The following is a 57,671-nucleotide window of genomic DNA, read 5'->3' on the forward strand; positions in this document are numbered from 1 at the left end:
CGCTTTGAAATTAAAACGAACCGCCGTATACGGAACCGTACGTACGGTGGTGTGAAAGGGTGATTTATTTCACCCTACTCGATTGCTCAATCAGTATCCTTCCATAATAAAATAGGGATATGTATTCCTTCTTCTTCTTATATCGTTTATAATAAAAGTAAGAAAAAGTAAAGGAGGCAGCACTATGTTTTATGATGATGTAATGGAGGCTAAATCTTATATACAATTGCATATAAACAAGGCTCCTGAAGTAGGGATGATCTTAGGCAGTGGTTTAGGTCAGTTAAGTGAACAAATCGAACATCCTATCACTCTACCTTATGACAGCATTCCTCACTTTCCTATTTCACGTGTAGCGGGACATGAAGGTAATCTTATCATCGGAGAAATGCATGGCAAAAGCGTGATGGTGATGCAGGGAAGATTTCATTATTTTGAAGGCTATGATATGAAGGAAATTACCTTTCCGGTGTTTGTGATGAAAATGTTAGGGGTACATGATCTTATTATTACCAATGCTTGTGGCGGTATCAATCGCACGTTTCAGCAGGGAGATTTAATGCTGATTGATGATTTTATCAATGGCGTTTCTGTGAATCCGTTAATTGGTGTAAATGATGAACGCTTTGGTCCACGCTTTCCAGATATGTCTGAACCATATAGTTCAGATTTAAGAAATTTGGCAAAGACAATAGCTGATCGTTTAATGATACCTTATCATAGTGGTGTATATACGATGTGGCAAGGTCCTTATTATGAAACAGCGGCAGAAATACGCATGTTTGAGCGTGCCGGCAGCGATGCCATAGGCATGTCTACTGTTCCCGAAACCATAGCGGCTAATTACTTAGGTATGCGAGTCTTAGGCATTTCCTGCATAACCAATATGGCAACCGGTATCTGTAAAGAAAAACATTCCCATGAAGAAGTTTTAAAAGTTGCGGAAACGGCAAGCAGCCGTTTATGTGCATGGATTCAAAATATTTTGCAGGAAATGTGATATGAGGGGAATCTGGGAACATAATGGCATTGGTGGCATTTTATGGAGTGAAGATTATCCGGGAGCAAGTGGTAGAGGAAAGACGTTACAAGAAGCAAAGGGTAAACTGTTGCATGATATTCAGCGATATCAAAAATGGTGTGCGCTAGATAAGACCTGCCCAAAAGCTAATGAAGATATCGTCATAGTTCAGGAAAAGGACAGTACCTTACAAGTGCAGGATGCAGATAGTGATGTGCTATTTGATAGTGAACGAAACAGCCTACATATCGAAGAATATCTTATATTGAAACAGCGTTGCATACAATCAGCGCATGATTTTCTTACCTTATATCAAAGCATACCTAAGAAATTATACACTGATCTATTTCCCCGTAAGACTTTTTATGGGAAGATTCCTACAACAGCACAAGCAATGTATGAACATACCAATAATGTCACGTCTTATTATATGGGAGAAATAAAGGTATCACTGCAAAACCTGACAAACATATATGAGAATCGTTTACAGGCTTTTGCATTATTAGAGAAACAAGAGCATTTTTTAGATAATAAGATTTATATAGGAAATTATGATGAAGCATGGACACTGGCAAAGGTCATGCGTCGTTTTATCTGGCACGATACGATTCATGCAAAGGCGATGTATCGTATGGCGATGCGCAAATGGGATAGGAAGATAATCCGTAATCCTTATCAATTCTAAAAAAGGTACAGAGAGCTGATGATGAAATGATCATCAGTAACCTGTACTTTTTTCATAATGATAGTCAAGGTGAAGGCAAGAACGACATATGCTTAATAATATTCATTAAGCAGTTGCGTAAGATGGCGATGAAGCTCAAGCAGCTATTATTTATGATACCAACTATAGTATTCTTCATCCTTTTCACTTGCGATTTCTTCTATCATTTCTTCTTCATAAATATAGAAGGTCTGATTGCCATATAATGCCAGAAAGTCTTCCATTGAAAGCATAAAACGGGAATATTCATTTTGTATGCGAACACCATCTTTATGCTGGATAGCATACACCATCCCCTTTTTATCTGTCGTACAAACGATGGCATGTGCCTTTAAACAATCTTTTAATTGTTGTATTGAATTAATTTTTTCCATAGGAATACCTCACTGTCCATTATTGTATCGTAAAAATGTGAAAGAAGCCAAGTCTTTCATAAAAATAAATCAAAAACCTCATTGTTTTGGCAATGAGGTCTATTGTTTATGCAATCTTTTCAAACATTTCTTTAGGAACCGTACAAATCGGACACTTGTAGTCATCGCTTTCTTTTGTGATATCACCTTCATAGATGTAACCACAAATCGTGCAGCGATATTTTACATCCGTACTTGTTTCTTCTGCAGGTGCTTGTGTAGCTGGCTCCTTAACTAATTCAAACATTTCTTTAGGAACCGTACAAATCGGACACTTGTAGTCGTCACTTTCCTTTGTGATATCACCTTCATAGATGTAGCCACAGATCGTACAGCGATATTTCACATCAGAAGATGTAGGTGTTCCTGCTACAGTTGAATCAGCTTCAAATGCCTTTGCGTAAACAGCGGGATCTTCACCTAAATCTTTGCGTTCATGATAGGTCGTATGCAATAAAGCTTCGGCCAAAGTACTTAAAGGTGTGCCATAGAATTCTTCATAGACAGCTTTGATATGTGGATTATCATGGGAATTACGCAAGCTCATAGAAGCATCTTTATCATATAATGAAGCAATGCGTTTTTTACGGATATCCTGCATATCTTCACCGATATGCTTTGGCTGTCCGCCTCCGCCGATGCAACCACCAGGACATGTCATAACTTCCACAAAGTCATAATGTGTTTTGGTTTCTTCCATATGCGCAATAAATTTACGGGCATTATCTGTACCATGCACAACAGCAACGCGTACAGGAATATCGGCAATCGTTACACTGGCTTCACGTACACCGGCAAGCCCGCGTATCGCTTCAAGCTTCAATAAATCATCACCAGGCTGTTCATTTGTAAGAAAATAATAGGCACTTCTTACAGCAGCTTCCATAACACCACCGGTATTGCCAAAGATGACACCGGCACCACTACCTCTAGGCATGAGGCTATCATAGTCACTTTCCCCAACACTAGTTAGATCTAAATTTTCTGCACGCAGCCAATTCGCTAACTCTTTTGTGGTAACTACCTTATCACAGTCACGATACCCTTGGGTATGATGATAGTTTGCGGCATCATGAAATTCTTCTCTGGTAATTTCAAATTTCTTTGCGGTACATGGGGTAATGGCTACTATATAAATATCTTCAGGAGCGATTCCTTCTTTCTTCGCAAACCATGTTTTAATGGTCGGCGCAAACATACTGATTGGAGATTTGCTAGATGAAATATTTGGTAATAGCTGTGGATAATAGGTTTCAACGAATTTTATCCATGCCGGGCAGCAGCTGGTAAATTGCGGTAATGGTTTCTTGTTTTGAATGTGATCAATCAGTTCACTGGCTTCTTCCATAATGGTCAAATCTGCCGCAAACGTTGTATCGAATACATAATTCACACCAACACTGCGAAGAGCTGCAACCATTTGTTTCTCTACATAGCTTCCGGCTTCCATGCCAAATTCTTCACCTAAGCCAACGCGCACACTTGGCGACGTGATTGCCACCACTTTTTTCTTGCCGCTTTTAATGACATCCGCTACTTCCATCCAATCCTGACGCTCAACCAAAGCACCTGTTGGACAAACATTTACACATTGTCCACAATGAATACAAATGGCGGTATCCTCTGTTTTTAATAAATCATAATGATGACCGACAGATATTTCTTTCTTACAAACTTCTTTACATTGTCCGCAACGAATACATAAGCTCTCAATTCGTCGTATTGCCGGATTATCATTTTCAACTGGTACTCGTATATCTATACTTACATGTTTGCTCATAAACTTTCCTCCATATTTAAGAATGATTCTTAATATATTCATATCATACCTTTATTTCCAGTATCTGTCAATATACTTCTCAATGAATCTTATTTTTTCTAACATGGGCTTTTTTTTAATGCTTCAAAAACCATTGTCACACGATTTTTATGCAATTTTAAAATTTTACATAGTAAGAAAAGAATCCTAGAGAATGCGAAATGATTTAAGGTCTGCAGAAACTTTCCTTCCGTGTGTAAAATTTATTGAAACTAGATGAAAGAATGAAGAAAAAAGGGTATAATGATAAGGCAGTAATGATTTATGAGGAGAGTGATGATGTGACGGAAATAGAAAAAGCAATAGGGGTTTTTGATTCCGGACTTGGCGGCATCAGCGTATTAAGAGAATTACGCAGATGGATGCCAAAAGAACGATATCTCTACTTTGGCGATTCTGCCTTTGCGCCATATGGAGAAAAAGCGCGTACAGACATCACACAGCGCTGCATACAGATATGTGATGAATTGGTAAATAGAGGTGTAAAAGCGATTGTGATTGCTTGTAATACCGCAACGAGTGCTTGTGTAGAAGAACTGCGCAAGCGTTATCCGCACTTACCAATCGTTGGTATGGAACCAGCCTTAAAACCTGCTGTTGAAGGAAAGCAGGCTCAACAGGTCATCGTTATGGCAACACGCTTCACCTTGAAAGAGAAAAAATTTGAGTTACTGATGTCACGCTATCAGAAAGAGCATTGTATCTATAAATTACCAACTCCTAAGTTAGTAGAATTAGTTGAACAAGATAAGTTGGAAGATCATGCTCTTGTGGAAGCTACGCTAAGGGAATACTTTGCCCCTTATGATCTATCAGGTATAGATAGTATCGTATTAGGCTGTACACATTTTGTGTTCTTCCGTGAACAGATACGTCATATCGTAGGAAATCAAATAGCTCTTGTGGATGGCAATGCCGGCACCAGCCGCCATGTCTTAGAATTGCTAGAGAAGCATGGAACTTGTCAAACAGAGGATGGTCATCATGATATTACGATATTAAATTCATCCCCGGATCCTGCTTACATAGCATTGAGTAAAAAGCTGTTGAACATAGAAAGTTTTTAAGTTGAAATCAAAAGGCAAACAGTTATATAATGTCATACAGAATGGAGGAAATGAAAATGAGAGAAATTGCATGGAACAAATATGATGAGCAAAAGATGAAAGAAGTCATGGACTTCTCTGAAGGCTATAAGAAATTTATCTCGGAATGTAAAACAGAAAGAGAATGTGTTACAGAAAGTATAAAAATTGCGGAAGCACACGGGTATCGTAATCTGGAAGATGTCATTCGCAATCAGGAAACTTTAAAGCCAGGTGATAAGGTGTATGCGAATAATATGGGGAAGACCATTGCCTTATTTTTGATTGGTAAAGAACCTTTAGAAAAAGGAATGAAAATTCTTGGTGCACATATTGACAGCCCACGTCTGGATTTAAAACAGAATCCTTTATATGAAGATAAAGATCTGGCAATGCTGGAAACCCATTATTATGGTGGTATCAAAAAATATCAGTGGGTTACATTGCCACTTGCGATGCATGGTGTCATCGTTCGTAAAGATGGCAGCAGTGTGCAGGTGAACATTGGTGAAAATGAAAATGATCCGGTTGTCGGTATCAGTGATTTATTAGTTCATTTGTCAAGTGATCAGCTAGGTAAAAAAGGTAGTGTGGTTATTGAGGGTGAAGACTTAAATATCACGGTAGGCAGCATTCCTCTTAAGGATGAAGAAAAAGACGCAGTGAAGATGAATGTCTTAAAGCTGTTGAAAGAAACCTATCAGATCGAAGAAGATGACTTTGTATCTGCGGAAATCGAAGTTGTACCTGCCGGCAAGGCAAGAGATTATGGATTGGATCGCAGTATGGTAATGGGATATGGTCATGATGATCGCATCTGTGCATACACATCTTTAATGGCTTTATTAGAGATGCAAGAAATTGATCGTAGCGCTGTTTGTTTATTAGTGGATAAAGAAGAAGTTGGAAGTATCGGGGCAACCGGTATGGAATCAAAATTCTTTGAAAATATGGTGGCAGAAGTCATGAATTGTTTGGGAGATTACAGCGAATTAAAAGTACGTCGCGCATTAGCTAATTCTCGCATGCTGAGCAGTGATGTAAGTGCAGCCTTTGATCCTAACTATGCATCTGTTATGGAACCTAAAAATTCCGCATACATGGGAAAAGGTATTGTCTTTAATAAATACACCGGCTCACGTGGAAAAGGTGGCTGTAATGATGCAAATGCAGAATATATCGCAGCTTTAAGAAATATCATGGAAAAAGAAAACGTATCTTATCAGACAGCTGAGCTTGGTAAAGTTGATCAGGGCGGCGGAGGAACGATCGCCTATATTCTGGCACAATATGATATGGAAGTCATTGACTGTGGTGTCGCATTGCATAATATGCATGCACCATGGGAAATCGCCTCAAAAGCAGATATCTATGAAACAACAAGAGGATATGTAGCTTTCTTAAAACATGCATAAGGTATAAGATGGATGGTATGAAACATGTGCCATCTTTTCTTTATGCGATATAGTTGAAAAGCATATCCCAATACGCAATTACGATGATTACTGTGTAAAAGATTAGCAGAGAATGCAAAATCATAGCAGGTATATGGAAAGAAAGAGGTGAGATATTTATAATGCTAGTGAAAGATGAGGTATGAAAATATGAAATTTAAAAAAGTTATTAACTTTAGTATGGCTTTATTGATGCTTTTCAGCAGTATGCAGGTAGTTTATGGTAAAGAATCAAGTTCTTTAGATGAAGAAATCAAAGAAAAGGCTATAAAAGATAAGAAAGTTTTAAATCCTAAAACATATGAAAACATAGTGAAGCAATCGTCCGATATTGAAGAAATTAATGCAAAACTTGATAAATATGTTGTTAAAGAAGAAGTTATATATGAAAATTCAAAGAGTAGAACAAGTAATGGAAAAAAACGTATTACTAAAAAATATTTATATAGTTATGATAATAATCTTCAATCAAAAAGTAAGATTGGTTCGTTAAATACTTTAGCTAATATTGTTTTAAGTTTTGCTAGTTTGGTTCCAAGTACCATGCAATTTAAAATTTCGTTACTGGCAATAGCAACTACTATTTTAGGTATACCAAAAGGTGAGGTCACAACCACGAAATCTGTTAGTGGTAAAACAAAATATGATACTATATTAACAATTAAGACAGGTGAGATTTATGAAAATGGATGGATAGGTAAAGCACAATCTAGAGAAAAAAAGTATTCAAGCTATATATTAGCTAGTGGTTATAATAAAAAAGGTAAACATTTTTCTAAAACTTGTGAGTTAGGCACAATGAAAAAACAAACAGGTAAGTATTTCTCAGATAGTAGTTTATTAGCGAGAGTTAGGTATGGAATGCAACCAACAGAAATTTGGGATGAACATACTGGAAAAACTACGTATTATAAAAAAACGGTAAAGAATTGTAAAATTAAGTGATGCTTTCTATGATGTTATATAAAAATATAGTATAATATAAACGGTGGTGAAAATTATGATAAAGGAAAAAAAGAACCTTATTATCTTTATAAGTATTCTTTTGATAGGTATATTCATGCTTTTTGTAATAATGCAAAAAAAGGAAACAGCTGTTTGTGAAAACGGTATGATGACAAATGTGAACAGTAAAGATATCCAAAAAAACTATGGTGTAGATGTAGCTTTTATCGAAGATGCAGTAGCTGACATAGCTGATTCTGTAAGCAATGGACAATTTGAAATATCCTTTACAAAAAAGGATTGTTCATCAGATGCATGGGCAGCACTTAGTGGCACATACTCTTTTTACGTCAATGAAAAACATGCTTTATTACATTTGATTGTGAATAAAGTGAATGAGCGTCATGGATACGAATTAGAACAACTGACTTCGGCAAAAACGGTACAGCTAGGAAAGATTGAGGCAAAGTTACAAACCGAAAATACGCTAGGCATTTTGCAATTTCAAAAGGATGGCTATGCATTTCAAATTATCTTACCAAAGGATATCATGCATCGCTTTATCGCAACAGTGAAATAATGCAACAGTAAAAAGGTGGGGCATGGGTTATGAAAAATTATAAAATTGTTGTATGTGATGATAGCAAAGATATGCGTGATATGATATACAAGAAATTAAAAAGCCTTGATAACATAAATTTTGATGTTGTTTTAGCTGATGATAGAACGATTGATCTATCACAAGAATATGATGCGTATCTGTTGGATATCGAAATGCCACATACGGATGGCTTTGCGCTAGCTACGAAAATTCATTCATTATATAAGAATGCTTTGATATTATTTTTAACTAGCCATACGGAGTTATCAATGGTTGGTTATGAATATCAAGTATTCCGTTTTATAGGAAAAAATGATTTGGATTCTGTGTTTGAAACTTATATGAAAGATGTGAAAGAGGAGCTGGATCGCAGAAATCGTTATCTTATTGCAAAGGATGAGGAAGGCAATGAGATGGTGGTTTACTTGCGAGAAATTATTTGTATATATTCAGAAGGAAATTATTTGAATTATGCAACGTCCAAGCAGATATATCGTAATAGAGAAAAGTTAAAAAATTTTAAAGGGGATGTTTTCATACAGGCATCTAATGGGATGCTTGTGAATTTCTGTCATATAAATAAGATTGAAAAATCGCATGTTTTATTAAGTAATCAAAATAAAGTGAAATTAGGAAGAACATATAAGAAAGATTTTCTTACCAAAGTTATGCAATGTCGTATTGCGTCTATTTAAAGGAAAAAGATTTTTTGCCTTTTTTCTATAGGCTAAAATGATACAGGTGATACAATAGGTCATCTGTAATCGTAAGGGACATAACTAGGGGAGAAACGATAAAGAATGAAAAAAGTGCAAGAAATCCAAAAGGAAGACGAGCACTTTTTTTGGTAATTACCTTGATTATAAACTAACACATCCAAGCACCCCAGCAATCATTTTTGCACAAAAAAAGTCGCATCTGCGACTTCATTTTTTATATGGCTGGGGTACTTGGATTCGAACCAAGGAAATGCCAGATTCAGAGTCTGGTGCCTTACCGCTTGGCTATACCCCAATTTCGGCAACACCGATATTCTAATAAAAAACCATGCATTTGTCAACAACAAATTTCATTATTTTAAGGAAACTTTCGAAAAAGTTTGGAAATGGATAAAAAATTCATTGCCAATGCCATTTCTTTATTATATTATTAGTATGCTGATTGAAAGGGTGACAATACATATATGAGTAAAATTAGAACGAGATTTGCACCAAGCCCTACCGGTTATATGCATATCGGTAACCTGAGAACTGCTTTATTTGAATATTTGATCGCAAAGCATGAAGATGGTGACTTCATTCTTCGTATTGAAGATACCGACCAAGAACGTTTAGTAGAGGGTGCCGTAGATATTATTTACGATACATTAAAAGAGGTCGGTTTAACCCATGATGAAGGGCCAGATGTTGGTGGTGATTTTGGACCATACGTTCAATCTGAACGCTTGCCTATGTATAAAAAATATGCCGATGAATTGGTTGATCTTGGTGGTGCACATTATTGCTTCTGCGGTGAAGAAGAGATTGAAAAACAGCGCAAAGAAGCCGAAAGCCTTGGTATCTCTTTTAAATATGATGATCCATGTAAACACATCTCTGTTGAAGAGGCAAGAGAACGTATCGCAAATGGCGAGAAATATGTCGTACGTCAGACCATCAAGCATAGTGGCGAAACCTATTTTGATGATGAAGTATATGGACGTATCGAAGTGGATAACAGTATCTTAGATGAAAGTGTACTGCTAAAATCTGATGGGTATCCTACATATAACTTTGCGAATATCATTGATGACCACCAAATGGGAATCACCCATGTCGTACGTGGAAACGAATACTTGTCTTCCACACCAAAATACAATCTGATTTATCAGTCTTATGGATGGGACATTCCAACATATGTACATGTTCCACCGGTTATGAAGGATGAACAGCATAAGTTGAGCAAACGTAATGGGGATGCCAGTTTCCAGGATCTAGTCAAGAAAGGCTATCTTCCACAGGCTATTTTAAACTACATCGCATTATTAGGATGGTCTCCGGAAACAGAACAGGAAATTTATACGTTAGAAGAATTAATTAAAGTATTTGACATTAAACGTATTTCTAAATCACCAGCCATCTTTGATATTGATAAACTGACTTGGATGAATGGTATGTATTTACGTGAGATGAGCGTTGAAGAATTCTATGAACTGGCAAAACCATATATTGAACAAAGCGTTCATCGCCCTGTGGATATGATGGCTGTAGCGCGCATTTTGCAGCCACGTACTGATGTTTTATCCACGATACCGGAAAGTATTGACTTTATTGATGAATTGCCGGAATATGATATTGCCATGTATGTTCATAAGAAGATGAAGACAACGTATGAAATTGCCTTAAAGGCGCTAAAAGCTGCGAAAGAGGTTTTATCAGAGCTGAACGACTGGTCAAATGAAGAAACCCTTCATGAATTACTGTTAGCATTGCCGAAACAGATGGAAATGAAAAATGGGCAGATTTTATGGCCGGTACGTACCGCTATTACGGGAAAACAGTTCACTCCGGGTGGAGCTATTGAAATTGCGCATATCTTAGGTAAAGATGAAACATTAAAGCGTATTGAAGTTGGTATCGCAAAGCTAGAAAAAGAGGTAAACTAAAACCAATACACAAACAACCTGTACAAGCGGGTTGTTTTCTTTTTCTATAAGCAAAAGAGTATACGTTTTTCTACGCAATTGAATTATGATTTAAAAGAAAAGTTACTATCTTTATGGATGAGCAAGGAATATCTTAGCAGTTAGATTCCATGCTCTTTGCGTTGTTATTTTTATGGAATGTATCTATAATAGAGGCATGGGAGGTATTGTTATGGAAAAGGATTATATACAGCAGCGTTTACATGACTTTATCAATCGCCGTTTACAGGCCCAAAATACGATTAATGCAATGATGGAAATGCGCGTGCTTTCTATCAACATAAATAAAAAACAGGTGATATTACAATTCCCTGTGCAAAAATGGCAATTAAATCCTGCCGGGCATATGCATGGAGGCATGCTTTCAACCGCTATGGATATTACGATGGGATGTGCATCCTATATCTTTAGTGATGCCAGCTTTACACCAACGATTCAAATGTCTGTAAACTTTGATAAGGGGATAGCGGAGCATGAAACATTGGTGATTGAAGGCTATTGTGATCATGTGGGAAGCCGCATCGTTCAAGCTCGAGCAATTGCACACTTTTCTGACAGCAATGCGCTTGTTGCTACAGCCAATGGTTCCTATGCTGTTAACCATAGACAAAACTAAAAAGTATTGATTCTCTAACGGTGTTTCGAATGTAGTTTCATTTTGATCGATTCCTTAATTTTCATATCGATGACATGTCATCTTTATAAGAAACTATCATCATGGATTTATTCGTTTTTTTAGAATCTTTCATATACATTTAATCATAAGAATATCATATCTGAAATAAACATGGTACAATCATATTATACAATATGGGAGAATGTTATGAAAAAGGATCAATTAAAGAATTTTGTTGAGGTCGCTGATTGCGGCAGTATCAACAAAGCAGCGGAAAAACTCTATATCAGTCAGCCTAGCTTAAGTCGTTCAATTCACGCATTAGAAGAAGAAATGGGGAGAAAACTTTTTATCCGCTCAAATCGTGGTATCACCCTTACACCTACTGGTAATCTCCTTTACTATTATGCACGTTCGATTTTAAATCAGTTTCGTGTATTAGAGCGTTTGAAAAAATTAGAAAATGAGCAAATCTATAGTAAACTATCAATTTCTGTAAATTCTATATTTCTACATGATGATATGATTTTGGAATTTTATAAACGTGCTTCTTCAGCCGAAACAGAGATACATTTCATTGAAACCACAGCAGAAGAAGTTTTACAAAATGTGGTACAGCTACGCTCTGAAATCGGCATTACGATTTTGAATGATTTACAACTTGGCGTGTTTTCAAAAATGGCAGAGATAAAAGAAATTGAAGTTATGGTAATGGATCGTAAGCCATTATATGTACATGTTAACGAAAAGATACCGTTACAAGATAGTCGCTTTGTCGATGCTGAAGAGTTAATTGAGTATCCTTATATACATTTACCGAAAGATTTCTTTTCTGATTTAAATCAATCACTAACCATCAACAAAACGTTGTTATCGGATTTTAAAAAAATGATTACGATGAGTAATTATCATGCTATTATCAACATGATCAATCACGCTCAAGCCTTTTTATTAGGAAATCAATGGCAAATAGATGAATTGCGACATTCTAATATTCGCAGTCTGCGTTTTAAAAATTGCGATATCATGGAAAATTTCGTTATTATAAAAAGAAAGCGAGAGATTTTATCCAGTGCAGCAGAAATCTTTCTTGATATTTTGAAAAAAGAATATGAGTTTATGTAGTTATGCGAAAAAAACATAACCAGATATGATGCTATTAGCATTATGCAACTTTCCTTTTCTGGCTTACAATAAGGATGTAAAGAAAAAGACATAAATTGTCTGCAAGAAAAACATTACTTTGAAGAGGAGAGAATTATCATGAAAAAAAGTACATTATTATCACTCGCTACCGCTGGTGCCATCGTATTAACATCAGCAGGAACTTACGCTGTTTGGGATACATTAAGTGGAACATCAACAGGTCAGATCACTGTTGCTAATTCTAGCGTTACAGTTGCCGCAACAAATATGACGTTTGTAGAAGGTACAGATACAATTGGAGAAGATAGTATAGCGTATACTGGAACAGCTAAATTTGAAGTAACAGATGCTGGTAACAATGTGAATACGATGACATTAGTACCTACAGTGAAAAATGGAGAAAATATTGTAAATGCTGCTGATGTTGATGTCACAATCAAAAAAGGTGAAGTAGCATTAACTAAAACAGATGCTAACTATACAGATACTACTTTAACAAGTGGTGATAATGAATATACGGTAGAAGTCACTGTAAAAAATAAAGCTTTAGCTGGTAATACATTAGATGTTGAAGTGACAGGTACTGCAAGTCATAGTTAAGCAAAAAGCCGTCGAACGACGGTTTTTTTAAAAGGAGGTTCTCTTTAAGATAGAATATGTTAAAGGAGAGATTGTCATGCAATTGAGAAAAAAATGGCTAAAATTGATAAGTGCTGCCCTCTTGACAGTACTTTTATCATGTCTGTTAAGTGCTGTCTTTTGGCCGGAAAAGACTTCTCAATTCATCGGTTATCGTTTTTATACGGTATTAACGGATAGCATGGAGCCGATCATTCCTACACATTCTCTAGTATTCAGTAAACGGATTGATGAAGATGAACCATTGCAGCCAGATACTATCGTTACCTTTCATGCCAATCGTTTTGGTAAAGATATTTTATTGACGCATTATTTTAAGAAGACACAGGTCAAAGATGGAATAACTTATTATCGAACACAAGGTGCGAGTGCAAAAGATTATGATAATTATGAAACAACACGTTCAGATATTATCGGAAAATATATGTTTCATATTCCTTATTTGGGAAAGATCTTCCTCTTTCTAAAAAGCCCTTTTGGTTTACTCATGTATGCAGAATTAGCAGTGATTTTTCTGATAAATCGTGTGATACGCACACGATGGGAAGAAAAGGATACAGAAATCAAAGAAAAAGAAAAGGCATTATCAGAAGTAAAGAAACAAATGCAGAAAAGGCTATCCATCACAAAGCTTACTTCCTTTATCGATATGAATGACACGCTCCACCTGCATGGGACATTGACAAATTATTTTCCTGAAGCCGTTTCTTACATAGTTGCAAAACTGACTTTCTATGATGAGCAAAAACATGAACTCTTCCATGAAAAATGGTATCTCTGTGGTAAAGAAGGGATACTTGCTAAGGAAAGTAAAGATTTCTCTTATACGCATTTACATGCCAAAGATATAGTGCATTATCACATAGTTATTCTTTCGTATAAAAATATGGAGGATGCACAGGAGTGATGAAACATCACTTCTTTTTTTAAACGCATATTTGCGTAAAGGAGTGGGCAGAATATGCAAAATGAGGTACAATAGGATAGACGATTGATGAGGAGGCAAATGCTATGACGATTATTGAAAAACTAACAGCTTTGCGTTCGCTGATGAAAGAACGCCATATGGATGCCTATATCATTCCAACATCCGATTTTCATGAGACCGAATACGTGGGAGAACATTTTAAGGCAAGAAAATATATGTCTGGTTTTAGTGGGTCTCAGGGAACTTTAATCGTATGTCAGGATAAGGCAGCGTTGTGGACGGATGGGCGCTATTTTATTCAGGCTGAAAACCAGTTACAGGGAACAACGATTGATTTAATGAAACAAGGTGAAGAAGGCGTCCCTACGATGGAAGAATATTTATATGAAAATGTTTTTGAACATGGTACGGTAGGCTTTGATGGGCGCGTAATGAACACTGCCCTTGTGGAAAAACTAGCGGATAAATTACAGGCGAAAAAAAGTACTTTTGCTTGTGAAGAAGATTTGGTAGGAATGATCTGGAAAGACAGACCGGCATTGCCCAAAAAGAAAGGGTTCTTTTTAGAAGAGTGCTACAGTGGAGAAAGTACAAAAGAAAAACTGAAACGCATTCGTGCTGTCCTAAAACAAGAAAAAGCGACACATCATATCGTAACATCTTTGGATGATATTGCTTGGATCTTGAATATGCGTGGCTGGGATATTGCCCACTTCCCGGTAATGCTAAGTTATCTGATCATTGATGAAAACAGTGCATCCTTATATATTAATGAAAGCAAGCTTGATGATCAATTACGTGATAATTTGCAAGAAAATGCTATTGTCATATGTCCATACGATGCCATTTATGAGGATGTGAAAAAAATTGCCCAAGATGCTGTTGTGCTGTTGGATAAAACGATCGTGAATTATGCTATTACTTCAGGGCTGCATAAGGAGATTACCGTAATAAATCGTCCTAATCCTAGCCAACTTATGAAGGCGATGAAGAATCCGATTGAATTGGCGAATAATCGAAAAGCACACATTAAGGATGCGATTGCCATGTGTAAATTTATGTATTGGTTAAAAGCCAAGATCGGTAAAGAAACGATTACCGAAATCAGTGCCAGTGCATACCTGGAAACATTACGCAAGGAACAGGGCTGTTTCGATATCAGCTTTGATACCATATCGGCTTATAAGGAACATGCGGCAATGATGCATTATAGTGCCAATGAGGAAACAAATGCCGAATTGAAACCGGAAGGCATGTTATTGGTAGATAGTGGCGCACAGTATTTGGAAGGCACCACCGATATTACCAGAACCTTTGTGTTAGGTGCTATCAGTGATGAAATCAAGCATCATTTCACAACAGCATTGCGTTCCCATATCGCGTTATCAAAAGCACATTTCTTATATGGTTGTCGTGGCTTAAACTTGGATATTTTGGCAAGAGGACCATTATGGGATCTTGCTCTAGATTATAAATGTGGTACCGGTCATGGCGTAGGACATGTATTGAATGTTCATGAAGGTCCAAATGGTTTCCGCTGGCGCATTGTACCAGAAAGAAATGATAGCTGTGTATTAGAGGAAGGTATGACGCAGTCAAATGAACCGGGTGTTTATGTCGAAGGCTCTCATGGTATTCGTCATGAAAATGAAATGGTCGTATGCAAGGGTGAAAAGAATGAATATGGTCAATTTATGTATTTTGAAACCATTACGTTTGTGCCCTTTGATCTGGATGGTATTGATGCATCTTTATTAACACAGTATGAAAAAGCATGGTTGAATGCATATCATCAAGAAGTATATGAAAAGATTTCTCCTTATTTAAAGGAAGAAGAACAAAGCTGGCTTCGTGAAGCGACCAGAGCAATCTAAAAGAAAAGAGCTGCCCCCAAAAGGTAGCTCTTATTTTCATAATCGTCTTGAATGTTTATTTAATGAGGATTATCGGCCATCGTATCCCAAACGATATGAGGATCTTCATTAATGGCAGGAGTATCCTGATAAAGATTACTTACATCAAAATGATAATTGCTCATATCCAATGGTTGGCTGGCACCATCATATGCATTTACTACAGCATGAACTTCATTCTTGGCAAACAGATATACATCACTTTTGCCATACTCGCTAGAAAGGCTGGCGGTATATTGATTATCATATACGCCATTATCACTAGATATGGAAGAAATGGTCCATGGTTTCAAATCTTCTAATTCATTTGATACAAAGCTGGTAATTTGTGAAGTCGGCATATTGGTGATGACATAGTTTGGCGCAATATCTAACAGCTTATTAATATAAGTAATAGCGCTTGGTGAAATCAGTTTATTGATGATGGCTTTGATGATACGCTGCTGGGCGCGTTCACGGCCGGCATTGTCATAGCCTTCTGTCTTACGGTGCCGGGAATAAGCCAGTGCCTGTTTACCATTTAAATGCTGTTTACCTTTCTTCAGACAGATCAAATCTTCTTTCTTGAAACTGCGATTTTCATCCTGCTCACAGAAATTAATTTCGACATCCACATCAATGCCGCCAATCGTATCTACAATCTCAATCAGTGAATTGAAACTGACACGGGCATAATAATCAATCGGGATATTGAAAAACTGTTCAATGGTTTCCACACTTGCATCCACCCCATATAAACCGGTATGTGTCAGTTTATCATTTGCATTTTGTAATGCTGTATTCGGAATAAAACCATCTCTAGGCAACGAGACCATATCAATGTGATTGGCCTTGGGATTGACGATTAAGATCAGATTCGTATCTGTACGTGTCTGTTGATCTGGAGAACCCATATTATCCAGACCGCTCAGATATATCGTAAAAGGCTGTTCTGTAATATCTTTTTCTTCCTTTTGACTGCTTTCCTTTGGTTTTTCAATCGTGTCAAGAATGGTGACTTGTTTTTCAAAATCTTTCATATTAGATTTTGACATACCATAATATACATCACTCATGACAATCGCCTGTACTTCATTTAGGCTAAGATCTGATAATAAGGTTGTATAATCCAGCTCTTCCTTTACCTGCATATTGGCGATAGAAGATCGTAACTGTTTTTGTGCATAGGCAGCATTTTTCTTATCTACTCCATTTTGAAAACCGATGGTTTTATTTGCCAAGTCTTTGATAGAGGAAATATTGCTGTTCTTAGCGGTTAAGATATGTAATTTGGTAATAGAACTTTGGGCATTTTGATTCATGCGATTGATAGTCATGCGTGATTTATTTAAGAAATACCCGCTGCCTCCGATGATGACACATAATACAATGATGAAGGCACGTTTAACCAGGATAAACCATTTTGGCATCTTGCGTAAACTGACAAGGAATAATCCGATAAAAATAAGGAAAATTACGACTGCACCCATGAATACCCAGGTATGTGGAAGAATACCAAAGCTAAAGGCAATGGTAAAAGAAATAATACTGATGATTAAGAAGATCAATAAAAAGAAAAGATCAATTGTTCTTGTATAATAACGCTTCGGTTTCTGCGCTTTTTTTGTCTGCTTCATGTAAACACCCCATTAAATAAAGTTATCTGTTTTATTATAATATAGTCGCAAAGAAAATACTATTTTGTTTTTCTGAATATTTTGTAATATTCCCATTCCTTCCATATGGCTGCCCCTGCTGCGATCATCATTTTTTATCTTAGAAAACAAGTGCCACCTTCATCATACAAGCAGCCAGAAAGAAACCTTGTCGAAGTATGACGACTATGCAAAGTACATTGCATCTAAGCGAGTTAAAGGTTTGTAAAGATTTGCGAAGAAATTCATTTTATATTAAGGAAATCATGAGGAAAGTATAGTATAATAAGCGGGAGGTGATTTTGTGTCGTTTTTAGAACATTTAAACAAACAGCAGGTAGAGGCGGTTCATACAGTAGATCAGCATCTGCGTATCATTGCAGGAGCTGGCAGTGGAAAGACGCGTGTCGTGACGACCAGAATCGCGTATCTGATAGAAGAGATGCAGGTGTATCCTAATAAAATATTAGCGATCACTTTTACGAATAAGGCAGCTAAAGAAATGAAGGAACGTGTAGAAGGAATGCTTGGCGAGGTGGCTAAGGCTGTCCAGATCTCAACAATTCATTCCTTTTGTGTACGTCTGTTAAGAGAGGATATCTTAGAAGTAGGCTATCCTCGCAATTTTACGATTTTGGATAGTGATGATCAAAAAAGCATTTTACGGGATGCTTATAAACAAATGCAGATTGATGTGAAAAGCTACAGCTATAATTCCATGTTGGGCTATATCAGTGCCAATAAAACTAATTTTGTAGATCCTGTGATGGCAAAAGCGAATGCCGGACCATGGGCAGGAGAGCAGATCAAGGCTGATGTGTATGCTTATTATGAAAAACGTCTGAAAGAGATGTATGGGTTAGACTTTGATGATTTGTTAATTTTTGCTTACCGTATCTTAAAGGATAAAGAAGAAGTACGGGCAAAATGGCAGCGTCGTTTTACATATATCCATGTTGATGAGTTTCAGGATGTGGATAATTTACAGTATGCTATCATACGTCTGTTAGTAGGTGATCACAGCTATTTATGTGTGGTCGGTGATCCGGATCAAACCATTTATACTTGGCGTGGTGCGCAAGTGGATATCATCATGAATTTTGAACGTGATTTCCCTGACAGTAAGACGGTCATTTTGAATCAGAATTATCGTTCTACACAGCCGATATTGAACGGGGCGAATGCCTTGATCCGCAATAACCGCAATCGTATTGAGAAAGACTTATTTACGGAAGTGGAAGGGGATAATCCCATCATTCACTTTACGGCAATGGATGATGTCAATGAACCGGTTTGGGTTGCCAGCCGTATCATGGCTTTATCCCACAGCGGTGTTTGCTATCGGGATATAGCGGTATTGTATCGTTCTAACTATTTATCACGCGGACTGGAAAAAGCGTTGTTGGATTTTCGCATCCCTTATCGTATTTATGGGGGCATTCGTTTCTATGATCGTGCAGAAATCAAGGATGCGTTAAGCTATTTACGTTTGTTGGCACCAAAACAAGAGGATGATGAAAAGGAATTGTATAAAAACCTTTCCATCAAACGAATCATCAATATGCCCAAACGCGGTATTGGCGCAAAAACGATGGAGCTGATTGAGCAGCAGGCGGAACACGATAATACCAATATGTATGAAATAATCAAACAGTATGAAATCGGCAAAGGCAAGGCAAAGGCTAATATTCAGGCATTTGTGGCGTTGATTGAAGAATGCCGTCAGCTGGTGGATGAAATCAGCATTGATCAACTGTTGGAAAAGGTATTGGAAGATAGTGGCTATCTGGATATGCTGCGGGAAGATAAAGAAATCGAGCGATTGGAAAATATCAAGGAATTGATTAGCGATATCGCCGACTATGTGGAAAATAACCCGCAGGGATCCTTACAAGAATATTTACAGGAGATTTCTTTATATACCGATAAAGAGGCAGATAGCAGTGGTGATTTTGTACAGTTAATGACGATTCATGCGGCAAAGGGATTGGAATTTGATAATGTCTTTGTATACAGTTTGTGTGAAGGAATATTTCCAAATGATAAAAGTGTTATCGAGGGAGGTCAAGCAGCTTTGGAAGAAGAGCGCCGATTGGCCTATGTGGCCTTTACCCGCGCAAGAAAACAGCTGTTTTTATCAGACTCTTATGGGTATAGCTATGTCTTAGATAAGCTAAAGACAACCTCACGGTTTGTTAAGGAACTGCCGGAAGAATACTTAGAAGAAGTTGGCGCTAAGCCACGAAATCATTTTGCGAGTGATGTTGATACATTTACCGGAAATGCCTTTTTATCCTCTCAAGCACCGCAGTTTCATGAGGAACATCAGGATGATATGATCCAAACGTTCCCTAATGATGAAGAAACGTCGATGGGTGGGGCAAAGGCGAGTCAAAATGATAGAAAAAGTGAAATGAAACATAAGAAAAAGGGCAGAATACGTAAAGGAGATTTGGTGAATCACAGTGTCTTTGGTGATGGTGTGGTCATTAAACTGGAAGGTGAACTTGCGGCAATTGCCTTTGATAAGCGATTTGGCATTCGTAAGATCAATGTGAATCATCCATCTCTAAGCAAGAAATAGGAGGCTGACATATGGACGTGCAACAGCGTATATTAGCATTACGAAAACAATTAGATACTTATGCGTATGAATATTATGTATTGGATCAGCCCAGTGTGCCAGATGCGGAATACGATCAGGCATATCAGGAGCTGTTAAAGCTAGAGGATACTTACCCGCAATATCGAGATCCCAATTCAATTACCCAAAGAGTTGGCGGTGTGGTTTTAGATGTGTTTACCAAGGTAACACACAAACAGCAGATGTTGTCCTTAAGCAATGCTTTTAATTTGGAAGACTTGCAGGCTTTTGACGAACGTGTGCGCAGTATCGTGCCAAAGGTGAGCTATGTGGTAGAATTGAAAATGGATGGACTTGCCATTTCTTTACATTATCACGATGGCCGCTTTGTACAGGCGGTGACCCGCGGCGATGGCTTTGTGGGTGAAGATGTAACCAATAATGTTCGTACGATTGCTTCCATTCCGATGCACATTGAACGCATGGGCGATGTGGAGGTACGTGGAGAAGTCTTCATGCCAAAGAAAAGCTTTGCGGAACTCAATGCGCAACGTGAAAAGAATGGCGAAGATGTTTTTGCGAATCCCCGCAATGCGGCAGCTGGCAGTATTCGTCAATTAGATAGTAAAATTGCGGCTAGTCGAAAACTGGATGCGTTCTTATATTATTATGAGGATGCTTTAGGCGCTGGGATACAGACACATGAAGAAGCGTTAGAAACAATGGAACAGCTGCATATCAAGGTGAATCCATTACGTCGAGTATGTAACAGCATGGATGAGGTATGGAGCTTTATTCAGGAAATGAGTGAGCAGCGTAATGATCTTCCATATGAAATTGATGGTATGGTCATCAAAGTGAATGAATTGACAGCCTGGGAACAATTAGGTACGACCGTGAAAGCCCCAAGGTATGCCATTGCCTATAAATTTCCGGCTGAAGAAGTTGTCACTAAGCTGCTAGATATTGTCTTAACCGTAGGAAGAACCGGTCGGATTACCCCCAATGCGGTGTTGGAACCGGTTCGTGTAGCCGGTACTAGTGTATCAGCAGCACAGCTGCATAATGAGGATATGATCAAGGAAAAAGATATTCGTATTCAGGACGATGTTGTTGTGCGCAAAGCCGGAGATATCATTCCGGAAGTTGTACGGCCATTGATCGAGCGTCGCAACGGAACACAGGCGCGTTATGTGTTCCCTAAGGAATGTCCGGTATGCGGCAGTGCGTTAGTGAGATTGAGCGATGAAGCAGCGCATTATTGTATCAATCAGGATTGCCCGGCCCGCGTTGTGGAAAGTATTATCCATTTTGCCAGTCGTGATGCCATGGATATTGATACCTTAGGCGATAAAAAAGTCGAATTCTTCCATAAGGAAGGGTTGTTAAATACGATCGAGGATATTTATCATTTAAAAGATCATAAAGAAACAATTTTACAGATGGAAGGCTTTAAGGAACGTTCTTATCAAAAACTTATTGATGCTATTGAAGCAAGCAAACAGAATCCTTTAGAGGATTTGGTCTATGGCTTAGGCATTCGTCAGGTTGGCAAAAAAGCAGCCAAAGTCTTGGCAAAACATTTCCTTACGATGGAGAAACTTATGGCCGCAAGTGAAGAAGAGCTGGTTGCTATCAAAGATATTGGCGATATTACAGCGCAAAGTATCGTGGCCTTCTTCCGAGAACCTAAGAATGTGGAATTGATTGATCATCTGCGTGGCTTTGGTTTACGTATGGATAGTGAGGAAGAAATCATTCAGGAAAGTATGTTCACTGGTAAGACCGTTGTCTTAACTGGAAGTTTGCAACAGATGACACGCAATGAAGCTAAGGAGCTTTTAGAATCCTTAGGTGCTAATGTGAGTGGCTCTGTATCAAAAAAGACAGATCTGGTCATTTATGGCGAAGCTGCCGGCAGTAAACTGACAAAGGCGCAAAGCTTAGGCGTTGCGACGATGGATGAAGCAACCTTTTTACAGGAGGTGAAGACATCATGAAACATAAAACAACAGGATTACTTGCCTTAGCGGCTATCCTAGTAGTAAGCGGCTGTAACAGTAGTTCCAATAAACCGAAAAAAGATACAACCAGTGAAGAGACCACAGTCATTCATGAAGGTGACTATGCGGCTTTACTGCCCTTTGAGGCAAGCAGTTCACGCATCAAACATGCCTATACGACCAATTTGAATGAAGCGATGATCATTGGGGTAGGAATGATGAACCTTTCCAAAGAACATTTTTCACCGGATGATTATGCTTATAAGGAAAGTCAGTTTTTGAGCTATGATGCCTTAGATGCGACAGGACTTGATCGTGTCGGTTTATTAGGCAGAACGAGTGAAAAGAATCCGAATGGTATGAATCCGGCAATCGGTACCGAAATTGATACCAATAACGGAAAGAAAAAAATTGGCAGTCAGGATGTCTTACTTATTGATATCTATGAGCTAGACTGGTATGATGGTAAGGATTTAGAAGGGTTATCTTTAGGTATTGTCCTCAATGATGAAATTGGTGACAGTGTCAATCCAGACATCGTAAGTGATGCGAAATTACGGGCGTATGGGGAAGAGGTAGGCCGTAAGGTTGTCAGCTACTTGCGTAAGACCCATCCGGAAATCGGCCAAAAGACACCAATCTATGTAACCTTATTTAAGGAAAGCGGTGTGAATACGACCTTACCGGGAACCTTTATAGAAGAAGCCTATTTTGAATCCAAGACGATTGGTGAATACAGTAGGCTGAATGAAGCTTGGGCCTTATTCCCAAGCAGTGCCGCAACAAAGCTAGACAGTACCAATGCGACTTACTTTGATCGCCTGGTAAAAGAAATCAAAAATTTCTTCCCGGAAGATACTGCCGTGATTGGTACCGGACATTTCAAGGATAAGGAATTAGCATCCTTAACAATTGATATTTCCATGCATGCGAAGACATGGCCGGAAGCCAATGCGATGATGCAGAAGGTAAATTCATCGCTGTCAATTTTCTCTAGCACTAGCTTTGCAATTAAGGTGCGTTTAAAAAGCGATGATGTCTTAATTGGCGCAATGCAAAGAGAAAAAGGCAGCAGTAAGGTAACCGTTATACAATTAATGGAGTAGGAGGAACATATGGAAGCGTATAGTGCAGAATATTTTAAGAAACTGGCGCATGATATCATGTTTGATGTCAGCGATGATGAAGTCGTCGAGCTGCAGGCAGAGTTTAAAGAACTGCTGTCACAGATTGATGTACTAAATGAAATTGATACCGAAGGTGTGGAAGAGATGATCTATCCATTCGAAGCAGAAACAAAATTCCTGCGTGAAGATGTGGTCGCAAATGTAATCTCTCAGGAAGATGCTTTAAGCAATGCGAAAAGCGTAAAAGCAGGACATGTACATGTACCAAAGGTGGTGAAGTAAGATGGATTTTGAAAGAGCGAGAATCGAAGATGTCGAAACACGTGTAAAAAGCGCTGTTGAAAGAGCAAAAGAAAAACAAGAAGAGCTCAATGCTGTTGTAAGCTTTGTCGATGTGGATAGCCAGTTAGCTGATTTAGCGAACAAAGATCCACATGCTCCTTTGTATGGCATGCCAATCGTATTAAAAGACAATGTGAATATGAAGGGTGTTAGAACAACTGCCAGCTCTCGTATACTGGATAACTATATTCCTGTATATGATGCACATATCAGTGAAAAACTGAAAGAAGCCGGTGCGATTGTCATTGCCAAATCTTCTATGGATGAGCTAGGCATGGGTGGAACGAATAAGAATGCCTATACCGGCAAGGTTAATAATCCTTGGGATCCAACGCGTATTTCCGGAGGCAGTTCCGGAGGTAGTGCAGTATTGGTTGCTAGTGGAGTAGTACCTTTTGCCATCGGTACCGATACCGGGGACAGTGTACGTAAACCAGCTGCTTATAATGGCATTATCGGTATGAAACCAACCTATGGTAGAATTTCTCGTTACGGTATCATTCCTTATGCGAGCAGTTTGGATCATGTGGGATATTTTACCACAGCCATTGAAGATGCTGCTGTGGCATTGGAAGTATTAGCAGGAAGAGATGATCGTGATATGACCAGCTCTTATGAACCGGTACCAAACTATGCAAGCGATATCAACAGTGATATCAAAGGCAAGAAGATTGCGATATTGGATAATGTACAAGAAGCCATTACCAATGCTGAAATCAAAGAAAACTTTGATGCGCTGATGAAAAAATTACAGGCTAGAGGAGCCATCGTTGAGCATGTACGCTTTGATGATAAGCTGATGCGTGCGATGCTGCCGGTCTATTACATCATTGCCAATGCCGAAGCTACAGCGAACCATTCCAATTTAGATGGTATCCGCTTTGGTATGCGTGAAGATGGGGCAAGTGTGGAAGAAGTCATGATCAATTCCCGTACCAAAGGCTTATGTCCTTATGTACGTAAACGTTTTGTCATCGGCAGCTACTCTTTATTTGAAGAAAACCAGGAAAAAATCTTCCGTAAGGCACAAAAAGTACGCCGTTTGATCGTTGAAGAACTGAAAAAAGCATTAGCTGGTTATGATATCGTGATTGCGAGTGCATCCGGCATGATTGCGCCAAAAAGTGAAGACAGCCAGGATGAACACCTAAGCAAGGATGTCTTGGTTGCCGAAAACTATATGGTTATGGGGAATTTCTCCGGCTATCCAAGCATGAGCATGCCAACCGGCTTTGTGGAAGGTATGCCAATCGGTATTAATATGACCGCAAAACCATTTGCTGAACAAACCTTATTTAATATCGGAAAAGCTATTGAAGAAGAAACCGGCTTAAAAGGAAATGATGTGGAGGTGGACGCATGAAATACGAAACAGTCATTGGAATTGAAATCCACTGTGAATTAAAAACGAAGACAAAAATGTTCTCCTCAGCACCTGTCGCTTTTGGAGAAGTTGCCAATACCTGTGTCAATGAAGTGGACTTAGGTCATCCTGGAACATTGCCATGTGTCAATAAGGAAGCCGTAAAGCTCGCAATTAAAGCAGCTACAGCATTAAAATGTGAAATTGATCCACTCGTAAAATTTGACCGTAAGAATTACTATTATTCTGATTTGCCAAAAGGCTTTCAGATTACTCAGCAGTTTCATCCTATCGGAAAAGGTGGCTGCATTCATATCGAAACCAAGGATGGCGTAGAGAAAGACATTCGCATTAACCGCATCCACATGGAAGAAGATACCGCAAAACAGTTTCACTCAGAAGCCGGTACATTGATTGACTTTAACCGTGCCGGTACGCCTTTGATTGAGATTGTCAGTGAACCAGATATCCGCAATGGGGCAGAAGCTGCCGCTTATGTCGAAAAGCTGAGAACATTATTGTTGTATTTAGGTGTTTCGGATGTAAAGATGGAAGAAGGCAGCATGCGTTGTGATGTCAATGTATCCATTCGTGAAGCAGGTAGTGATACCTTTGGCACAAAGACGGAGGTCAAGAACCTAAACTCTATTTCCAATGTGCAAAAAGCCATTGATGCGGAAGTAGAACGTCAGATTGCACTTGTCAGCAAGGGTGAAAAAGTTGTACAGGCTACACGTCGTTATGATGAAACGCAAAAGACGACGATTCTAATGCGTAAAAAAGAAGGCGATGTGGATTATAAATTCTTCCCTGAACCAAATATTCCACCAATTCGTTTAGATGCTGCATGGATCAAGGATATTCAGGAACATATGGAAGAATTACCAGATGAACGTAAAGCACGTTATATGAAAGAAAATGGTTTAAAGGAATACGATGCCAGTGTTCTGGTTGCCAATCGTGACTTAGGTGATTTCTTTGATGCCGTATGTGAACATACGAAAAACTTTAAGAAAGCAGCAAACTGGGTCATCGTAGAATTGCCGGCAGCTTTGAATAAGGACAATATCAAATTTGCCAACAATCCATGTGAGCCAAAGCATTTAGCTGCTATGATCAATATGGTAGAAGCCGGAGAAATCAGTGGCAAACAGGCGAAGATTGTCTTTGAAGAAATCATGAAGGGAAAAGATCCAAAAGTCGTTGTGGAAGAAAAAGGTATGAAGCAGATGAGTGATACCGGTGAACTGTTGGCAATGGTTACCAGTGTATTAGATGCCAATCCTCAATCCATTGAAGACTTTAAAAACGGAAAAGACAGAGCCGTTGGTTTCTTAGTTGGTCAAGTCATGAAGGCCAGCAAAGGACAGGCAAATCCGGCTTTAACGAACAAACTTATTCAGGAAGAATTAAAGAAAAGATAGCTTTTTCCAATGAAATTTAGTACAATGAATATTGTCAGGAGTGATAATATGGCGAAAAAAGGCAAAAAACAGACGACTGATAAACAGACGACTGGAAAAGCAAAACATACGAAAAGCAGAATTCTTTATTGGATTGCCGCTGTGGTAATTCTGATACCGGTGTTGCTTTTAGGTTATATTTATTTAAGTGCCAAAGAGAGTGCCGGCACGCCAACGGTTGGAAGTCGTTTTGACAATTCCCTTGATCCGGCAATCACAGAAGAACAATTAACAAAGGTAAAGGATGCTTTAAAATTTGATGGTGCAGAAAATGTGGAAGTCAATTTAAAGAGTGCTACCTTGCGCATTACTATTGATTTAGATGATAAAGCAGGCAGTAGTAAGGTGAAAAGTGTCTTAAATGATGCCTATGATAAGGTTGTTAAAATATTACCGGTCAAGACATATTTCACTAATCAAAAAGATGTGAGAATGTATGACCTGGATATTCATGTGTACAATTTCATCCCGGAAGGTGATGACACAAGCGGATGGGTGTATAAGGAAAAGGTGAAAAACGCCTCTGCGAAGAAAGCAGTAACCGATACCTTAAGCAGTGCCCGTAATAAGAAACAGGCAAATAAACTGTTGGAAGAACAGAAAAAGGATAAATAACAGAAAAGGGCGTAATGCCCTTTTTTAAGGAGTATGGGTATGAAGAAGAACGAACATGTATTTGGTGTATGCAGCGGCTATACAAGTGATGGGCATGGGGTTGTGAAAATTGATGGCTTTCCACTGTTTGTCAAAGGTATGATGGATAAAGAAAGTGGCGAGCTTGTTGTTACGTTGGTAAAAAAGAGTTATGGGTTTGCGCGTTTATTGAAGCTGGATAAGGTGAATGAAGAACGTGTAAATCCAGCTTGTCCAATCGCAAAACAATGTGGTGGCTGTCAGCTGCAGCATATGTCTTATAAAGAACAACTGGCATTTAAGAAACAGAAGGTGCAGGATGTTATTGAGCGCATTGCGAAATTGAATGTGCAAGTGGAAGATGTCTTAGGTATGGCACAACCTGATCATTATCGCAATAAGGGGCAGATACCGGTAGGTGTTGTAAAAGGACAGGTCGTAACAGGGTTTTATCGTATTAATTCCAATACGATCATTGATACGGATAGCTGTGGCATTCAAAGTGAAAAGATCAATGCGGTGTTACAGACGATGCGAAGCTTGTTTAAAAAGTATGGAAATGCCGGTGTATTCCGTCATTTGTTAATTAAACATGCCTTTGTGACAGGAGAAGTCATGGTTGTATGGATCGTGCGACAGAAGAAGTTTGCACATAGGGAAGAAATGGTGCAGGAGTTAGTACAAACGATACCGGAGATTAAAAGCGTTGTGTTGAATCTGAATACACGTGAGGACAATGTGATTTTAGGGAAACAGGAAGAGGTACTGTATGGGGAGTCGTTTATTACGGATGAAATTAACGGATTGAAGTTTCATATTTCCGCGAAATCGTTTTATCAGGTGAATCCTGTGCAGACAAAGGTGCTGTATGGAAAAGCGTTGGAGTTTTGTAATTTAAAGGGAAATGAAACAGTCATTGATTTATATTGTGGCGTGGGGACTATTAGTATGTTTTTGGCGCAGAAAGCTGGGAAGGTCATCGGTATTGAAATCGTTGAGCAGGCGGTGCGTGATGCCAGAGAGAATGCGGCCTTGAATGGCTTGGATAATGTGAAATTTGTGTGCAGTGATGCAGCGGCGTATGCGAAGAAGATGAGTGAGCAAGGGGGAAGAGCGGATGTTGTGGTAGTGGATCCACCGAGAAAAGGGTGTGATCAGGTGACCTTGGGTAGTATCGTGCAGATGGCACCAGAGCGGTTGGTGTATGTGTCGTGTGATCCGGCAACGTTGGCAAGAGATTTACGGATTTTGGAGGGGAAAGGGTATCGTGTTGAGGTGGTGCAGCCGGTGGATATGTTCCCGTGGACGCATCATGTGGAGACGGTTGTCTTGCTTTCCAAGGGCGAGGTCGACTCAAAAAAGATTCGGGTTGAGTTCTCTTTGGAAGATATGGATATGTCCGAATTTCAGGATGGGGCAACATACACGCAGATAAAGGAGTATGTACTGGAACATAGTGGATTAAAGGTATCCAACCTATATATTTCGCAGATTAAACGGAAATGCGGGATTGAGGTAGGAAAGAATTACAATCTGCCGAAATCAGATGATTCCAGACAACCCCAGTGTCCGCCGGAAAAAGAGGAAGCAATCCGAGAAGCATTCAAATATTTTGGGATGATTTAACATCCCGCAAAATGGAGGTTTCTTATGGATAGATTGATTTCTTGTGAGTTTAATATGGATACCGCTTGTGTGGAATTGAAATTCTTTGATGGCAGTATGCTTGCTATTGATACGATTGCGGTGGAGAACGAAGTTGCCGACAATATGTATCAGCGTTCGGAGTTGGACTGGCTGATCTACAATAAGCCGTTGGAATATGCACAGCTTGTACTTGGTGGTAATTTGGAACAGTATATACATGGAACGCCGGAACATCAATTGATTGATTAAACTATATAAACATAACACAGTCCACTGGTTCAGATGATCAGTGGACTGTGTTTCATTGTTGCTTAATGAGTCATTTCCATAAATTGCTGATAAGTAAGAATATTGTCTTCACCTACCAAGGTTTTCAAAAAAGCTTTGAATGCGGCATCCATTGGCACAGTAATAAAAAAGAACAGCCGCTTCTTGGGTCTTGAGCAACAAACATAGAAAAGATTCCGGTTTCGTTCATACGATGCTTCTTTGCCTTTAGGAATAGTAGCATGACCCGTTATCATGGGTGCATAGGTTTCAAATTGGTACTGATTCCATCCCTTGCTGATAACAAAAACAACATTGTCGTATTCTTCGCCTTTTACGCCATGTTCCGTTGAAAATTGTGCGTCTGGATATAGAAAATTCCTAACAGCAATAAATTGCGCATAATCCAGCTGTAAAAACTGTTGAATTGTAGCTTCTGATGCATACATTGTTTCTGGAGCATCCTTATAAAGTCGGTACCATCCATCCACTTTAGGCGGAATGGGTATCAGTTGACTATGAATGATTATCTCCAAAACATCTATAACTTTTTGGGTGCGAACTTCTGTTAGCTGGTTATACAGCGTTTTCCATTTGGTTTTTTCAGATTTCATTGTAATTGGATATCGCTTTATTCCGAGCGTGTCAAAAAGCAACTGGGTGTTCGAAGTATCAAGCGCATGATATATCGGTTCTATCGTATCAGCAAAGAAAATAAGAAAAGGATCTTCCTTGTTGCGCAACCCATCATCCAGTATATCCAAAAGTTGCTCGTAACCTTGTTGGGAAGCAAGAACTTTGTGCGTAATCATCAGAACTTTAAGATTCTCGTCAGGGGGTGTATTCTGTTCAATTTTTGCTCTGATAGTGTTCAGTCTTGTCCTCAACTCGGCCGCAGGCAATTCATTTTTGAAATTGCGTTCTGTGCGACGAACTCCTGAATAATCATCACACGTAATCACTAAAACTTCACCGTCAAATCCATCAATGGCTGATTTTTGCGGCAACTCAGGGCGGATATCATTTAAAAGTTGAACAATCCTTGGAGCAGATCGGAAATTCGATCCCTTCTTTATTATCTCGATTTTTTCGTGTTCAATTTCTCCACAGGCTTTGTTTGACTGATAGATGGTTTGCCAGGCATCGCCGAAAAAGCCGAACTGAGGTCCAACACCTTTTGCTATAAAAAACTCAATAAAGCGATCAATAATCGGTTTATAGGAGTCTTGGTATTCATCAATCAGAATCAAAGGGTATTTATCCGCAAATACCCGGCGAAATTTAGCGTTATCAAGAAGCAGGCAGAAGAGATTTAGAACGTCGTCATGATAAAGGTACTGAATTCCATTTTCCTTGTAACGATGTCCCAAAGTATATGCAACTTCGGTGACTTGATTAAAATCACCTTCGTCTGGCAGATAATCAGGATTTGTTGTGACAGCATCAATCAAGACGCTTTGATATTGTTTGATGGCATTCCATGCAAAAGAGTGGATTGTGGAAGGAATAATAAACGAGTCTTTTGCAAGCCGTTCTGCAATGACATCTACTGCTGCATTTGTATAGGTGATACAGACTACATTCTGTTTTTTTCGGCTGTAATCAGACCATTTATGTTCCTGTATCCACTCAATAGCTCGATTCAGAGAGTAAGTCTTGCCAGAACCCGCACCGGCTTCAACACGGAAACTGTGTCCAGACTTAAGTGTTTCGATAATCTGTGCATCAATCTTATCAGCTTCAGCTTTTGCAAGATCGTAATTTGCACCAATATACTCTCCACCCATGAACCGGCACCTCCTTACTCAAGAACTCTTTGGTCATTTAACCATTTTAATCCGGATTTTATGTAATCAGGAACGCAATAATCGGAATATTTGTAAATCAAATCGAGAGCAAAATCTGTTTTACTCTTACCCGTAAATTCAAGCTTCTTCTCGCTTATTCTATTACCTAAATTGTAATGCTTTCGATTGACATTGCGGATGGCTTCTTCCAAAGAATGTCCACATAATCCATTTTCAGTAGTTTGGAACTCGATATGGCATTTTTCTCTGGTTTTGTCATCTGCTGTCATAGCAATAATTTCCGAAAGGTCGATTTTTGAGGTATCATCCTCAGGAATCCCCTTATTTCTACGAATCCACCATTTAATTGTTTCGTTAGATGTCGTCTCGCCTTCGCTAACCACTACCGACTTTTTTACGGTCTTTCCGCCTCTTCCTTTTCGATCTGCTACAGAATCTAAGTCGGTAAGGATCAGGCATGGAACTCCTAAAAATTCAATAAACGGAATGAATTTATGTGCATAGGCCCCGCCGATTTCAATTAAAGCATAATACTGTGCAGATAAAGGATATTTACAAGAACCAAACACCCCAGCTGTTTCGCATTTCTCAATCATGTCGGGCAATAGCAACCGTTCACAAGCACCTTCGACGAAAATGGCTTTATCCGCAAAAAACAAATCACATTTAGTCAAAGTTAAATACTTCCGGATAAAATCTACATTATCGGGATTGGCCTGAGCGAAGGTGTTCAAATTCTTGTAAATCACACCGGCGGTAGACTTTTGTGCATACCGAACTTTTGCAAACTCCATAGTATTAGCTATATGAGCGGAATGCGAGGTCAGAAAAGTTTGTATTTTGACAGTGGATAGATTGCTAAGAAACTTTTCCAAATATGCCGCAAAAGCGGTCTGCATTTGTGGATGCATATGTGATTCTGGCTCCTCAATAAAGAGCAACGGAACACACGCAACACCACGTTTCTTAATATCCTTGGCAAATGCAGCAAGAAGGAACTCCATTTTGATCAGATTTTTATAACCAAGGCCATTGTGGGAACTCGGCAAACTTTCGTTTGCTGTGCCGGATATATAAGATAGCTTGGTCTGATTCTTGATCTGATCGTCGATGCTGAGCTGCGTTGTAACCCCAAGCTTTAATTCCTCTATGTTGGGATAACCAAAGCCAATAGAATTGTTCACAACAGAACTTAGAATTTCATCACTCTGCTTTTGAACATCGTTATTGGCTTTTTCCACTATTGAGCGTAACCGTTTTATTTCTTCGGCAACATCTGGATCCAGTTCTGCTTCGCTCGTATCAAAGAATCCGGATATTAACGATCCAAGAGAACTTTTATGTGTGTCATCTTCACCAAGAACTCGTTCAGCAGGAATTGCATGGAATGGGAACAGATCATGTAATTCCTTGTGGCTTTTTACCTGTTTGTCGTCCGGGTTATTTGGGTTGATGGCATATACGGTTAGTCCAAACAATTTGCCGAAATTATCGGCAAGCACTTTATGAGCATCTTCGCTTGGTGAAAAGGCATCATCCTTATAATAACTGCTTTCCAAGAGTGTCCACAAGGTTTTCTCGTCGGTTTTTAGGCGATACTCCGCACGGATTAGAGCAGTTGTTGTGTCCACATCCACATCAATGATAAATGGCGACAAAGCACCTAAGTTATCATCCGGATCGTCCAAAGAATAATCCACTAAGAACTCTATGGAAATAATCTCGATCTGCTTACAAAGATCTTCATAAGAGAGCTTTTTCTCCATAAATAGAGCAATTTTAGTATAGAAATCTTCTCGCCTTAATAGTGGATAGTCATCGAAACATAAGACTTCTCCATCCAGGACATTTCTAATGCACGAAAAACAGGATGTTTTAGCGGTGTTGTTTCTGCCAACAATTAAGGTTGTCTTAGGATCGACTTCCAACTCGGCATCAATAAGCAATCTATAGTTTTTAACTGTAATTTTTGTTAATTGCATATATGCCTCCATTTTTTTCTGTAGTAATGCGGTTAATCGTTTGCAACTACAGGAGAAGTTTTTTCTTTTGAATCCAGATACGCCAAATACTGTTTATACTTCCTGAGCATTAGATTTTTGGTGTACTGCTCCATATATTTATAATCAGGAGTACCATCGTCTGTAACCGGAAGCATGATTCTGGTATTTGCCATGCGTTCTGCGTTGAATTTGTACAGATAGCCAAACTTGCTTTTCTGTTGTAGAATAGTTACTTTCATGAACAACAACACAAACTCATTATCTTCATGGTGCTTCAAGTGAAATCTTTTGACATCATCGGAGAAAATGCACTCATACGGGTGGTAAAAGCCGATAACCATACCGTTTCCGTTGTAATTTACGCCGAGCACATTCTTGTCCAAGGATATATTCGTATCATTTACAAAGCGTGCAACGCCGTTGCTATTATCCAATGCCCCAATGAAAGGCCGATTGCCGGGTGTTGAATTCGCTGCCACAAGTCTTTTGCCAGGGAAAATATCAAAAACATCAGAAATCAAGAAGGCGTCCCAATCCTTTTGGCATGGTTTAGGAATTTCATTGTGTTCACTTAATTCAATGACTCGTTTTCGTGCATATTTTTGATACTTTGTCAGCAATATCGCTCTTTTTTGCTGAGTATATTGTGACATATAGTCATAATCAGGTTTCCCGTCAGTATTTATAGGTAACATTGTCTGGGTACTTAGTAGTCGACGGCCAGTCCAACTGTGTCCGTGCGAGAAAATCGCTTTGTTTGAACTGAGACACTTGGCAATAAAAACACCACTATTTTCTGAAAGTTCAGCGTTATAACCACTTGATGTTTTACCATTCATACCGATGAAATCCATAGGTATGTAATGTGCTAACCCAGCAGCACCATCGCCTAACTGAACAAAAACGATAGCATTTCCGTTGGAAATCCATTCGGGGTGCTCCTTTGCACTGCACATAGAAGCAAAACCATTATTTGTTTTTGCAGCTGCTATATATGGAACATCATCACCTTTGATAAGCTGTCCAGTTGTTTTCCCTTTGGTGGCTTTGATTTCATCAAAAAGACTTTCAACATTGAATGCGGCCCAATTTTTTTCGTCAATCTTTTTCATGGTTATCATTGCCTCCAAATAAATATTCTCTGTTTTGCATAACCATAGAAAATTCAAAAGTCAAATAATCTCCAATAGCCTTCTCAAAATCAGCATCCGTTGGTATTTCATCATTGAAATAGAAGAAGGAATGCAACCACTCATCCTCGGCTTTCACCATAGATTCTACACAGAATTTTGAAGGAGCTTCAACACGACCATTCCAAACATCAAGCAAATGTTGACGCTTATCCTTAGCCGAATCCCCTTCAACAAGTCCAACATGTGCATGTACTTCATATCCATCATCTCGAAAATCAATGAATTTGCAAAGTTTGCCACTAGGATGCGGCTCATGAGCTGTGAATACAGCAATAACAGGGTTGGTTCCAACCCCATAGAAAGTATCAGTATTGCAGGTGATGACGCCTTCCAGAGTATGGTGTTTCAAAATATTTTCCTTAAAAGCCTGTTCATCTTTGGTCTTGCCAGTCATAGATGACTGTGGAACAATTACCGCAGCCCTTGCACCTTCGGCCAAAGAATCGAGCAAGTGCTCAACAAAAGATAATTCATACTGCGAAGGATCAGCTTTGGTCCCCTGGGAATAGGGCGGATTCATCATACCAACTGTTGCGCCTTTGAGCTGTACCTGAGCAGGATTCTGTCGGAGAAAATCTTCACATTTGATGTTACTGTTACCATCTTCACGGAGAATCATATTGGTGGCAGCAATAGCAAACATATTGCTCTGAAGTTCAAAACCGTGCAGTTGCTTCTTCTTTATATTTTTCCGTTTGTTCTGGTCAGTACCTGCCTTTTCAAGCATATGGTGCATGGCTGCAACGAGGAAACCGGCGGTGCCGCAGCAGGGGTCAAGAACAATGTCTGTAGCCTGAATGTCCAGAAGGTCACAGAATAGATCACAGATATGGCGAGGCGTCAGGACGATACCGAGTGTCTGCCCATCACCGCCGGAATAACGCATAAACTCGCCATAGAATCTTCCAATGAAATCTTCACTGGAGCTGCGATACTTTATATTGTCAAAAACATTCTTCTTCAAGAATTCAGTGTAAAATTTCAGCGGAGTTTTGCCTAGTTTGGTATCAACTTCATTTAAGCGAGCACTTGTGCGAATGATAGAAAATTCGCTCATCAGCTTGTCACGCTTCGCATCAGGGCCGACATTAGATGCTTTCAGACGGCGCTTTATAGCATCGTAAATCAGCTGCCCATCCGTGGTTGTTTCATCGCCAAGCAAATCGTTGGGTTTGAAGAACTTATCGTCTAGTGCCAGAAGAATGCCAGAAACCACCAAAGGCTTGTCCTGATCCTTTAGAGAACCGTAGGTACGCAGATATTCGTGCAGTTCAGCTGCATCCTTCAGGATTTCCTCAGTAGTTTTTTCAACGTCAGTCTTTTCAGCCAAGACATAACGAGTGTAGTATTCCTCAATATTAGCAACTGTGAAGGATGTAAAAGATTCAATATCAGGGAGTTGCTTATATCCTTCTCTGTCATCTACATACAGCGGAGTGATTTTATGGTGCTTTTCATCGCCGGAAACGCCGATTGCAAAAATTTTGTGGAAGCTACTATTCTGAGCAATGTGTTTTGCATAGAAGTACGCTCCGTTTACAGCATAGTCAGCAATATCCTTCTGATCAGCAGATATAATTCCAGTATCGGTCAGCTTCTGGTGTTTAGCCAGATCGGCTTTATCTTCAATAACGATGACAAAGTCTTTCACGACCGCAACATACTCAGGGTATCCGGCGTTACCGGTACCACGCTTCGATGCGCTCTGTAAAGCATCGTTGATTTCTTTAACATCGCTGCCTTGTGCATCATATTTAATTTTTGAGTCGTCGAGCTGACGAGCAACCCACAAATCAGTTTTTATTTCTTTTTTAGCCATGACCTATATTCCTTTCAAGCTATAATGTCTGTGTTTAATGGAACCACCACGGTAGTTCCAGCCACACATTATCCAAAGCCAGTGCTTCCGTAGATCTTGCACGACTTTCAGACAGGTGGAAATGCTTTGCTGTTTCCGTCAGCGGGTGTTCAATATCATCGTCAAAACCAAAGCGGTATCGCAGATAGTATTCCTCTCTGGGTTCGATCATGTTCAACGCATGGTGAATATCATCGATCCGTTCCTGCGCCAGATATAACTGTTCCGGCGTTTGCTTTGTAGGATCAGCAATATATTCATGTTTTCCTCGGTTCTCGTCTTTTGCTATTTCGTCCAGATGGATGATATTGCCCAAATTCTTCGCCTCAAAGGTAGGATTATAGCTGCGTATGTAATCCACCATAGCATTACGGATCGCCGGAGCTGCATAGGTCAGAAATTTGTTTCCGGTATCCGGGCGATAACCGGAGATACCATCCAGCAGACCCAAAGCACCCTCTTGCACCAGATCGTTGATTTCGATGCCAAGAGAAGTGTTCAATTCCCGTTGTGCACTCCACATTTCATAAGCCGTTCTCTTTATAAAACGAAGGTTGTTCTCTACAAGAGCATTTCTTGCTTCCGTATCGCCATTAAGAGTAGCGATACAGAGTTGCTCATTGGTCATTTGTTCCTTTTTCATGGCCTGCTACCGTGCCGGTCAATGCCAGAAACATCTGTTTGACCATTTCTTTATCGATGCCGGGCAAATCAGAAACCGATTTCGCAACCGCCTCTGCAACCTGATCGACTGTAATTTTTCTGTTTGACTTTTTCTGCCCTTTGGTCAATTCGGCATAAATCTTTTTCACTGCCTGAGAGGTCAGTTCTTTACTTGCAGACAGATCATTGCCAACTTCCTTCTTTACGGCTTGCACCGCACTCATAAACGATCGTTGAATCGCTGTCAAATCAAACTGATATACCGGAACCTGCAAGTTCTTGACTTCTTCAACCGCTCCCGGTGCGCTGCCAAGCATTCCGGCGACTGTTGCATAAAGCTGATTCTGTGTCGCAAATCCCTTGGCAAGTTCATCATCCAAATAGCGGGAGATCAGATTAGTGGTGTTTGCGAACTCTGGGTTTTCAAGCAGTGCATTGACTATCTGCGGATTTACCTTGTGGGTATACAAGTTTCTCGCTGCCTGTACCGACAGCCCAAGTTCGGAAATATCGTAATTTATGCGGTCTGGAACATCAACTTCGCCAAGTAGGAAATCCGTGGAGACATTGAACACACGGGCGATGCGGATAATATTTTCATTGCCGATTTTATCAGTGCTACCGCTGATGAAACGGCTCAGAGTGCTTTCTGCCATTCCGATACGGATAGCCAGTTCTGCTTGCGTCATTTTCTTGGATTTCATCAAATCCTTAATTCGATCACGGATTGTACCGGGTAAGAAAACCTGATCCATCACAGCGCCTCCGATCATTTCAGTTTGTATTTCTTATTTACACCTCTACCAATGATGTCAATCAGTTCATTTTCGTGCATCTGTCTGGCAAGCAGATAAGCTCTCGTCTTCTTGATGTTCAGCAGTTCCTGCAGATCTTCGTCGGTCATTTCGCCATACTCTGCCAGATAATCCATCACGGTTTTCATCTGGGGGGTGATGGTTGCGGTGGATTTGCCAGTTGTTGCCGGTGCGTCATCGCTTGCAGCACTGGCAGCATTCATATTCGGCAGTACGATTTTGAAAGCATTGGTCGTTGCCTCGATAGTGGGCTGTACAGGGCAGTTTTCATACAGCTTGAAAATACGGCGAATACCAGTGCCATAGCTTTCGATCAGACGCAGGCGGTGGAACACTTCCGCCAGCTTTTTATTTCTCGGCTGGGAAACGCCAATACGGATATCTTCGGTAGAAAGGCCGGGAAGAAGGCCGCCGAGAGAGATGAACTCCATCTTGCTGTCGTTGACATTGATAATGATGCTGCCGCTGAAGCCGTAGTCACGGTGCACAAGAGCATTGAGCAGGGCTTCACGGATGGCTTCTTCGGGATAATCTTTCTTATCTGTGCGGATAACTCCTTTAATCGTGGAAACGGTCTTATTACACAAAGCAAGATAGTTTACAGAATCCTCGAACTGTTTGAATACCGAGCCGCCGAATTCTTTGCTGTCCCGGAACTCCGTGCAAAATTCATCATTGAACACGGCAATTTTAGTCGTGTGGTGGCATTGGTCAGAGAGCAGCAAGGCAAGGTTGGTGTAAATATCGTTCTGTGTGATCCCCAGCGCACGATATTTTTCAACAGAGAACTCAACTCCGTATCGTTGGAATGCAGTTTTAGCAGCATCAAAGGTTAATTCCTGTTCCATACAGCGTGAAGCCTCGAAATTGTCACCATCTGATTCTTTAATCATTTTTCTAATTTGGTCAGGAGATGCCTGCACACTGGATGCACCCTGTCTAACATAAACACCAGTGGGCTTCATACCCTTGGATTTTAGATAATAGGGTTTATAGCTGCCTTCTCCTACTTCAATCTGAATGACCTTGTTGTCCTGGAGGATATATCGCACAAACATGGTAACATCCGGTGCGATCGCATCACGGATACCGTTTGTGATACGGGTATAGGTTTCATCCACATCGTCAATTCCAGTTAAATTACCCTGATCGTCGATACCAATGTAAATCACGCCACCGTCACTGTTCGCAAAGGCAATGACTTCCCGATAAAGGTCTTCGATCATCTGAGATTTATATTCGATGCGCTCACTTTCATATTGCATATTCGGCACCTCCAACATTTCTTGATTATATTATACTCATATTTTCACTTTTTTCAATACCGTAAAGTGAAAATTCACTTTATTCACTTATTCTGTGAAAATTGTACCTTGTCATTCACCTCGTTTTTTTTTTTTTTTCGATTGAGAAGAATGATTGAAATCATATAGATCACTCAGTCCTCTTAGATCTTGCATTTTTGCAAGATTGCAAGAGGGCTTTTTTGTTTTGTTGCAGTAGTGCTTGATTTTTTCAATCTAAGTCATTTTCCACGTATATTCAGGTGACAAAGAAATTTGTCAAAATAATTGGAAGGAGAAAAAATCTATGACTATCTACGAAACCATCAAGGCGGCGATCAGCGTAAAGCAAGCCGCCGAACACTATGGGCTGAAGATCAACCACAACGGCATGGCTTGCTGCCCGTTCCACAACGACAGGCATCCGAGCTTGAAGCTGAATGAGGACTATTTTTTCTGCTTCGGCTGCGGAGCCAAAGGGGATGTGATCGACCTTGTGGCAAGGCTGTTCAATCTGAGCAGTTATGAAGCAGCGCAAAAGCTGGCTTTGGACTTCGGGCTTGACCCGAAACCGCCCACTGCCGCAGCTATGGTCAAGCCGAAGCGTCCCTATATCCGTCAGTTCCGGGAGGATGAAATGCTGTGCTTCCGGGTGCTGACGGACTATCTGCATCTGCTGGAAGATTGGAAAGTGCGGTATGCACCGAAAACACCGGACGATGCACTGGATGATCGTTTTGTGGAAGCCTGCCAGATGCTCTGCCATATCGAGTATATGGCAGACATTTTAACTGTGGGCGATCTGGAAGAACGGGTTGCTGTGGTGGACGAGCTGATGAAGGACGGCAAAATTACGTTCTTGCAGGACTACACCACAAGAAAGAAAAAGGAGGTGGCGCAGCATGGCAAAGAACCGGAAAACGCCTGATATGAATTTGCCCATGTGGTTTGATGGGCAGAACATCAACGAAGCTCTGTTTTGTGAAGAATTTCTGCAAGAGCGCAGGATCATCTTTGCAAACGGAGCTTTTTTCACGCCCGATGGTCGAGTGACTGACGATCTCCCTCTGCGTGGAGAGATTTACGACAAGCTGAAATTCTGTGCCGTGAACAATATCCCCCGGAAGATCATCAACATTCTGGAAGTGCTGAAACTGGAAGCGCAAGTGCCGGACTTTCCACCGGAGCAGGATCGGATTCATTTGTCCAACGGTACGCTGCTATTGAACGGCACATTTACCGAGGGCAGACCGGCTATCGTGCGGAGCCGTTTGCCGGTTGCTTACAATCCCGATGCTACTGCGCCGGTGATCTGGCTGAACTTTCTGGATGGGTTGCTTTACGTCGAGGACATTCCAACTTTGCAGGAGTTTATCGGCTATTGCCTGATTCCCTCCAACAAGGGGCAGCGCATGATGGTGATTAAAGGCAACGGCGGCGAGGGCAAATCCCAAATCGGAGCTGTGCTTTCTGCTATCTTTGGCACGAATATGAAAGACGGCAGCATCGGCAAAATTTCCGAAAACCGCTTCGCCCGTGCCGATCTGGAACACATTCTGCTGTGCGTGGATGATGATATGCGGATGGAAGCCCTGCGCCAGACCAACTATGTAAAATCCATCGTGACCGCACAAGGCAAGATGGATTTGGAACGCAAAGGCAAGCAGAGTTATCAGGGCTGGATGTTTGCCCGGTTGCTTGCGTTCAGCAACGGTGATCTGCAAGCCTTGTATGACCGCAGTGACGGATTTTACCGCAGACAGCTTGTGCTGACTACCAAAGAAAAGCCTACTGACAGAGCTGACGATCCTGACCTTGCAGAGAAGATGAAAACCGAAGCCGAGGGCATCTTCCTGTGGGCATTGGAGGGTTTACAGCGGCTTGTTGCCAACAACTTTCAGTTTACGGAGAGTGACCGTATCCGGGAAAACAGGGAAGCGGTCAAGCGTGACAACAACAATATCTTTGATTTCATGGAATCGGAGGGATACATCCGGCGTAAAGCGGATGCGTCCATTAGCTCCAAGGATTTCTATGAAATCTACCGGATGTGGTGCGAGGAAAATTCCCTTGCTCCGCTGAAAGCCCGCAGCTTCAGCGACGCCATGATTGCCAATGCCAAGAAATTCAATCTGGAGCATTGCAACAACATCACCAACTCTGCCGGACGGCGGGTTTGGGGATTCATGGGTGTGGAAGCTGTGACACGACCTAATATAAATGGGTTTTACGACGTTTCGCCATGTACGTACGTACCGGAGGAATGGCAGAACTAATTCTCGCTGTTCCTTTTGGTACGTATGTACACAGCATTTTACCCGTTGTTCTCTATTTATGGAAACAGTCAGCGGTCAGAACTGACCTGTTGTCGGGCATTGAAAATCAATGGTAATGGAAACAGCAAAGTTTTTGGCCGCAAGACGAAACTATTTCACTAAATCGTGCTTCTCCAAACCATGCACCCGGTTCGCGGAACAGTAGGTGTTTTCACTGTTCAAAACTAAACCGCACGGAACAGCAAAGTGGGATATATGCCTATATGGACAGAGTATGGCACCCACAAAATGAAAGCAATTTAGGAGAAAGCAGATTTTTCACTGTTCGGTGCATCTGCTCCGCTTTGGGGAGTAGCTATTGCACCAAACTACAAATTAAAAATATGGAGGAATTTTCAATATGAATGTACGCAACGAAATCAAGGCACAGATCATCCGTGCCGGAATGACCATGCAGGAAGTGGTTGACCTGCTCTCAGACGAGTATGGTTGGAGCGACAGCGTTTCCAACCTATCCGCAAAATTGCAGCGGGAAAGCATCCGATACAAGGAAGTATTGGAACTTGCCGATGTGCTGGGATACGACATCGTATGGCAGCAAAGACGGGAGAAGTGATGCCCCGGCAACAGCCTTTCGCATCGCCCGTCCCCATAGGCGCACCGCTGCCTATGGATGGCAGTGAAAAATGCGATTTTCGCTGCCACCGTCTGCAAGAGGAGGTTCACCGGAACAGATTCATGCAGACGTGCTGACCATGGGCAAAGTTGCAGACATTTTCGCCTTGGTCAGCAGAGGTTGCCGCAGCAACCGCACTCCCCCTCGGGAGAGCCCTCGGAGAGCCCACGGCACTTTGCAGCCAGTATGGATGAAAGTGTCATAGTGGGTTATTACACTTTGAAAAAGTGCCGTTTCCCGGTTTTCCCGCTGTCTGCAAATCTCAAAGAAAGGACAAAAATCCATGTCAAGAAATGACGGAATAGACCGCACCGTAGCCCGGAATCAGGACTTACCGACGCCGGACGATGTGGCAAAAATACAGGAACACAATGAGCGTGAAAAGGACAGTTACAGCAATCAGGATATTGTGCCGGAACGCACTCCGCTGAATGTTCACTTCAAAGATCCTACCGATGATTATGTGAAAATGTTTGAGCAGATGGAACAGGATGGCGTGATTTCCACCAGAGGGTTGAAACCGGATGCCATCAAATACGGTGAGTTGGTATTCGATGTGAACTCCGCTTACTTCTACAACCACGGCGGCTATGAATTTGCAAAACAGTTTTATGCCGATGCCTATAAAGCCGCCATGGAGATCGTGGGCGGTGAGCAGTATATCCTTTCCGCTGTGATGCACGCCGATGAGCGTAACCGGGCCATGTCCGAAGCATTGGGCGAGGATGTGTACCACTATCACCTCCATGTGGTTTATATCCCGGTGGTAGAAAAGCAGATCCTTTGGTCGAAGCGGTGTAAGGATGAATCCCTCCGGGGAACAGTAAAGGAAACGATCATGCAGGTCAGCCGAAGTAAGAAATGGGATTCCAAGCCAGTGCTTGACGAGGATGGAAATCCAAAACTCAATGAAAAAGGAAAAAAGATTTTGAGGTCATCCTACAGTGTATTGCAGGATGACTTTTTTCATTTCATGCGAAATGCCGGATATACCGATGTGGAGCGTGGAGAGCATGGCAGCACCGAGGAACATCTGACAGTGACACAGTTCAAGGTTCAGGCTGAACAGCAGCGTTTGGAAGCTATGACCGGACAGGTGGCACAGGCGGAGCGGGGGTTGGAGAATGCCAAAGATGCCACGGAGAAACAGAAAAAGAAACTGGAAGCTCTGCAAAAGGAAACCAAAACAGCAAAGACCGTTGCTCTGACGGTGCAGGAGATTGAAACGATGGGAAAGAAAGCCACATTCGGAAATAATATCACGCTGACACCGGATGAGTGCGACACGCTCAAACGCTATGCGGTCAACGGCATTATCGCCAATGCTGACAACAAGCGCTTGAAGGAGAAACTGGCTTCCGCTGAAAAGACGGTTTCCATCTGGAAACAGCGGTATGAAGCAGTAAACGAAAAATATATGGAACTGAAACAGAAAGCCCAGCCTTTTCTGGATGCACTGGAAATTGCATCCGAAAGGGTTCGGGCTTTTATCAATTCTATCCTCATCAGAGGAAAGGAAACGCAGGAACACAAACACCCTGACCGGAAGCGTGGACAGGATATGGAACTTTGATGGAGGAATCGCCTATTGAAGAAATATTATGAGGAAGCGAAATATAATGCGGCATTTGACCGCTGTGTGGATGTTATGAGCCAGATGCTCCAGAAGTACGGGCATCAGGTTTTGGATAAATTAGAGCAGGATACACCGCAAACGGTGGAGTGTTCCAAGGATGATAAGCAAGCGCAGCCTTTGACGGATAAGGCTGCGTAAAAATTTACAATTTACACGTTGCGTACTTGTTGCGGCTATGCTATAATATGTACGCAACGTGTATTTTTGCTTTTTGGGAGAAAAGACGAATGGATTGTAAAAACAGAATTATTAAGTTGCGTGAAAGCACAGGACTGAACCGGAAAGATTTTTGCAAGCTCGTCCATATTCCTTACCGGACTATGACCGAGTGGGAATTGGACAACCGCCATGCACCGGATTATGTGCTTAGACTTTTGGAGTATTATATCCGCAACGAGGGATTGATGGTAAAAGAAATGAGCGAAGGAGGTGGCGATTCTGAAAAAGAAGCAACTTAAATGTTATCTATATACGAGAGTGTCCACCTCCATGCAGGTAGACGGATACAGCTTGGATGCCCAGCGGGACAAGTTGCGGAAGTATGCGGCATACGAGGATATGGTCGTTGCCGGGGAGTATTCTGACGAAGGATTTTCCGGCAAGAACATCCAAGGGAGGCAGGAGTTTCAACGGATGCTGAACGACATCCAGGACTGCAAAGACGGCGTTTCCTATGTGCTTGTCTTTAAGCTCTCCAGATTTGGCAGAAATGCAGCCGATGTTCTGAACTCTTTGCAGCTCATGCAGGATTTTGGTGTCAACCTGATTTGCGTGGAGGATGGCATTGACAGCTCCAAGGATGCCGGAAAGCTTATGATTTCCGTGCTGTCTGCGGTGGCGGAAATCGAGCGAGAGAATATCCGCACACAGACAATGGCAGGACGGGAGCAAAAGGCTCGTGAGGGCAAATGGAACGGCGGTTTCGCTCCCTATGGATACAAATTGGAAAGCGGAAACCTTGTCATTGCGGAGGATGAAGTGGAAGTAATCCGTGTTATTTATGACCGCTACATCCATACCAATGAGGGCGTTGCCGGAGTTGCTAAATATCTCAACCGCAACGGGTTTGTGAAGAAGCTGCGGCAAAATAACACCATCCCCGGATTTTCAAGGAACTTCGTGCAGGACGTACTGGATAATCCCGTTTATATGGGTAAAATTGCTTATGGCAGACGGAGAACCGAAAAGAGGCAAGGTACAAGAAATGAGATGCACGTGGTCGAGCAGTCGGAGTTCCCTGTTTACGATGGTCAGCATGAAGCCATCATTTCCGAAGAAGATTGGTATCTGGCACAGGAAAAGCGCAAGATCAATTCCTTTAAGCGGGAAAAGGTCAACAATCCAGACCACGCACACATCCTATCCGGTATTTTGAAATGCCCGTGTTGCGGAAAGAGTATGTACGGCAATATTGCCAAGGCTCATAGCAAGGACAAGAAAACACGGTATTATTACTACTGCAAAAATACGGTTACGCCGACGGGACATGAGTGCAGCTTCCGGCTGAATATCGAGCAGACGGAAATCAACAAATTTGTGGCGAAGGTCATCTCCGCTATGGTCAGCAATCCCCGATTTATAGAAGCAATTCAAGCGAAAATTGGAACGGCGGTTGATACAGAGGATATGGAAAAGCAGATCGCCGTTCTGCAAGGACAGCTAAAGCAAGCCTTTGGAACGAAAAGCCGCTTGGAGCGTCAGATGGATACTTTGGACATCAACGATGCCCACTATGACAGAAAAATTTTGGATTTGCAGCGCCGATATGATGAACAGTATGATACGATAGAAGAAATCGAAGTTCAGATTGGCGAATTGCAAAGTCAGATACGCAGCATCCAGCAGGAGAAAATCTCCGGCGATAACATTTATCGGCTCTTACTGGCATTTGATGAAGTCTACCATTCCGCAACGGAAGCAGAACAGAAAGAGTTTATGAAAGCCTTTATTGAGCGAATTGAGATGTTCCCGGAAAAGAGAAAAGACGGAAGCTGGATAAAGAAGATTGTATTCAACTTCCCTGTGCCTGTTGATGGCGAGGAAGTGAAAGAACTTCCCTTGGAAACTGAAACAACAGTCGAGACGGTTGTTCTTTTGTCCCAACAAAAACCAGATGACACGATAGAGATCGACTTAGACCTGGACGAGCTGGATGCCACCAGTGCCGAGTTGAAAGCAACCTATCAGGAAATCAAAGATTATGTGCTGAAAGAATTTGGCTTGAAGGTTTCAAGTTTATATATTTCTCAGGTAAAACGCAAATGTGGAATTGAAGTGGGAGAAAACTATAATCTTCCAAAATCAGAAAATGCAAGAGTTCCACAATGCCCGAAAGAGAAAGAAGATGCTATCAAGGCTGCCCTGAAATATTATGCGATGATCTAAGGACATCGCTGATTTCAAGGAGGAATAACACATGAAAAGCACATTTGAAAAAATGGGTGGAACCTACACACTTGGCGCAGACGGAATTTACTATCCGAATCTTGTCAGTACAGATGAAGAACCGCATTATGGGAAATACGGAATGTTGCGGAAAACATATCTGAAAGAGCATCGTCCGGCAATGTATTCACTGTATATGTTGGAAGACAGATTGACAGAACATCTGAATGCGGTGGACGATGAAACACAGGAGAAAATGGATATTCTGGTGAGTCAGATGATGGAGAAGCAGGGCATTACGGAAGAATTGAAAGCTCGTGACCAGATGGAATGGGTTAGAGCGGTAAATAATGTCCGGAATGCTGCAGAAGAGATTGTGTTGAAAGAATTGATTTACAGGTAAACAAAGGGCTGAACAGGTAGGACGAAAAATCCTATTTGTTCAGCTCTTGTGTTTATAATGGGCAAAGAAGAACCAAATTATAATTCCATATCATACGACCTTTTCTTAGTTCGAGCAGGCTGATTTCGCCGTATTTCCTGTTTCCTCTGATATTCAAGTTCCCAGGCACGATGGGAAAAAACATCAGGATCTTCCACATTGAGATAATCTACCTCATTGGCTGCAATATCACGGCGGTGATAGTCATAATACTTACCAAAAGTACCTTTGAGCTGTTCGATCAGCTTATCCCGAAAATCAGGACGTATCTGGATTCGGGTGTCCAGCAATTCTGTATACTGTTCTGGTTCAGGACGAAATTTTTCTTCCCGGAAAGCGGCGGCGTCTTTTTCAAGCTGCTTTTTGAGCGAGGTGTCCTGAGAATACAGGATATCCAGATTTTTATTCATCTGGTCATATTTCTTGGATAGATTCGTCATATCTTTATTGGTAGAGCATTCTGCCTGGAAGATTAGCTGCTCTTTCCTTGATTTCAGTTCTTCGATTTCTTCGGTAATAGTGGTAAGCTGCTGATTTAATTTTATATGCCGGATGGGATTCAAAATACTGGTTTTATCCTTTTGCACATTCAGTTCTTTCCGTTCCGTAACTTTAGCTTTGAGTTCCTTTTTAACTGTGTTGTATTTATTCAGTATTGGATTGAAATGATTCATCCAGTCATGGATCACTTCTTTTTGCATCTCATTATGAAGTAAATGATACTGTATAAAAATCATATGATTGCGGATCGCTTCTAACGTTTCAGCTATTATTGGAATAGACTTTTCTACAGCTTCAGCCAGTTTTGCTACCTTTGCTTTTAATTCTCGGAGCATTTTGTTATCCGCACGAATCTGACGGTTGATTTCACAGCGGTCTGCTATCATGCCTTTCTTTTCCATATTCTGGGCAATGTAGCCTTCATGGATGGTTGGCTGTTCGGTGATTCCCTGATCTGCAAAGCTGCGGTGATCAATGGTAGCATTTATCTGATTACGTGCAAGCATTTTATTTACGGCATCTGCCCAGTTTGCCCGCCAGATACAAAGTTGTTCATCACTGTTCCATTGTTGGGAAATAGGATTCTGTCTGCCATATCGGCTGCTCTTGGGGTGTTTATCAATTCGTTCATATCCTTTTTCCTGTGCAACAGAAGAAGTCAGATATTCTTTCTTTTTCCCAACTTTATAGCGATATTGCTTTTCCCATCCCTGTTTCTGAGCAGTTTTAAATTCAGAAGCAGTAAACCCTTTTTCTTCCCCATCTTTGATACAGAGATATTCTTTTTCTGTTTTATACTGCCATGTTCCATTTTCATTTAATGGTCGGACAGTAAGAAGAATGTGTGCATGGGGATTGTGACCATCTGTATCGTGAATGGCAAAATCAGCACACATCCCCATATCTACAAAATTTTTTTAATAAAATCTTGAAGAAGAGAAATATTGCTGTCTTTATCCAACTCAACGGGGAGTGCGACAACAAATTCTCTTGCAAGTCGGCTGTCTTTGGTCTTTTCGTTTTCTTCCACAGCATTCCAGAGTTGTTCCCGGTCATTCCATTCCAATGGAGCCATTGGAGGAAGCATCACCTCCTGATAGATCAGCCCCTGCTTTCTGGTATAGTCATGCTGGATGCCGTCATAATCATTGTACATGCGGCTACAGCTCATATAAGCAGAAGCAGCAACAGCAGACCGACCGGAACCGCGGCTGACGACTTTGGCTTGCATATGATAAATTGCCATATCTGGCACCTCCTTTCGATGTTGCCTGCAACAGCGGATAAAGCCCTCGGCAGAGCGCACGAGCCCCGAAGGGGATACCACTGCCTGATTTATCAGGTGGTGAGTAAGTGCGCCCTTCGGGATGAGAAATTGCTGGTGTCAACTAGTGTCAGATTCTTTTGAAACGGTTTAACAATTCCTGTCTGATCTGCGACGGCTCCATTGTCTGGAATTCCGGGAAGATGCTCTCCAAAACGGCACCCTCCTGAATCAGCCTGCGTGTCCGGGCATTTCGCTCTTTCACACGGTTCCGTGCCTGTGCTTCCTCTGCTCTGTGTCTTGCCTGTAATAATTCTTTTCTGATTTCTGTTTGTGTTTTTTTATCTGTCATATTGGCCTCCTTTCTTCTATGACCGTTTCCGGTCAGATTTTTAAGCAAGTAGTTTTCGGGCTTCTGACATATTAGCTACAGCGTTCAGTTCCCGGATATTCTGGTTGTTGATCTTTAGTGGGACACAACGCTCCAGAATCCGGTCATAGATCCTGCTGTGTGCTAAATCTTCCGGATGTTTTAATTCTTCCAACGTCAGATTTGTTGTAATGATCATAGGTTTCATACTGCGGTAACGGCTGTCGATTACATGGAAGACCTGTTCTAAAGCAAATTCGGAATTTCGTTCCACACCCAAATCATCAATGATCAGCAGGCTGTACTGATTTAAACTATTGATAAATTCATTCCGATCCTGCGGATATATTCCGGTCAGAGAATTTAAGATTTTGGCGAAGTTCGTCATGAGTACGGGAACCCCTTTATCTAGCAGAGCGTTTGCAACACAGCCTGCAAAAAAGGATTTCCCAGTGCCGACATCACCCCAGAGCAGCAGCCCCATGGCCTTGGATTTTATTTCCTCCCAGTGAGTAACATAATTTTTTGCCTTTTCAATTTCCGGGTTGATACCGTTATCGTGAGCAAAAGTGAATTCTCTTAAAGCCGGGTCTTGCAGACCGCTGGATTTCAGCCGGGAGATGTGTTCTAGAAATTCCTGGTGTTTTCGTTTTGCTTCTTCTTTTTCATATTGTTCCTGCTGGCATTGGCAGCGGATGATCGGAAACATGATTTTTCCTAAAAATTCTATCTTTTTCTGCCGTGGGGTGTGGCACTTGGAACAGTAGATCAGACCGTCCGTTTCGCTGATATATTCATCTTCTAAAGGCTGCCGGGGAGAAAGGTTCGGCAGTAGGTTTTGTGGTTTTATCATAGGCTTTCATCCTCCTTACATTCATAATGGCGTTTTACTGAATCATTATTTTTCTTCTCTTTATTATTAGGGGACAGTTTTCTGACTGTCTGGCGGACAGAATTCTGTCTGTCAAAGGGACGGTTTTCTGACTGTCTAACAAACAGTTTTTCTTCTGTCTGTGTTGAAAAATCAGCCGGGACTTTTACATAAATCCGGTTGGGATTCCCGGTTCCCTGACGAGCACGACAGATAAGGTCTACTTGTTCCAAAGCACTCAGAGATGTTTTGATGGTTGTCTGGCTTTTGCGAAGTGTTGCTGCCATATCTTCAATGGTGAAATAGGAGAACACATGACCTTTTTTATCAATCCAGCCGTCATTTTTTTGTGATAATCTTGCCCGGTTTAAAAGCACCATATAGAGCAGTTTTGTGGTTTCGGAGAAATCACAGTCCAGAAGAAAACTGGGAAATGCCATATATGGCGGTAGAGTACTGTTTGCAGTAAGAAAGGTTGTCATGCACTCACCTCCCCTCAGATGACGAACACTTATCTATTGCAGTATTTTTCATCTGTAACAGGACTTCCTCTTTGTGTTTTCATAAAAATCCTCCTTTCCGATAATCTTTTGTGCGGATGTTTCGCACAGGATTAGTTTATTGAAAAGAAGGGGGAATGGCATTGAGCCGGGATTGAGTGAGAATTGAGTTACAATGAACTTTCAAATATAAACAGGAATAGTTACAACGAAAAAACGGGTGTATAATCAGGTTAGTAAATATTATTTATTAATCACATCTATTTATGGATTGACAACAGTGAAAAAATAAAGTAAACTAAAGTTAGTTAAAGCTAATTAAAAAACGGCTTATGTTTAGATAATGGGATAGGTTTATAAAATTATAGAAACGTACATCTGATGTTTTTAATGAAAGCAAGGTGTGCATATTTTTTTCACATGAATTAGTTAAAACTAACTATTGATAAAGAAAACTTACTGGGTAGAGTAGATTCATTTTCAGAAAAGATGTTTAAGGAGAAGTGAAAGAAAATGTCAGAGGAAATGTTAGTATGCCATTGTTCACCTACGTTAGCAGGACTGAAAACGGGAAGTCTTTTTTCATGCCCTTATAGTTCACAAAAGATGATTATAAAAGAAATACGTGAATTTAATCAAAAACTGACACAGAAAGGGATCCGGATTATCCCGGTTCGCATATCAGACAAACGGATGCTGGTTTATGTCTATCGTCCAGAAAAGTTAAAAGAAGATTTTTCTGATGAGAAAACTCAGATCATATTGAAATGTAAGGGATATGATTGTACGAATCTATCACAGTGCATCTGCAGACTGATTCAAAAACTGCAGAGTGACCCAGACTTTCCGCATGAAATAGGTTTATTCTTAGGGTATCCGGCAGAGGATGTAAAAGGATTTATTGAGAATAAGGCGGCCTGCAGCAAATGTTCTGGGTGTTGGAAGGTGTACGGGGATGAACAGGCCGCGAGGATTCTGTTTAAAAAATATAAAAAATGCACAGAAATTTATTGCAGGAGATGGAAAAGTGGCGTGGCTGTTGAACAGCTTACGATTACTATATAATCACAAACTTCAGAAAGGAAGGTAAAAATCATGAGTAAAATTGCAGTAGTTTATTGGAGTGGCACAGGAAATACAGAAGCCATGGCAAAGGCAGTACTGGAGGGCGCGAAGGAGAAGGGGGCAGAGGTTGTATTATTAACTCCGGATGAATTTGATGTTTCTATGATGGATTCTTATGATGCGATCGCTTTTGGATGCCCGGCAATGGGAGCAGAAGTATTGGAAGAAGAGGAATTTGAACCGATGTTTGCTTCTTGTGAATCAAAACTTTCAGGAAAAAGAATTGCACTGTTTGGCTCTTATGGCTGGGGAGATGGAGAGTGGATGAGAGACTGGGAGACAAGATGCAAAGAGGCGGGAGCTGTCTTGATTTGTGAAAGCGTGATCTGCAATGAAATGCCCGATGATGAGGGGATTCAATCCTGCAAAGCGTTGGGTGAAAATCTGGATTAATAAATATTGGGGAATGCTGCGAGAAAAGATTTTAATCAGTTAATAGCAGCGTTCCCATAATACGATTTAGAACGCAACCGATGATCAAGAACGGATGATTTTGTAGATATCTGCTATCGGAGCGTTTTATGAATATATTAAAAATGGGAGGTTGGGTATGAGTGTTGTTATTATAGGCGGGCATGATAGAATGGTCTGTCAGTACAAAAAAGTTTGTAAAAGTTTTAATTGTAAAGCGAAAGTCTTTACACAGATGTCTGCAACTTTAAGTAAACAGATTGGGAATCCAGATTTGATTGTACTGTTCACGAATACGGTTTCCCATAAGATGGCCAGGTGTGCAGTGGAGGAGGCGGAACGCTGCAATGCGGATGTAGTGAGATGCCATTCAAGTAGCAAAAATGCGTTACAGGAGATTCTTGGAAGTATCTGTATGTAGCGAAATTTTTTTATATATTAAGAATAGATATTGTTTTGGTGAGTTGATAGAGGTATAGGTTATGTCTTTTTTTCAAAATACTTGTAAGCCAAAAGGAATCGGCGGCAAAATTATGGTTCATATGATGAATACTGGTCATTCATCTATGGCTGAATGGGGATTTACACATATGGAAATTCAAAGCGATAATGTATGTCTGGATATTGGATGTGGCGGTGGGGCAAATGTCAGAAAGTTATTAGAAAAAAGTCCGTATGGCAGAGTGGTTGGCATTGATCATTCAGAAATCAGTGTAGAAAAAAGCAAAAAAATCAATAAAGCAGGGATAGAAAGTAAGCGTTGTGAAATCCTGCAGGGGGATGTCATGAAACTCCCTTTCAGAGGTGAAACTTTCGATGTAATTACTGCATTTGAAACAATATATTTCTGGCCGGATATTAGTGAGGCTTTTAAGAAGGTATATAAAATTTTGAAAATCGGCGGAACGTTTATGATCTGCAATGAATCAAACGGTGAAAATCCAAAGGATGAAAAGTGGACGAAGATAATACAGGGGATGAAGATTTACAATTCTGAGCAAATAGAAAAATCTTTGGAGGATGCCGGTTTTAGAGGAGTAAAAGTAGATAAAACAAAAAAAGGTTGGATTTGTGTGGTGGTAAAAAAGTTATGAAAAGCAAAAGAAAACGATGGTATTTATTGTGGTTTGTAGGCGCAGTAATATGGCTGACTAACTTTTTTGACAGTTTCAGAAAAGATGGGGTTGATTTTGTGGTAAGCATGCAACTTTTAGCCGCAATACTCTTCTTTGCTGCAGGTATTGTTGGGCATATTCGATATAAGAAGCACGATAAAAATCAATAATGCAATACTAAATATGGAAAATGAAAAGATTTTAGAAACCGGGAAAGTATGAAATTCCCGGTTTTAAAATGCCATTCAATTTATAGTGAGAAGAGAGTTATTTGATATGCTTTTTGAGGGCTTCAAAACTTTCAGAACTAATGACATGTTCTATCCTGCATGCATCTTGTGCGGCAATATCCGGATCAACACCAAGACGTTCTAGCCAGGAAGAAAGAAGAACATGGCGTTCATAAATCTGTGTAGCTATTTCTTTTCCAGATTCAGTTAAATTAATATATCCTTCCGGAGATACCGTTATATGTCCGCTTGTACGCAGTTTCTTCATAGCCACACTTACGCTGGGTTTTTTAAAGTCTAATTCTGTAGCGATGTCCACAGAACGAACAACAGGACGTTTTTTGCTTAATATTAAAATAGTTTCCAGATAGTTTTCACCAGACGAATTTATGTGCATAGCTTGTCACCTCCTATATCATTCGGATTCTTTTATAAAAATTGTATAGTTATTGTATCATGATTCATGGTATTCAGCCAGATATATTTATAAAAGAAAAATAAAAAAGTATTAAATAATTATTGACAACTCACCGGGATTAGAATATACTAACAACGTCAAATGAGAAAAAACATCGAATAGCTGTGAGTAAATTTTAAGTATAATTGTAAAAATGACTATAAGGAGCGAGTGGATATGAATTTAACAGAAGCCAAAGAAGGGGAAGAATATATCATTAAGGAAATTTTGACAGATGATGAAGAACTGACCTCTTTTCTGTTTTCTCTTGGCTGTTACAGTGGTGAACCAATTACAGTGGTTTCTCATCTGAAGGGTGGCTGTGTAGTTTCCATTAAGGATGGGCGTTATAATATTGATACTGATCTGGCGAAAGCCATTTCAATATAATAAAAAAATAGTAGTTTCCACTATTTTTTTTGCACAAAGGTTAGTGCATACTAATAAAGATAAGATGCGTATAATTAAAGACGTCGAAAAGGAGGAGAATTATGAGGATTGCTTTTGCAGGAAATCCCAACAGTGGAAAGACGACCATGTACAATGCACTTACCGGCAGGAATGAACGTGTCGGGAACTGGGCAGGCGTTACGGTCGAAAGAAAAGAAAGTCCGATCAAGAAAGGTTATTATGACGGGACGGAGGAGTTAGTTGCGGTAGATTTGCCGGGCGCTTATTCTATGTCTCCTTTTACATCGGAAGAAAGCATTACCAGCGGATACGTCAAGAATGAGAATCCGGATGTGATCATCAATATCGTGGATGCTACGAATCTGAGCAGAAGCCTGTTTTTTACCACACAGCTTCTGGAACTTGGGATTCCAGTAGTTGTCGCACTGAATAAGAGCGATATCGTTAATAAGAAACAGACAAAAATTGACGAGAAGATTCTGTCTGAAAAGCTGGGCTGTCCGGTAATCAAGACGATTTCCACTTCTTCCGGACATGAAGGACTCAAAGAGACTGTAAATGCTGCGGCTGCATTAAGAGGAAAAGGTCAGAAAGCACCTTATGTGCAGGGGGATATTGATTTCAAAGATAAAACGGCAGTAGAAGCGGCTGACAGAAAGCGTTTTGAGTTTGTGAATGGAATTGTAAAGCAGGTAGAGAAGAGAAAAGTTTTTACAAAGGATAGAAACGTACAGGATAAGATTGACGGTATCATCACACATAAGATTATCGGTATACCGATTTTCGCAGCAGTTATCTTCCTTGTGTTCTACATATCCCAGACAACGCTCGGTACCTGGATCGCAGACTGGCTGGTGGCATGGATCGAGACTTTCCAGGGATGGGTCGGCGGACTGATGGAAAATGCAAACCCGCTTCTGTATGCACTCCTTGTAGATGGTATCATCGGTGGCGTTGGTGCAGTTGTCGGTTTCCTTCCGCTTGTTATGGTCATGTACTTCTTAATTGCATTATTGGAAGATTGTGGATACATGGCAAGAGCTACAGTAGTTCTGGATCCGATTTTTAAGAGAGTAGGGCTTTCCGGTAAATCTGTCATTCCTATGGTCATTGGTACAGGATGTGCGATTCCGGGCGTTATGGCTTGCCGTACAATCCGTAACGAAAGAGAACGTCGTACCACAGCGATGCTTACACCATTTATGCCATGTGGAGCTAAAATCCCAGTGATTGCTCTTTTTGCAGGTGCATTCTTTGCGGACGCATGGTGGGTTTCAGCAACTATGTATCTGGTGGGTATTCTCTTAGTTTTGCTTGGAGCTTTACTTGTGAAAAAGATTACAGGACAAAAATACAGAAAATCTTTCTTTATTATTGAACTTCCGGAATATAAGTTTCCAAGCTTGAAAAGGGCATGCGGCTCTATGCTGGAGCGAGGAAAAGCATATATCGTAAAAGCAGGAACGATCATTCTGGTATGCAATACGGTGGTACAGATCATGCAGAGCTTTAACTGGCAGTTCCAGCTTGTAGAAGAAGGTGCAGAAGGGACATCTATTTTGGCATCCATTGCCCATCCGTTTGCGATTTTGTTCATACCGCTTGGATTTGGAGTGTGGCAGCTTGCAGCAGCGGCAGTGACAGGTTTTATCGCAAAAGAAAACGTAGTTGGGACGCTTGCAGTAGTTTACGGTATCACAAACTTAATAGATACAGATGAACTGGCGTTGGTTGGAAGTGGGAATGAAGTAGCAACTGTTATGGGACTGACAAAGGTAGCAGCTCTTGCTTATTTGATGTTTAACCTTTACACACCACCTTGTTTTGCAGCTCTTGGAGCGATGAATTCAGAAATGAAGAGTGGAAAATGGCTGCTTGGAGGAATCTGTCTCCAACTTGCAACGGGGTATACCGTAGCTTTTGGTGTATATCAGATTGGTACATTGATCACAACAGGATCTTTTGGCACCGCATTTATTCCGGGACTTATCGCGGTTATTGTATTTGCTTTGATTATTCTCTGGAGAATCCGTAAGTCAGATAAAGAGTTTGCTTCAGAATACAGCCTGCATTCTGTAAAATCATAAAGGATAAAAGTTATAGCAGACGGTGGACAGAGAAGAAGTACTTTGTCCACCATTTTTATTAGAAAAGGATGTGAAATGCTCTATGGAAAATATGATAGCAGTTCTTGTTATTGTAATCTTAGTAGGGAGTGCAGCTGCATATCTTATTAAGGCAAAAAGAAGCGGAGTGAAATGTGTTGGATGTCCAGCGGGAGGAAATTGCAGCAGCAAAAATAAAAAGAAAAAAAAGAAATTGACGGGTCCGGTCATCGCAAAGAAAACCATGTTTATTACAGGAATGCATTGTGAACATTGTGTACAAAGTGTGACAGATAGCTTGAATCGGATTGATGGAGTCTCCGCCAGAGTAGATCTTAATAAAAGTTGTGCTGAGATATCCCTTGATCGTGAAATAGGGGAAGATATCCTGATCTGCGCAGTAGAAAAAGCAGGGTTTTTAGTTGAGTCTATTCAAAGCTAGACCGTGGTATTTCATATGGGAGAAAGCGGGTATGAACGGTGAAAAAGAAAGTATTATTATAAAACTGAAAGAAAATGGCTGCAGAATTACAAAGCAGCGTAAAATGATTTTAGATATTATCCTGGAAGACAGGTGTTCCAGCTGCAAGGAAATTTATGCCCGGGTGGTGAAACTTGACCAGAGCATTGGGATGGCAACCGTTTACCGTCTGGTAAAGGAATTGGAGAATATCGGGGTGCTTAGCAGAGAAATCGTATATAAGTAGCCTGCAAATGACAAAATTTATCAATAAGGACTGTTAGAATTGACTATCTTAAATGAAAGTTGTTACTATGAAAAAATAAACAGAGTCTTATAGAAAAGGAAGTGATGTGGTTGTGAAACAACATAGGTTTTGGGCGTGGGCGTCCGTCTTTTGCTTTTTGATGGTATTCTATACAGGCTATAAACACAAATAATCAGGAGGTACATAGGATGTTTAGTGATTCTACTTTGAAAAAAATCGGATGTTTTGTAGGAGGAGTCGTATTTGGGACTGCGGGTGTAAAGCTCCTTTCCAGTAAGGACGCAAAAAAAGTATATACAAACTGCACTGCGGCTGTACTGCGGGCAAAAGACTGTGTTATGAAGACTGCTACAACAGTGCAGGAGAACGCAGAGGATATCCTTGCAGAAGCACAACAGATCAATGAAAAGCGTGCACAGGAAGAGGCAATGCAGGTGCAGGAAGATGATGTTCAGGAGGATGGTGCGTCTGAACAGGAAGAAAACGAATAGGTAAAAGATGAGATTTCTTATCAAGCATGAAGTACAGGGCCGTCTCCGTATCCACGTTATCCGAAACCGAATGACATGTACGGAGGCGGATGTTCTTTGCTGGGCTCTTGAAAAACAGAAAAGTGTTATAAAGGTCAAAGTATATGAGCGCACCGCAGATGCTGTGATCTATTATACAGGGGACAGAGAAGAACTGATCCATAAATTAAAAAAGTTTCATTTTGAGAAAGCAGATGTTCCGGATAATGTATTATCAAGTTCAGGGCGTGCTTTAAATTCCGCATACAGGGAAAAGCTGATAGCAAAAACATTGCTCCATTATGGAGGGAAATTGCTCTTGCCAAATTCGGTGAGAAAAATATGGCTTACTTTTAAAGTGGTCCAATATATCGGAAAAGGGATTCGATGTCTGGCCAGACGGAAGATAGAGGTGCCGGTATTAGATGCTACAGCGATTGGCGTGTCCGTGCTGCGAGGAGACTTTAATACTGCCGGTTCTGTCATGTTTCTGCTGGGAATTGGAGAATTGCTGGAGGAATGGACACATAAAAAGTCTGTAGGAGATCTGGCACGCAGCATGTCTTTAAACATAAAGAAAGTATGGCTGAAAAGAGAGGAGCAGGAAATTCTTGTTCCGGCATCCGATATTTTGCCGGGTGACAGAGTGATCGTACACATGGGCAATGTAATCCCATTTGATGGAGAGGTGTCTTGCGGAGAAGGAATGGTGAACCAGGCATCTTTGACCGGAGAATCTCTTCCGGTACGAAGAACTGAGGGTCAGTCCGTATATGCAGGAACCGTTTTGGAGGAAGGAGAGTTGGAAATCATAGTCAGGGCCGTATCAGGTGCTACCCGGTTTGAAAAGATTGTGACTATGATTGAAGACTCAGAAAAGTTGAAATCCAATCTGGAAAGCAAGGCAGAGCATCTGGCGGACCGTCTGGTACCATATACGCTTCTGGGGACAGGGCTTGTCTGGGCTGTCACACGCAATATGACAA

General features: G+C 40.7%; 56 protein-coding genes, 1 tRNA gene and 1 pseudogene (1 of these 58 running past the window's edge). 42 read left to right on the top strand and 16 right to left on the bottom strand.

Annotation, left to right across the window (positions count from 1 at the left end):
- The first annotated feature begins 184 nt into the window (after window positions 1-184).
- Both LI241_RS06195 and LI241_RS06200 read left to right on the top strand, forming a co-directional pair.
- A complete protein-coding gene (locus LI241_RS06195) occupies window positions 185-1,000 on the top strand; it encodes a purine-nucleoside phosphorylase (RefSeq protein WP_008689760.1) in 816 nt (271 codons plus the stop codon).
- Window position 1,001: 1 nt separating this feature from the next.
- Window positions 1,002-1,706: a hypothetical protein gene (locus LI241_RS06200; RefSeq protein WP_008689759.1), complete on the top strand. Its 705-nt coding sequence runs from the start codon at window positions 1,002-1,004 to the stop codon at window positions 1,704-1,706.
- Between the two features lie 146 nt (window positions 1,707-1,852).
- Here the strand turns inward: LI241_RS06200 and LI241_RS06205 are convergent, their stop codons facing one another.
- Together LI241_RS06205 and LI241_RS06210 are read right to left on the bottom strand one after the other, a co-directional pair.
- Window positions 1,853-2,119: a hypothetical protein gene (locus LI241_RS06205; RefSeq protein ID WP_008689758.1), complete on the bottom strand. Its 267-nt coding sequence runs from the start codon at window positions 2,117-2,119 to the stop codon at window positions 1,853-1,855.
- Window positions 2,120-2,225: 106 nt separating this feature from the next.
- Window positions 2,226-3,938, bottom strand: a complete 1,713-nt coding sequence (locus LI241_RS06210) for a [FeFe] hydrogenase, group A (RefSeq protein ID WP_227151077.1) — start codon at window positions 3,936-3,938, stop codon at window positions 2,226-2,228.
- Window positions 3,939-4,201: 263 nt separating this feature from the next.
- On the opposite strand from LI241_RS06210, the gene murI reads away from it, so the two are divergent.
- From murI to LI241_RS06235, 5 genes are all read left to right on the top strand, one after another.
- The gene (murI, locus tag LI241_RS06215) at window positions 4,202-5,044 is read left to right on the top strand and encodes a glutamate racemase (RefSeq protein ID WP_017144569.1); all 843 of its coding nucleotides are present in this window, start codon (window positions 4,202-4,204) and stop codon (window positions 5,042-5,044) included.
- Between the two features lie 56 nt (window positions 5,045-5,100).
- Window positions 5,101-6,477 (top strand): aminopeptidase, encoded by a 1,377-nt coding sequence (locus LI241_RS06220; protein ID WP_008689755.1) that lies wholly within the window; start codon window positions 5,101-5,103, stop codon window positions 6,475-6,477.
- A gap of 189 nt (window positions 6,478-6,666) precedes the next feature.
- Window positions 6,667-7,461 (top strand): hypothetical protein, encoded by a 795-nt coding sequence (locus LI241_RS06225; RefSeq protein ID WP_008689753.1) that lies wholly within the window; start codon window positions 6,667-6,669, stop codon window positions 7,459-7,461.
- 115 nt (window positions 7,462-7,576) lie between these two features.
- Window positions 7,577-8,041 carry a hypothetical protein gene (locus tag LI241_RS06230; protein ID WP_128130491.1) on the top strand — a complete coding sequence of 155 codons (465 nt, stop codon included), beginning with the start codon at window positions 7,577-7,579 and terminating at the stop codon, window positions 8,039-8,041.
- Window positions 8,042-8,070: 29 nt separating this feature from the next.
- Window positions 8,071-8,757, top strand: coding sequence for a LytTR family DNA-binding domain-containing protein (locus LI241_RS06235; protein WP_008689749.1), 687 nt, complete (start codon window positions 8,071-8,073; stop codon window positions 8,755-8,757).
- A 243-nt stretch (window positions 8,758-9,000) separates the two neighbouring features.
- Here LI241_RS06235 and LI241_RS06240 read toward each other — a convergent pair.
- Window positions 9,001-9,076 (bottom strand) — tRNA-Gln (locus LI241_RS06240).
- Between the two features lie 169 nt (window positions 9,077-9,245).
- On the opposite strand from LI241_RS06240, the gene gltX reads away from it, so the two are divergent.
- The 6 genes from gltX to LI241_RS06270 all read left to right on the top strand — a co-directional run bounded on the left by gltX (window position 9,246) and on the right by LI241_RS06270 (window position 15,948).
- Window positions 9,246-10,706 carry a glutamate--tRNA ligase gene (gene gltX / locus LI241_RS06245; RefSeq protein WP_008689747.1) on the top strand — a complete coding sequence of 487 codons (1,461 nt, stop codon included), beginning with the start codon at window positions 9,246-9,248 and terminating at the stop codon, window positions 10,704-10,706.
- A gap of 211 nt (window positions 10,707-10,917) precedes the next feature.
- Window positions 10,918-11,361 (top strand): PaaI family thioesterase, encoded by a 444-nt coding sequence (locus LI241_RS06250; protein ID WP_008689746.1) that lies wholly within the window; start codon window positions 10,918-10,920, stop codon window positions 11,359-11,361.
- Between the two features lie 207 nt (window positions 11,362-11,568).
- Window positions 11,569-12,486 (top strand): LysR family transcriptional regulator, encoded by a 918-nt coding sequence (locus LI241_RS06255; protein ID WP_008689744.1) that lies wholly within the window; start codon window positions 11,569-11,571, stop codon window positions 12,484-12,486.
- 138 nt (window positions 12,487-12,624) lie between these two features.
- On the top strand, window positions 12,625-13,107 hold the full coding sequence (locus LI241_RS06260) for a hypothetical protein (protein WP_008689743.1): 483 nt from the start codon (window positions 12,625-12,627) through the stop codon (window positions 13,105-13,107).
- Window positions 13,108-13,183: 76 nt separating this feature from the next.
- Entirely contained in the window at window positions 13,184-14,053 is an 870-nt protein-coding gene (locus LI241_RS06265; protein WP_008689741.1) for a S24/S26 family peptidase, read from the top strand.
- A 104-nt stretch (window positions 14,054-14,157) separates the two neighbouring features.
- Window positions 14,158-15,948: an aminopeptidase P family protein gene (locus LI241_RS06270; protein WP_008689739.1), complete on the top strand. Its 1,791-nt coding sequence runs from the start codon at window positions 14,158-14,160 to the stop codon at window positions 15,946-15,948.
- 59 nt (window positions 15,949-16,007) lie between these two features.
- On the opposite strand, the gene LI241_RS06275 is transcribed toward LI241_RS06270, so the two are convergent.
- Entirely contained in the window at window positions 16,008-17,603 is a 1,596-nt protein-coding gene (locus LI241_RS06275; protein WP_008689738.1) for an LCP family protein, read from the bottom strand.
- Window positions 17,604-17,925: 322 nt separating this feature from the next.
- Between LI241_RS06275 and LI241_RS06280 the strand changes: the two genes are divergently transcribed.
- Genes LI241_RS06280 through LI241_RS06320 form a run of 9 tightly spaced genes read left to right on the top strand, consistent with a single transcriptional unit; the run spans window position 17,926 to window position 29,032 of the window.
- On the top strand, window positions 17,926-20,205 hold the full coding sequence (locus tag LI241_RS06280) for an ATP-dependent helicase (protein WP_008689735.1): 2,280 nt from the start codon (window positions 17,926-17,928) through the stop codon (window positions 20,203-20,205).
- A gap of 11 nt (window positions 20,206-20,216) precedes the next feature.
- Window positions 20,217-22,205 carry an NAD-dependent DNA ligase LigA gene (ligA, locus tag LI241_RS06285; protein ID WP_227151079.1) on the top strand — a complete coding sequence of 663 codons (1,989 nt, stop codon included), beginning with the start codon at window positions 20,217-20,219 and terminating at the stop codon, window positions 22,203-22,205.
- Window positions 22,202-23,314 carry a CamS family sex pheromone protein gene (locus tag LI241_RS06290; RefSeq protein WP_008689733.1) on the top strand — a complete coding sequence of 371 codons (1,113 nt, stop codon included), beginning with the start codon at window positions 22,202-22,204 and terminating at the stop codon, window positions 23,312-23,314. The genes ligA and LI241_RS06290 overlap by 4 nt, the downstream gene beginning before the upstream one ends.
- A 9-nt stretch (window positions 23,315-23,323) precedes the next feature.
- On the top strand, window positions 23,324-23,617 hold the full coding sequence (gene gatC, locus LI241_RS06295; protein ID WP_008689732.1) for an Asp-tRNA(Asn)/Glu-tRNA(Gln) amidotransferase subunit GatC: 294 nt from the start codon (window positions 23,324-23,326) through the stop codon (window positions 23,615-23,617).
- Between the two features lies 1 nt (window position 23,618).
- A complete protein-coding gene (locus LI241_RS06300; RefSeq protein WP_008689731.1) occupies window positions 23,619-25,040 on the top strand; it encodes an amidase family protein in 1,422 nt (473 codons plus the stop codon).
- Entirely contained in the window at window positions 25,037-26,464 is a 1,428-nt protein-coding gene (gene gatB, locus LI241_RS06305; RefSeq protein ID WP_008689730.1) for an Asp-tRNA(Asn)/Glu-tRNA(Gln) amidotransferase subunit GatB, read from the top strand. The genes LI241_RS06300 and gatB overlap by 4 nt, the downstream gene beginning before the upstream one ends.
- Before the next feature lie 48 nt (window positions 26,465-26,512).
- The gene (locus LI241_RS06310) at window positions 26,513-27,118 is read left to right on the top strand and encodes a hypothetical protein (protein ID WP_008689729.1); all 606 of its coding nucleotides are present in this window, start codon (window positions 26,513-26,515) and stop codon (window positions 27,116-27,118) included.
- Between the two features lie 39 nt (window positions 27,119-27,157).
- Complete coding sequence (rlmD, locus tag LI241_RS06315) at window positions 27,158-28,762, top strand: 23S rRNA (uracil(1939)-C(5))-methyltransferase RlmD (protein WP_227151081.1); 1,605 nt, start codon at window positions 27,158-27,160, stop codon at window positions 28,760-28,762.
- A gap of 24 nt (window positions 28,763-28,786) precedes the next feature.
- The gene (locus LI241_RS06320) at window positions 28,787-29,032 is read left to right on the top strand and encodes a DUF6061 family protein (protein WP_160265935.1); all 246 of its coding nucleotides are present in this window, start codon (window positions 28,787-28,789) and stop codon (window positions 29,030-29,032) included.
- Window positions 29,033-29,094: 62 nt separating this feature from the next.
- Here LI241_RS06320 and LI241_RS06325 read toward each other — a convergent pair whose 3' ends face one another.
- The 7 genes from LI241_RS06325 to LI241_RS06355 are packed head-to-tail and all read right to left on the bottom strand — an operon-like array spanning window position 29,095 to window position 38,655.
- Window positions 29,095-30,837 (bottom strand): UvrD-helicase domain-containing protein, encoded by a 1,743-nt coding sequence (locus tag LI241_RS06325; RefSeq protein ID WP_227151083.1) that lies wholly within the window; start codon window positions 30,835-30,837, stop codon window positions 29,095-29,097.
- Window positions 30,838-30,851: 14 nt separating this feature from the next.
- Window positions 30,852-32,840: an ATP-dependent endonuclease gene (locus LI241_RS06330; protein WP_227151086.1), complete on the bottom strand. Its 1,989-nt coding sequence runs from the start codon at window positions 32,838-32,840 to the stop codon at window positions 30,852-30,854.
- Window positions 32,841-32,872: 32 nt separating this feature from the next.
- Window positions 32,873-33,973, bottom strand: a complete 1,101-nt coding sequence (locus LI241_RS06335; protein WP_227151087.1) for a restriction endonuclease subunit S — start codon at window positions 33,971-33,973, stop codon at window positions 32,873-32,875.
- Window positions 33,960-35,873 carry a class I SAM-dependent DNA methyltransferase gene (locus tag LI241_RS06340; RefSeq protein ID WP_160265931.1) on the bottom strand — a complete coding sequence of 638 codons (1,914 nt, stop codon included), beginning with the start codon at window positions 35,871-35,873 and terminating at the stop codon, window positions 33,960-33,962. The genes LI241_RS06335 and LI241_RS06340 overlap by 14 nt, the downstream gene beginning before the upstream one ends.
- A gap of 34 nt (window positions 35,874-35,907) precedes the next feature.
- Window positions 35,908-36,555: a sigma-70 family RNA polymerase sigma factor gene (locus LI241_RS06345; protein ID WP_227151089.1), complete on the bottom strand. Its 648-nt coding sequence runs from the start codon at window positions 36,553-36,555 to the stop codon at window positions 35,908-35,910.
- The gene (locus LI241_RS06350) at window positions 36,530-37,330 is read right to left on the bottom strand and encodes a helix-turn-helix domain-containing protein (RefSeq protein ID WP_160265929.1); all 801 of its coding nucleotides are present in this window, start codon (window positions 37,328-37,330) and stop codon (window positions 36,530-36,532) included. The genes LI241_RS06345 and LI241_RS06350 overlap by 26 nt, the downstream gene beginning before the upstream one ends.
- Before the next feature lie 14 nt (window positions 37,331-37,344).
- Window positions 37,345-38,655 carry an RNA-binding domain-containing protein gene (locus LI241_RS06355; RefSeq protein WP_227151091.1) on the bottom strand — a complete coding sequence of 437 codons (1,311 nt, stop codon included), beginning with the start codon at window positions 38,653-38,655 and terminating at the stop codon, window positions 37,345-37,347.
- 325 nt (window positions 38,656-38,980) lie between these two features.
- Between LI241_RS06355 and LI241_RS06360 the strand changes: the two genes are divergently transcribed.
- The 9 genes from LI241_RS06360 to LI241_RS06395 all read left to right on the top strand — a co-directional run bounded on the left by LI241_RS06360 (window position 38,981) and on the right by LI241_RS06395 (window position 46,049).
- Window positions 38,981-39,601 (top strand): CHC2 zinc finger domain-containing protein, encoded by a 621-nt coding sequence (locus LI241_RS06360; protein WP_227151093.1) that lies wholly within the window; start codon window positions 38,981-38,983, stop codon window positions 39,599-39,601.
- Window positions 39,576-40,949 carry a phage/plasmid primase, P4 family gene (locus tag LI241_RS06365; protein WP_227151094.1) on the top strand — a complete coding sequence of 458 codons (1,374 nt, stop codon included), beginning with the start codon at window positions 39,576-39,578 and terminating at the stop codon, window positions 40,947-40,949. The genes LI241_RS06360 and LI241_RS06365 overlap by 26 nt, the downstream gene beginning before the upstream one ends.
- On the top strand, window positions 40,937-41,065 hold the full coding sequence (locus LI241_RS15795; RefSeq protein WP_255616370.1) for a hypothetical protein: 129 nt from the start codon (window positions 40,937-40,939) through the stop codon (window positions 41,063-41,065). Before LI241_RS06365 ends, LI241_RS15795 begins: the two co-directional genes overlap by 13 nt.
- A gap of 284 nt (window positions 41,066-41,349) precedes the next feature.
- The gene (locus LI241_RS06370; protein ID WP_031473406.1) at window positions 41,350-41,565 is read left to right on the top strand and encodes a hypothetical protein; all 216 of its coding nucleotides are present in this window, start codon (window positions 41,350-41,352) and stop codon (window positions 41,563-41,565) included.
- Between the two features lie 343 nt (window positions 41,566-41,908).
- Entirely contained in the window at window positions 41,909-43,198 is a 1,290-nt protein-coding gene (locus LI241_RS06375) for a plasmid recombination protein (protein WP_227151096.1), read from the top strand.
- A gap of 15 nt (window positions 43,199-43,213) precedes the next feature.
- Window positions 43,214-43,399 (top strand): hypothetical protein, encoded by a 186-nt coding sequence (locus tag LI241_RS06380; RefSeq protein ID WP_007488117.1) that lies wholly within the window; start codon window positions 43,214-43,216, stop codon window positions 43,397-43,399.
- 89 nt (window positions 43,400-43,488) lie between these two features.
- Window positions 43,489-43,719 carry a DNA-binding transcriptional regulator gene (locus tag LI241_RS06385; protein ID WP_007488123.1) on the top strand — a complete coding sequence of 77 codons (231 nt, stop codon included), beginning with the start codon at window positions 43,489-43,491 and terminating at the stop codon, window positions 43,717-43,719.
- Window positions 43,691-45,646, top strand: coding sequence for a recombinase family protein (locus LI241_RS06390; RefSeq protein WP_227166659.1), 1,956 nt, complete (start codon window positions 43,691-43,693; stop codon window positions 45,644-45,646). Before LI241_RS06385 ends, LI241_RS06390 begins: the two co-directional genes overlap by 29 nt.
- A 31-nt stretch (window positions 45,647-45,677) precedes the next feature.
- Entirely contained in the window at window positions 45,678-46,049 is a 372-nt protein-coding gene (locus tag LI241_RS06395; RefSeq protein WP_008689726.1) for a TnpV protein, read from the top strand.
- Between the two features lie 77 nt (window positions 46,050-46,126).
- On the opposite strand, the pseudogene mobQ reads toward LI241_RS06395, so the two are convergent.
- The 4 genes and pseudogenes from mobQ to LI241_RS06415 form a co-directional block, all read right to left on the bottom strand.
- Window positions 46,127-47,835 (bottom strand): annotated as a pseudogene (gene mobQ / locus LI241_RS06400) (MobQ family relaxase).
- 148 nt (window positions 47,836-47,983) lie between these two features.
- Complete coding sequence (locus tag LI241_RS06405; RefSeq protein ID WP_008689723.1) at window positions 47,984-48,205, bottom strand: hypothetical protein; 222 nt, start codon at window positions 48,203-48,205, stop codon at window positions 47,984-47,986.
- 40 nt (window positions 48,206-48,245) lie between these two features.
- Window positions 48,246-49,076, bottom strand: coding sequence for an ATP-binding protein (locus LI241_RS06410; RefSeq protein WP_008689722.1), 831 nt, complete (start codon window positions 49,074-49,076; stop codon window positions 48,246-48,248).
- Window positions 49,073-49,576, bottom strand: a complete 504-nt coding sequence (locus LI241_RS06415) for a replication initiator protein A (protein ID WP_227151098.1) — start codon at window positions 49,574-49,576, stop codon at window positions 49,073-49,075. The genes LI241_RS06410 and LI241_RS06415 overlap by 4 nt, the downstream gene beginning before the upstream one ends.
- 531 nt (window positions 49,577-50,107) lie before the next feature.
- Between LI241_RS06415 and LI241_RS06420 the strand changes: the two genes are divergently transcribed.
- From LI241_RS06420 to LI241_RS06440, 5 genes are all read left to right on the top strand, one after another.
- A complete protein-coding gene (locus tag LI241_RS06420) occupies window positions 50,108-50,659 on the top strand; it encodes a DUF3793 family protein (protein WP_008689720.1) in 552 nt (183 codons plus the stop codon).
- Window positions 50,660-50,689: 30 nt separating this feature from the next.
- Window positions 50,690-51,112, top strand: coding sequence for a flavodoxin (locus LI241_RS06425; protein ID WP_008689719.1), 423 nt, complete (start codon window positions 50,690-50,692; stop codon window positions 51,110-51,112).
- Between the two features lie 157 nt (window positions 51,113-51,269).
- Window positions 51,270-51,551, top strand: coding sequence for a DUF2325 domain-containing protein (locus LI241_RS06430; RefSeq protein WP_008689718.1), 282 nt, complete (start codon window positions 51,270-51,272; stop codon window positions 51,549-51,551).
- Window positions 51,552-51,612: 61 nt separating this feature from the next.
- A complete protein-coding gene (locus tag LI241_RS06435) occupies window positions 51,613-52,224 on the top strand; it encodes a class I SAM-dependent methyltransferase (protein ID WP_008689717.1) in 612 nt (203 codons plus the stop codon).
- Complete coding sequence (locus LI241_RS06440; protein WP_008978798.1) at window positions 52,221-52,415, top strand: hypothetical protein; 195 nt, start codon at window positions 52,221-52,223, stop codon at window positions 52,413-52,415. The genes LI241_RS06435 and LI241_RS06440 overlap by 4 nt, the downstream gene beginning before the upstream one ends.
- 97 nt (window positions 52,416-52,512) lie before the next feature.
- Here the strand turns inward: LI241_RS06440 and LI241_RS06445 are convergent, their stop codons facing one another.
- Window positions 52,513-52,872 (bottom strand): metal-dependent transcriptional regulator, encoded by a 360-nt coding sequence (locus tag LI241_RS06445; protein ID WP_008689715.1) that lies wholly within the window; start codon window positions 52,870-52,872, stop codon window positions 52,513-52,515.
- A 237-nt stretch (window positions 52,873-53,109) separates the two neighbouring features.
- Between LI241_RS06445 and LI241_RS06450 the strand changes: the two genes are divergently transcribed.
- From LI241_RS06450 to LI241_RS06475, 6 genes are all read left to right on the top strand, one after another.
- Window positions 53,110-53,322 (top strand): FeoA family protein, encoded by a 213-nt coding sequence (locus tag LI241_RS06450; protein WP_008689714.1) that lies wholly within the window; start codon window positions 53,110-53,112, stop codon window positions 53,320-53,322.
- 101 nt (window positions 53,323-53,423) lie between these two features.
- Entirely contained in the window at window positions 53,424-55,430 is a 2,007-nt protein-coding gene (locus tag LI241_RS06455) for a ferrous iron transporter B (RefSeq protein WP_008689712.1), read from the top strand.
- A gap of 82 nt (window positions 55,431-55,512) precedes the next feature.
- On the top strand, window positions 55,513-55,890 hold the full coding sequence (locus LI241_RS06460) for a heavy-metal-associated domain-containing protein (RefSeq protein ID WP_008689711.1): 378 nt from the start codon (window positions 55,513-55,515) through the stop codon (window positions 55,888-55,890).
- 31 nt (window positions 55,891-55,921) lie between these two features.
- Window positions 55,922-56,155: a transcriptional repressor gene (locus tag LI241_RS06465; RefSeq protein ID WP_008689709.1), complete on the top strand. Its 234-nt coding sequence runs from the start codon at window positions 55,922-55,924 to the stop codon at window positions 56,153-56,155.
- Between the two features lie 209 nt (window positions 56,156-56,364).
- Window positions 56,365-56,667, top strand: a complete 303-nt coding sequence (locus LI241_RS06470; protein ID WP_008689707.1) for a DUF6110 family protein — start codon at window positions 56,365-56,367, stop codon at window positions 56,665-56,667.
- A gap of 7 nt (window positions 56,668-56,674) precedes the next feature.
- Window positions 56,675-57,671, top strand: partial view of a heavy metal translocating P-type ATPase gene (locus tag LI241_RS06475; RefSeq protein ID WP_008689705.1) — the 5' portion only. 1,085 nt of this gene lie beyond the right edge of the window; the window shows 997 of its 2,082 coding nt (coding positions 1-997); the start codon lies at window positions 56,675-56,677; the stop codon falls past the right edge of the window.

It is taken from the genome of Longicatena sp. 210702-DFI.1.196, from assembly GCF_020563125.1.
Taxonomy (GTDB): domain Bacteria; phylum Bacillota_I; class Bacilli_A; order Erysipelotrichales; family Erysipelotrichaceae; genus Longicatena; species Longicatena caecimuris.

Excerpts from the sequence above, each read along its gene's own strand:
- LI241_RS06195 (WP_008689760.1), top strand. The coding sequence starts at position 185 with ATGTTTTATGATGATGTAATGGAGGCTAAATCTTATATACAATTGCAT.
- LI241_RS06200 (WP_008689759.1), top strand. The coding sequence starts at position 1,002 with ATGAGGGGAATCTGGGAACATAATGGCATTGGTGGCATTTTATGGAGT.
- LI241_RS06205 (WP_008689758.1), bottom strand. The coding sequence starts at position 2,119 with ATGGAAAAAATTAATTCAATACAACAATTAAAAGATTGTTTAAAGGCA.
- LI241_RS06210 (WP_227151077.1), bottom strand. The coding sequence starts at position 3,938 with ATGAGCAAACATGTAAGTATAGATATACGAGTACCAGTTGAAAATGAT.
- murI (WP_017144569.1), top strand. The coding sequence starts at position 4,202 with ATGAAGAAAAAAGGGTATAATGATAAGGCAGTAATGATTTATGAGGAG.
- LI241_RS06220 (WP_008689755.1), top strand. The coding sequence starts at position 5,101 with ATGAGAGAAATTGCATGGAACAAATATGATGAGCAAAAGATGAAAGAA.
- LI241_RS06225 (WP_008689753.1), top strand. The coding sequence starts at position 6,667 with ATGAAATTTAAAAAAGTTATTAACTTTAGTATGGCTTTATTGATGCTT.
- LI241_RS06230 (WP_128130491.1), top strand. The coding sequence starts at position 7,577 with ATGCTTTTTGTAATAATGCAAAAAAAGGAAACAGCTGTTTGTGAAAAC.
- LI241_RS06235 (WP_008689749.1), top strand. The coding sequence starts at position 8,071 with ATGAAAAATTATAAAATTGTTGTATGTGATGATAGCAAAGATATGCGT.
- gltX (WP_008689747.1), top strand. The coding sequence starts at position 9,246 with ATGAGTAAAATTAGAACGAGATTTGCACCAAGCCCTACCGGTTATATG.
- LI241_RS06250 (WP_008689746.1), top strand. The coding sequence starts at position 10,918 with ATGGAAAAGGATTATATACAGCAGCGTTTACATGACTTTATCAATCGC.
- LI241_RS06255 (WP_008689744.1), top strand. The coding sequence starts at position 11,569 with ATGAAAAAGGATCAATTAAAGAATTTTGTTGAGGTCGCTGATTGCGGC.
- LI241_RS06260 (WP_008689743.1), top strand. The coding sequence starts at position 12,625 with ATGAAAAAAAGTACATTATTATCACTCGCTACCGCTGGTGCCATCGTA.
- LI241_RS06265 (WP_008689741.1), top strand. The coding sequence starts at position 13,184 with ATGCAATTGAGAAAAAAATGGCTAAAATTGATAAGTGCTGCCCTCTTG.
- LI241_RS06270 (WP_008689739.1), top strand. The coding sequence starts at position 14,158 with ATGACGATTATTGAAAAACTAACAGCTTTGCGTTCGCTGATGAAAGAA.
- LI241_RS06275 (WP_008689738.1), bottom strand. The coding sequence starts at position 17,603 with ATGAAGCAGACAAAAAAAGCGCAGAAACCGAAGCGTTATTATACAAGA.
- ligA (WP_227151079.1), top strand. The coding sequence starts at position 20,217 with ATGGACGTGCAACAGCGTATATTAGCATTACGAAAACAATTAGATACT.
- LI241_RS06290 (WP_008689733.1), top strand. The coding sequence starts at position 22,202 with ATGAAACATAAAACAACAGGATTACTTGCCTTAGCGGCTATCCTAGTA.
- gatC (WP_008689732.1), top strand. The coding sequence starts at position 23,324 with ATGGAAGCGTATAGTGCAGAATATTTTAAGAAACTGGCGCATGATATC.
- LI241_RS06300 (WP_008689731.1), top strand. The coding sequence starts at position 23,619 with ATGGATTTTGAAAGAGCGAGAATCGAAGATGTCGAAACACGTGTAAAA.
- gatB (WP_008689730.1), top strand. The coding sequence starts at position 25,037 with ATGAAATACGAAACAGTCATTGGAATTGAAATCCACTGTGAATTAAAA.
- LI241_RS06310 (WP_008689729.1), top strand. The coding sequence starts at position 26,513 with ATGGCGAAAAAAGGCAAAAAACAGACGACTGATAAACAGACGACTGGA.
- rlmD (WP_227151081.1), top strand. The coding sequence starts at position 27,158 with ATGAAGAAGAACGAACATGTATTTGGTGTATGCAGCGGCTATACAAGT.
- LI241_RS06320 (WP_160265935.1), top strand. The coding sequence starts at position 28,787 with ATGGATAGATTGATTTCTTGTGAGTTTAATATGGATACCGCTTGTGTG.
- LI241_RS06325 (WP_227151083.1), bottom strand. The coding sequence starts at position 30,837 with ATGGGTGGAGAGTATATTGGTGCAAATTACGATCTTGCAAAAGCTGAA.
- LI241_RS06330 (WP_227151086.1), bottom strand. The coding sequence starts at position 32,840 with ATGCAATTAACAAAAATTACAGTTAAAAACTATAGATTGCTTATTGAT.
- LI241_RS06335 (WP_227151087.1), bottom strand. The coding sequence starts at position 33,973 with ATGAAAAAGATTGACGAAAAAAATTGGGCCGCATTCAATGTTGAAAGT.
- LI241_RS06340 (WP_160265931.1), bottom strand. The coding sequence starts at position 35,873 with ATGGCTAAAAAAGAAATAAAAACTGATTTGTGGGTTGCTCGTCAGCTC.
- LI241_RS06345 (WP_227151089.1), bottom strand. The coding sequence starts at position 36,555 with ATGAAAAAGGAACAAATGACCAATGAGCAACTCTGTATCGCTACTCTT.
- LI241_RS06350 (WP_160265929.1), bottom strand. The coding sequence starts at position 37,330 with ATGGATCAGGTTTTCTTACCCGGTACAATCCGTGATCGAATTAAGGAT.
- LI241_RS06355 (WP_227151091.1), bottom strand. The coding sequence starts at position 38,655 with ATGCAATATGAAAGTGAGCGCATCGAATATAAATCTCAGATGATCGAA.
- LI241_RS06360 (WP_227151093.1), top strand. The coding sequence starts at position 38,981 with ATGACTATCTACGAAACCATCAAGGCGGCGATCAGCGTAAAGCAAGCC.
- LI241_RS06365 (WP_227151094.1), top strand. The coding sequence starts at position 39,576 with ATGGCAAAGAACCGGAAAACGCCTGATATGAATTTGCCCATGTGGTTT.
- LI241_RS15795 (WP_255616370.1), top strand. The coding sequence starts at position 40,937 with ATGGCAGAACTAATTCTCGCTGTTCCTTTTGGTACGTATGTACACAGC.
- LI241_RS06370 (WP_031473406.1), top strand. The coding sequence starts at position 41,350 with ATGAATGTACGCAACGAAATCAAGGCACAGATCATCCGTGCCGGAATG.
- LI241_RS06375 (WP_227151096.1), top strand. The coding sequence starts at position 41,909 with ATGTCAAGAAATGACGGAATAGACCGCACCGTAGCCCGGAATCAGGAC.
- LI241_RS06385 (WP_007488123.1), top strand. The coding sequence starts at position 43,489 with ATGGATTGTAAAAACAGAATTATTAAGTTGCGTGAAAGCACAGGACTG.
- LI241_RS06395 (WP_008689726.1), top strand. The coding sequence starts at position 45,678 with ATGAAAAGCACATTTGAAAAAATGGGTGGAACCTACACACTTGGCGCA.
- LI241_RS06405 (WP_008689723.1), bottom strand. The coding sequence starts at position 48,205 with ATGACAGATAAAAAAACACAAACAGAAATCAGAAAAGAATTATTACAG.
- LI241_RS06410 (WP_008689722.1), bottom strand. The coding sequence starts at position 49,076 with ATGATAAAACCACAAAACCTACTGCCGAACCTTTCTCCCCGGCAGCCT.
- LI241_RS06415 (WP_227151098.1), bottom strand. The coding sequence starts at position 49,576 with ATGACAACCTTTCTTACTGCAAACAGTACTCTACCGCCATATATGGCA.
- LI241_RS06420 (WP_008689720.1), top strand. The coding sequence starts at position 50,108 with ATGTCAGAGGAAATGTTAGTATGCCATTGTTCACCTACGTTAGCAGGA.
- LI241_RS06425 (WP_008689719.1), top strand. The coding sequence starts at position 50,690 with ATGAGTAAAATTGCAGTAGTTTATTGGAGTGGCACAGGAAATACAGAA.
- LI241_RS06430 (WP_008689718.1), top strand. The coding sequence starts at position 51,270 with ATGAGTGTTGTTATTATAGGCGGGCATGATAGAATGGTCTGTCAGTAC.
- LI241_RS06435 (WP_008689717.1), top strand. The coding sequence starts at position 51,613 with ATGTCTTTTTTTCAAAATACTTGTAAGCCAAAAGGAATCGGCGGCAAA.
- LI241_RS06440 (WP_008978798.1), top strand. The coding sequence starts at position 52,221 with ATGAAAAGCAAAAGAAAACGATGGTATTTATTGTGGTTTGTAGGCGCA.
- LI241_RS06445 (WP_008689715.1), bottom strand. The coding sequence starts at position 52,872 with ATGCACATAAATTCGTCTGGTGAAAACTATCTGGAAACTATTTTAATA.
- LI241_RS06450 (WP_008689714.1), top strand. The coding sequence starts at position 53,110 with ATGAATTTAACAGAAGCCAAAGAAGGGGAAGAATATATCATTAAGGAA.
- LI241_RS06455 (WP_008689712.1), top strand. The coding sequence starts at position 53,424 with ATGAGGATTGCTTTTGCAGGAAATCCCAACAGTGGAAAGACGACCATG.
- LI241_RS06460 (WP_008689711.1), top strand. The coding sequence starts at position 55,513 with ATGGAAAATATGATAGCAGTTCTTGTTATTGTAATCTTAGTAGGGAGT.
- LI241_RS06465 (WP_008689709.1), top strand. The coding sequence starts at position 55,922 with ATGAACGGTGAAAAAGAAAGTATTATTATAAAACTGAAAGAAAATGGC.
- LI241_RS06470 (WP_008689707.1), top strand. The coding sequence starts at position 56,365 with ATGTTTAGTGATTCTACTTTGAAAAAAATCGGATGTTTTGTAGGAGGA.